This is a genomic window from Pseudomonas sp. A-RE-19 (assembly GCF_019956555.1).
In the GTDB taxonomy this organism is placed as follows: Bacteria; Pseudomonadota; Gammaproteobacteria; order Pseudomonadales; family Pseudomonadaceae; genus Aquipseudomonas.
Genome location: NZ_JAHBDQ010000009.1, coordinates 115,343 through 158,616, shown reverse-complemented (window position 1 = coordinate 158,616; position 43,274 = coordinate 115,343). Strand labels below are relative to the sequence as shown.

The window sequence follows — 43,274 nt, the reverse complement described above, 5'->3', positions numbered from 1 at the left end:
CGAACCTCCATGAACGCTAGAGCAACATTATCAAATGGACGGGGGAAGCATTTGATCGTTCTTGCGGTTTCTGCTTTCCACCCAGAGCGTATAAGAGACCTCCACGTCTCCTCGCTCTAGCTTATGAGGATCTCATCGAAAGGATTGCCGAGGCACTTATTCAAGTTGACGCTTTAGGTCAAGGTGTGTAAGCGTTCCGGCAATACATCTTGCGGCCTATCACCAGATGCGACGGTGTTCGTATCTTTGATATACAGCAGACCCATAGCGTCCCATTTAAAGTACGGGAATGTCACATGGTGCCAGTGCTTACGGCAAGTCATGTGTATTCCCGTAGTTTCGGGCTCTGCTAGAAGCTCCACTCCTCAGCCCGAACTAGCTGGCAGAACGGCCCGTCAAGAGTTGCATTGTGATGAGCAACGATGTCCTTAGCTTTCATCACTGGCGTGTCTGAACAGGTATGACCTTCGGAGACAAGTACCGCATCGAAGCCAAGATCACGAGCAGCACGGCAGGTGCTGTCGACGCAGTATTGAGTTTTCATGCCAGTGATTACCACACCGGTAGCCCCGCGAGACCGCAAATTGTCCGCCAGGTCGGTCATTTCGAAGGCGTTAGGCCGCCGCTTTTCGAATACCACCTCTCCACCCAGAAGTTTCAGTTCCTGCGCAACCATCGTCAACGGGCTGCCTGGTTCGATTGGAGATCCAGCGGGCCCGATGTGGCGCGACAGAAAAATTGGAGCACCAGCGCTGCGTGCCTTGTCCATCAGCGTATTCACTGTTTCCAACAACTCTTCGCAGCGCCATAGTTTTTCCGGGCCGTGAACAAGCCCGACTTGGATATCGAGTATCAACAGGGCGTACATGGGTGCATCTCCTTGCGTTTGAGCCAGCGACACAAGGGCATAAAAAAGGCCCTGTCCATCGCTGGCGGGCCTTTGAAGTTCGTCTGCTATTGGCTCACGACACCTCGCACGCTCCGCTTTCAGCGGTCGTGGTGGTGGTAGTCGAGGTGAGGCAATAGGTAGTCATGGATCGACACTAGCAATATTGCAGCGATCTGACAAGCCAGAATCCTAGAGTGAGTGCTTTTGGCAGACGGCGTAGTGTAAGTCTACGGACATCAGGTCTTGTGTAACTCAGACAGATACCCACTGATGCGGCAGCAGTTGATCAATCTCACTCGCCCGCTGCGTCGGCAACTTCGTACAAGCCGCCAATCGAGTGCAGTGCCTGTTCTGCCAACTGGCTTTTATTCGCCATGTGCAGATCGAAAAACTTGCGTCGGGCATGAGCCATACAACCAATTTCGATCATGCCTTTCTCGAAGCCGGCTTTGTAGCCAGCGAAGTCGTCGTACACCAGCTTGCTCAAGGCCACCATTACACCCTGCCCCGCCAGGCATGCAGCAACGCCTGTCTGATCGCCTTGCCACTGCTGATGTCCGGTTGTCAGTCCTACTCGCCACCGGCCCCGCCGGTGGTGGTGACGGGGTGCCAGCCGCTGCCAGCGCCGGCGGCGTGGTTCATGGAGGCACAAGAGCCGAACTTGACCCCGCGCATGCTCAACGAATTATCGCCATCACAGACCGCGGCGACCGCGGATTGATTGCGCTGCGTGCTTGCCAGGCGTACGTCAGGGAAGTTTCAGTGGCGAAGTAAACGAGGGGCCAGTTCCGTAAATTCATCTCTCTGCTTTGAACCCTGGCAAGCCCTGAGCAACATCCGAAAAATACGGCCCGGTTCTGGGGGGCTCTGCCTAGGGCTTGGCTCGGTCCCACTGACACTCTTTCAACCTGTCTGTGTCCGTTCCGCTCTCTTTTCGCATGTCGATGTTGCCATCTGCGTCTAGGTAGACGTCGGTGTTGGGCCACTTCGGTGTGATGCTGATGCAATGGTTTCGCCCTTCTTTTTTGCTCCACCACGAAAACTCCATGAAGAATTCATCGTCTGGAAAGAGCACGCCATTATCAACTGCGCCACCTCCGGGAAGCATCCCACCTTTGTAAATCCGGTCTTGGACGTTCCAGATGTACCGGAACTCATCTCGCCCAGCTTTAGAATAGTGAACATTCACGGTTGGCAAAGCTATGTCCCAGTGAGTGACCACCAAATACAACACAGGTATCCACAGTATCCGTATGTACCATGTCCGACGCTTACTGGCATTTGTGGACACGGATTCCATCTCCCCAGCTCTCTGGTGGTACTGCTAACACTTCGTCCATGATCATCTTCGCGGTTACTCCCCCTGTGGGATGCTGTTTGGCGAGCGTCATCCCAATTTTAATCGATACCCTATCGGCAACATCGTCCCATGATCGCGGTTCAGTCCATGGACTCGCCGTAGTATGTGGACCGGGGTGCACTCTCTCCGCTTCAGGCTTGTTCATCTCGGCAGCTTTGGTAGCGGCGTCCGACAAAAATTGTGCAGCCCCAGCGCCATCCAGTAGCTCACTCTCTGACAAGCCTCCTATTATTCCAACGTATCCATAGTGGATGTTCGACCAGATATCGTAAAAGTACTCGTATGCACCCTGTTTATGGTGCAGTCCAACAAACAGCTTACGAAGTTTCGGTTTGTGATCCCAATCCATCCTTGGGCCCACTTTACTTGCCCAGATTACCCACGATGTAGCTCTGTCCCTGTACTTGTTCAGGGCGCGGGCCGCCGGTCCGCCCAAGCCTGTGACTAGGGGAGGCTCCCTGTCCGGTGCAGTGGGATCATAGTTGTTAAGCCTCTGCATCCTTAAGATTTCCGGGCTCAGGATGTTTCGGTTCATCTCACCGGCGATGTAGTTGGCCAGCCCTTCCATTTCGTCAGGGTCTTTGCAAGCGGCAGGTTCCGCCTTTGGCTCAGGCTTCGCGTCCTGCTGCTTAGTCGCTGCATTGGGATCTACCAAAGCATTAGCAGCGGTTGCCTTTTCTGTCAGCTTCGGATCAGCCAGCAGTGTGGCCATTTTCTCATCGTCCACGGTGCCGTCTGGCCGAAATGCTCCGAGAGCCATGAAGTTGATGATGGTTGCACCGCCAGCGTCCCCCATGACAAACCCTCCACCAACATCGCCTGACCCGGTGATGATGGTTCCGCCATGGCTGGTGGGACTACCCAAGTGGGCCATAGGGCGTCCGTTCACTTGAATAGAGGGAAACCCGGTGGTGATAACAGCTCCACAGCCACAGGTATCTCCTACCCGAGCAGAGCCCATGAAGTTGATATTGACGTCAGCGGAAGCAGAGGCAATCGGCGTGGTGCCATGACCGGGCATTGGGCAGACGTGTTTGTCACCCAATCGTGCAGAAGAAATCATGAATCGTCCTTGTTCGTCCTTGGGGATTCCCGGCCTGAGGCTGGGGCAGAATGACGTTACCGGGAAGCTCAGGCGTTGACTGTAGGACTTTTCCTAAAGCTGAGCTCAGCTTTCCCTGTGTTCCATGTCACTACTTGGGTGCGAATGGTAACCGCTCTAGCACGAGGGTTTGAATGGTGGCATTTTGAGGTTGCTACAGGTGGTTGCAGGTTTGCAGGACGCAGGGGAGGGTATTGCTTGAGGTGAAGGTGCTGCTGGCCGGGCGACGGCACCGACTGGGGTATGGGCGGGAGTTGTATTCCGCGGCGGCTGCCGGTCGCTGAAAAAGCGGAAGACTTTGTGATCCTCCGCTCAGGTAATCACTTACCTAAGTGAACTTTTACCTTGTCAACCATTACGCCAACCTTCTGAACTGCTTCCTTGATCTTCTCCTTAGACACTTTGAAGTGATCAGACCAGTAATTCAGCTCATAGGGCTCATGCACATTGATCTTTGATGCATCCTGCGGGCGGCGTTTGGTGAGATCGTCCGACATTTTGCTTCTCCTAGTTGGGTTGGTACTGCGCAAGGAGGTTAGCAGTGCTGTTGAGTGGCGCGAGGTGGCGCCGCGCATAACCGATGATTGGCATCACCGACGACGGCACCGAAGATTGATTGCCCCCTGAAGACCTTTAAAACCCCCAACCCAAAAACTCCAGCTAATCCGCACATCCGACATTTTGGGCAGAGACTGGCAGGTGCTGCGCCAGTGGAGAGTCTTGCGCAAAACCGCCGCTGCAGGCCACGGTTTATCGTTTGCATAAGCACAAAAAAGCGGATGATTTGCCACCTTAAATAGGGTTTATATTCTTTGTAAAACAATAGGTTAGCTTTGCTCAGTCCCCAGCATGGGGTGCTAGTGCTGGAAGGAAGTCGGGCAAATGAGCATTGGTCCTAGAAATAACCTGTTGCCGACGCCCAAGGTTAGGCGCCGGCAAATATTGCGATTACTTAGCCTTAGGAGGCGCGTTGCCGCGACCAGGGCCAGATTTGTTCCCTGTGGTGCTGGGTCCATTTATGAGGCCAGGGGCTTTAGCTCCGCCACCCCCACCGCCTCCTTTTCCAGCTCCGCCCGATGCGATTTTGGTTCCGCCAGATTTAGGCATGATCGTCTCCTGGGTGCATGACACAGTAGAAATGTAACCATAGACGCTCAGCCAAAAGGAGCCAGGGTATTCATCGGCAGGAACGCCGGGGAAGGGGTCGAAAACGGCGTGAGTTATGGAACACTTCCATAATAGTTATGGAACACATCGCAGGAAGGGCTTCCGGCACCAAACCCCAGAAACGACAAAGCCCTGAATAATCAGGGCTTTGTCGTATAAAGATGGCGGAGGCGATGGGATTCGAACTCATGGACCTGTTACAGTCGACGGTTTTCAAGACCGTTGCCTTAAACCACTCGGCCACACCTCCGTTTGCGTTGCGGGCGCCATAATACCTGAATGAAACACACTGTCAAACTCTCTACGTAGCTTGTTACAGAGCGTCTGTTATGATCTTTGCGACTGAACGTTTCAAACCAACAGGAGTGTCGCCATGCGCGAACAGGATTACGCAGTTAATAACAGCGTGCAGGCTGAGCAGCTAGAGGTTAGCCGCGTCCTGCGCAACACTTACGGCTTACTCGCTCTCACCCTCGCATTCAGCGGCGTGATGGCGTACGTGGCCCAGCAGATGCGTGTCGGCTACCCGAACGTCTTCGTGGTGCTGATCGGCTTCTATGGTCTTTTCTTCCTCACCAACAAACTCCGTGATTCGGCGTGGGGCCTGGTTTCTGCGTTTGCGCTGACCGGTTTCATGGGTTTCCTGCTCGGCCCGATCCTTAATCGTTACCTGGGCATGCAGGGCGGCGCGGAAGTGGTCAGTTCGGCTTTCGCGATGACCGCGCTGGTGTTCGGCGGCCTGTCGGCTTATGTGCTGATCACCCGCAAGGACATGAGCTTCCTTGGTGGTTTCATCACGGCCGGTTTCTTCGTGCTGCTGGGGGCGACACTGGCGAGCTTCTTCTTCCAGATCAGCGGCCTGCAACTGGCGATCAGCGCAGGTTTCGTGCTGTTCTCCTCGGTCTGCATCTTGTTCCAGACCAGCGCTATCATTCACGGCGGCGAGCGCAACTACATCATGGCGACCATCAGCCTGTATGTATCGATCTACAACCTGTTCATCAGCTTGTTGCAGATCTTCGGCATCATGAGCCGCGATGATTAATCGCAAACCATGAGTAAAAAACCCGCTTCGGCGGGTTTTTTATTGCCTACTGCGGTGCTGTTCCACGGATCTATAGCGGCGTGATTCATGACTTTTGCAGCCTGCATGCGCCTCCGGGCCGGACATTGATGAGTAGAAATACAACAACGGAGCGCCGCCAGTACCATGACCTGAGTTCTCATGCCGCCAATCCTTCGCCAGAAAAAGATCAACCTACGCTGTTCCAACAGCATTCACGCCATGGGTGGCAGTCGGCGCTTGACCGGCGTCTTCTTGACGATGGCCGTGTTGGTTTCGGCGTGGCTGTTGAGGCGGTCGAGGAGGGTGTCCAGTTGCTCCATCGAGCGCACATGCAGGCGGGCGATGAAGCAGTCGTCGCCGGTGACTTTGTCGCATTCGGTGAATTCGGGAATGGCCTGAATCTGGCGCTCCACCTCCTGCAACTGGCCCGGCAGCGGGCGGATGCGGACGATGGCCTGGAGTTGGTAGCCGAAGCACTTGGGGTCGATCTCGACGGTGTAGCCCTTGAGCACCCCACGCTCTTCGAGGCGGCGCAGGCGCTCGGCGACGCTGGGCGAGGACAGACCGCTGATCTGTGCCAGGGCCTTGAGAGAGCGGCGTGAGTCTTCCATCAATGCGCTGATCAGCACTTGGTCGATGTCGTCGGTCATGGCGAACCCCTGTTAGGCAATCAGTTGAATAAGCCTTGATAAAAAAGGCAGAAATCGAGTTTAGCCTGCTTTTGGCGCTGGAGAAGCCTCCCGGCGAATTGGCATACTTTGGGCTCGAATAGAGGAGGCTGATGATGGACAAAACAATACGTCACGGGTCATTTGAAATGACCGCCGCCATGCTGATTTCCGGGACCATTGGCTGGTTCGTGCTGGTGTCCGGGCAACCGGTGCTGGACGTGGTGTTCTGGCGCTGCGTGTTCGGCGCCGCCACCTTGTTGCTGATCTGCGCGGCGTTCGGTTTCCTTCGCCCCGGCATTTTGACGTCCACCACTTTCTTGCTGGCCGTACTGAGCGGTGTGGCGATTGTCGGTAACTGGGTGCTGTTGTTCGCGTCCTATTCCCGCGCGTCAATTGCGATTGGCACGGCGGTTTATAACGTTCAGCCGTTCATGCTGGTGGGGCTGGCCGCACTGTTTCTCGGGGAGAAAATCACCCTGCAAAAACTGTTCTGGCTGGGCATTTCGTTTCTCGGGATGCTGGCGATTGTCAGCGCCCATGGCGAGCAGGGCGAGGGCGGTAATGATTACCTGATGGGGATTGGTCTGGCGCTGGGGGCGGCGTTTCTGTACGCGATTGCCGCGTTGATCATCAAACGCCTGACCGGCACGCCACCGCATCTTATCGCGTTGATCCAGGTCTGCACCGGCGTCCTGTTGCTCGCTCCGTTTGCGCACTTTTCGGCGCTGCCGCAAGCGCCCAGTGCCTGGGCCAGCCTGGTGACATTGGGTATCGTGCATACCGGTTTGATGTATGTGTTGCTCTACGGCGCGATTCAAAAACTGCCGACCGCCCTGACCGGGGCGTTGTCATTCATTTATCCGATTGCAGCGATCTTCGTTGACTGGTTCGCCTTTGGCCATCGCCTGGAGCCGCTGCAATGGATAGGTGTCGCCGCGATTCTGTTGGCCGCCGCCGGGATGCAACAGGGTTGGGGTTTGAAGCTTCGGCGAGTGGCTACACAGTAATCAGCCCCTCAGATGTTCCAGCGCGGTGCGGTCCTCGCCAGGCGCTGGCGCATCTCGCCGATGTTCGCGGTCAATTGTCGGGTCAGTAGTTGATAGCCATCCAGCGGACTGTAGACCGGCGCATCGAGCGTTGAGTCCGGTGACGGTTCGGTTGGCCGGCTGAGCCGTTGAGAAGCCCCCGATTTCAATGCCCGAGCCATACCGATCAGTTGTACCCGAATCTGTCGGTGCTCGGCTTTCAATGCCGATTGCAGATGGTCCATTGCCTCGGCGTCATCGGCATTCGGCCGGCTATTGCCGAGAATTTCCAGGATGCTGACGCACATCCGCAGATTGCGCTGAATCGCATCGAGTTCGGTCATGGAAACCCGAACTTCCTTGGACACCGAGGGCATCAGTGAGCGCAGTTGCACCATCACCGTGTTCAAGCGATTCATCAGTTGCAAGTGTTCGTCAGCGGTGACGGACTCACCCTTGATGATGCGGCCATAGATTGCCGCGCAGTCGCGCAACGCATCGGCCAGGTTGTAGCGCCAGGAGTACACCGCGTACAGCGGCAGGGCGAAGGAGAAGGCCAGCGCCAAGGCGATGCCGATCAGAATATCCACCCCGCGCCACAGGCCATCGGTGACCGGGTTGTCACCGTGCCCCGCGACGATAAACACGGTGATCGCCGACAGCAGCGCCGTGTAACCGCCCTTGCCAATGGCGTGGTACGAGAAGAATCCGCACACCACCGACATCGCGAAATAGGTCAGCCACGGCATCCCGAGCCAGGCCTGTTGCGCCACCAGCAATAAGCCGACACCAGCCCCGATCAAGGTGCCGATGGCCCGCTCGGCGGCTTTTTTGCCGATATTACCGTGGTGTTGCAAGCCACCGATCACCACCAGCATGGTCACCGACGCCCATTCACCGTGGGGCAGGTGGATGCCGGTGGTCAGCAGGATCGTCGCCAGCAATCCCAACGAAACCCGCACCGCATGGATCAGTTTGGCGTGGCGGTAGCGCCGGTACGGGTCCAGCAACGGACGCAGTATGCGGCGCAACAGCGGTGGCAGTCGAAGGCCTCTGATGATGCTCAGGCTCGGTGTCCTCAGAAGATGTAGTCGGTGGTCAGGAAGCTCGAGTTTCGTCCGCTGATGATCTCGCTGAGAAGCTCTTTGCTGCTTTCCTGGAACTTGGTCGCCACCAGAGTCCGAATCGAGAACACGCGCAGTGCATCATGTACCGACAGCGTGCCTTCGGCGGAGTTCTTGCGACCGTTGAACGGATAAGTGTCCGGGCCTCGCTGGCACTGGGCGTTGAGGTTAATCCGGCCGACCTGGTTGGCGAACGTGTCCACCAGCCTGCCGACCGCCACCGGGTTGGTGCCGAAGATGCTCAGTTGCTGGCCGAAGTCGGATTCCAAAACGTAATCGATCACGGTGTCCAGATGACGGTAAGGCACGATCGGCACGACCGGGCCGAACTGTTCTTCCTGGTAGACGCGCATCTGCGGGGTCACCGGGTACAACACGGCCGGGTAGAAGAACGATGCCCGGGACTCACCACCATTGGGGTTGACTACGGCTGCACCTTTGCTGGCCGCGTCCGCCACCAGCGTGTGCAGGTAGTCGACCTTGCCTGACTCCGGTAATGGCGTCAGGGCCACGCCACTGTCCCACGGCATGCCGGGTTTGAGGCTGGCGAGTTTGGCGTTGAATTTTTCGATGAACGCTTCGACCACGTCTTCATGGACGAAGAGGATTTTCAACGCGGTGCAGCGCTGACCGTTGAACGACAGGGAACCGGTAACGGCTTCGCTGACCGCATTGTCCAGATCGACCTCTGGCAAGACGATGCCGGGGTTTTTCGCGTCCAGGCCCAGGGCTGCGCGCAAGCGGTGAGGCCTTGGGTGGAGTTTTTTCAGGTCGCTGGCGGCTTTGTTGGTGCCGATAAATGCAAAGATGTCGATCTTGCCGCTGGCCATCAGTGCGCTGACGGTTTCGCGGCCGCTGCCGTAGATGACGTTGATGACCCCGGCCGGGAAGCTGTCGCGGAACGCCTCCAGCAGCGGGCGAATCAACAGCACGCCAAGCTTGGCCGGTTTGAACACCACGGTGTTGCCCATGATCAGCGCCGGAATCAGCGTGGTGAAGGTTTCGTTCAGCGGGTAGTTGTAAGGCCCCATGCACAACGCGACGCCCATCGGAACGCGGCGGATCTGGCCGAGGGTGTCCTGCTCGAGTTCGAAGCGGCTGGAGCGGCGGTCGAGTTCCTTGAGGGCGTTGATGGTGTCGACGATGTAGTCGCAGGTGCGGTCGAACTCTTTTTCCGAGTCCTTGAGGTTCTTGCCGATCTCCCACATCAGCAACTTGACCACCGCCTCACGCTGTTCGCGCATGCGAGCCAGGAAGGTTTCGACGTGCTGGATGCGCTCGGCCACGCGCATGGTCGGCCACAGGCCCTGACCCCGGTCGTAGGCGCGGACGGCTGCGTCGAGCGCCGTCAGTGCGGTGTCGGCATCGAGCAGCGGCGTGCTGCCGAGGATCACTTGTTCATCGCCATTCGCGCCGCTCAGGTACACCGGGCTGCGGACTTGGGCGAGGGGACCAGACCAGGTTTTCAGTTCGCCATCGACCAGGTATTCGCGCTGTTCGGTCTGGCCGTTGAGGCGATACTTTTCCGGGACGTTGTCGGCAGTGGGAAACAGGTTGCCAAGGATCTGTGCTGTGGTCATGTCGCTACCCCGTCTGGATTGGGTGATGCGGATAAGGTGTTATCGCTACGTTCCGTTATCAGGTCAAGGCCTGATCAGCATAGCTGAATCGTTTTACCAAGATTGCAACACATTGTCATGACCCGCTCCCGGGTTCTGATCTTTTGACCTGAGCGCACACAACTGACGGTGGTCCGGTTAAACTCCGACTCTTTTAAGGAGTTCATATGAGTTATTACCAGCCGGGCATTCTCGCCACCCCTGTTCCGCCTCAAGCTCGTCATATGTTCTTCGCCCTTGAATCTGCCGAGGCACTGCCGGCTGCGCTCGATAACCTGATGCGCCTGGTGGACGGAAAGTCGGCGGTGGTCGGTTTCGGTGAGTCCCTGGTCAAGGCGCTGCACGCGCAGATCGACGGGCTGCGCGCCTTTCCTGCGCTGGTCGGTGTCGGCGTCGACAACCCGTCGACCCAACACGCACTCTGGTGCTGGCTGCATGGCGTTGACCGTGGCGAATTGCTCAATCGCAGCCACGCGATCGAAGCCGCGCTGGCACCGGCCCTGCGTCTGGTGCAGATGAACGAAACTTTCCGCCACATGAGCGGCCATGACCTGACCGGTTACGAAGACGGCACCGAAAACCCTCACGACGAAGCCGCTGTAGCGGCCGCACTGTTGAGCGAAGGCGCGGACGGTCTGGTCGGTGGCAGCTTCGCCGCAATCCAGCAGTGGCAGCATGACCTGAAGGGCTTTCACGCGATGCCGTCCCACGAGAAGGACAACATCATGGGGCGGCGCCTGAGCGACAACGAAGAACTCGACGACGCGCCAATCTCTGCCCACGTCAAACGCACCGCCCAGGAAAGTTTCACGCCCGAAGCTTTCGTGGTCCGTCGCTCGATGCCGTGGATTGAAGGCGATCGTGCCGGCCTGATGTTCCTGGCCTTCGGTTTTTCCCTCGATGCGTTCGAATCCCAGCTGCGACGCATGAGCGGTCTGGAAGACGGCATCACCGACGGCTTGTATCGCATCAGCCGACCGATCACCGGCGGCTACTACTGGTGCCCACCGCTCAAGGACGGTCGCCTCGACCTGCGCGCACTGCGCATCGGTTGAACCTGGGGGGAGTGTCTATGAACGTGGTCCGCTGGGGCATGATCGGGTGCGGCAGTGTGGCCGAGCGCAAGAGCGGGCCGGCGTTCTACAAGGCGCCCGGCTCGGCGCTGGTGGCGGTGATGGGACGGCGTCTGGAGGCGGTGGCCGATTACGCTGCGCGCCACGGCATTGCCCGGGTCTACACCGATGCTGATGCGTTGATCAATGATCCCGAGGTGGACGCGGTGTACATCGCCACGCCCCCCGACAGTCATCACGCTTACAGCTTGCAAGTGGCTGCCGCCGGCAAACATTGCTGCGTCGAAAAGCCGATGTCGCTGAACGCCGGGCAAAGCCGTGAGATGCAAAAGGTTTTTGCCGAGGCCGGGCTGCACCTGTTCGTTTCCTACTACCGACGCTCGTTGCCGCGCTTCCAGCAGGTGCGGCAATGGTTGGAGGAAGGACGGATCGGCGACGTCCGACACCTCACCTGGACGCTGACCAAAGCGCCTTCACCGAGCGATCTTGGCGGCGCAGACAACTGGCGCACCGATCCGGCGATTGCCGGCGGTGGTTACTTCGCCGACCTCGCCAGCCATGGCTTCGACCTGTTCCAGTACCTGCTGGGCGACATCGTCGAGGTCGCCGGTTTCACTGCACACCAGGCAGGCCTCTATGCCGCCGAAGATGCCGTCAGCGCCAGTTGGCGATTTGCGTCGGGGGCGTTGGGCATGGGCTGCTGGAATTTCGTGGCGGACCGCCGCGAGGACCGGGTCGAGCTGATCGGCAGCCAAGGCCGGATCAGCTTTTCGGTGTTCGACGAACACCCGGTGCAGCTGGAAGCCGATCAGCACCTCAGCCTGCATATCGAGCATCACGAACACATCCAGTGGCACCACGTGCTGGGCATGAACGCCCACATCCGTGGCGAGGCTCAGCATCCGGCGCTGGCCGAACAAGCGTTGAAAACCGATTGGGTGATGGACCAGATCCTCAAGCGCGGCTGCTGATCTGCTTTTGTGGCGAGGGCGCTTGCCCACACGATTCCTACAAATACTTGTCAGGAAAACCCGGAAAGAGTACAAATGTACTCCATGACGACTTTAACTCCCCGCCGTACCGCCATCCTGACCTTCATCCGCGATCGCATCGCCGAACACGGTCAGCCCCCGAGCCTCGCTGAAATCAGCGAGGCCTTTGGCTTCGCCTCCCGTAGCGTGGCGCGCAAGCACGTGCTGGCGCTGACCGAGGCCGGTTTCATCGAGGTCAATCCACATCAGGCGCGCGGCATCCGGTTGCTGAATCAACCGCCGCGGCCCGAGCTGCTGGACGTTCCGGTACTCGGTCGAGTGGCGGCTGGTGCGCCGATCGGTGCCGATGCCGAGGTCCACAGCCGTTTGCTGCTCGATCCGTCTATCTTCTCGCGGGTGCCGGATTACATGCTGCGGGTGCAGGGCGATTCGATGATCGAGGATGGCATTCTCGACGGCGATCTGGTGGGCGTGCGGCGCAATCCCGAGGCGGTCAATGGCCAGATTGTCGTGGCGCGGCTCGACGGCGAAGTCACCATCAAGCGTTTTGAGCGAGTCGGCGATTCTGTTCGCCTGTTACCGCGCAATCCGGCTTACAAACCGATCATCGTCCGAGCCGATCAGGATCTGGCCATCGAAGGCGTGTTCTGCGGTCTGGTGAGGCAAGGGTGATGGGCGCCGTCGTTGCGTTGGATACGCTGTTCAATGGCGGCCAGGTCTGGAAGGGCCGGCCTGCGCCACCGGCCGTCAGCCCGCAACCCACCGGGCATGCGGCGCTGGATGCGGCGTTGCCCACGGGCGGTTGGCCGGAAGCGGCGCTGACCGAAATTTTGCTGGCCGGGCAGGGCGTGGGTGAATTGCAACTGGTGTGGCCGGCGCTGGCGCGGCTGTCGGCGGCGGGGGAGCGCATCGTGCTGGTGGCGCCGCCTTACGTGCCATATCCCCAGGCCTGGCAGAACGCCGGAGTCGATCTGCGGCAACTGTCGATCATCCAGGCCAGCGAGCGCGATGCGCTGTGGGCGACGGAACAATGCCTGCGCTCGGGCAGTTGCGGGGCGGTGTTGTGCTGGCCGCACAAGGCCGACGATCGGGCGTTGCGACGTTTGCAGGTGGCGGCGGAAACCGGCCAGACCCTGGCATTCGCCTATCGCTCGCTCAGTGAAGCCATCAACCCGTCGCCAGCGGCCCTGCGCATCGCCATCGACGCCAGGCCTGCTCAGTTGCGGGTGCTCAAGTGCCGGGGTGGGCTGGCCCGTTCGGCGCCGATTGCCTTTGCCGTGGGGCATTGAGGTTGCCATGCGCTGGGTTTGCATTCTCTTCCCGCAATTGGCACTGGATGCCGTGCTGCGGCAGCGCCCCGACCCCGATGAGCCGCTGGCGCTACTGACCGGCCCGGCCCAACGTCGGGTGCTGCAGGCGGTCAACGGTTCGGCGCGGGCGCTGGGCTTGCGGCCCGGCCAGTCGATGACCGCCGCCCAGGCCCTGAGCAAAGGTTTTGTCACGGCCGAATACGATGCCGCCGAGATCGAACACTGGCAGCAGTTTCTGGCCGCCTGGGCCTATCGGTTCAGTTCTCAGGTCAGCGTGCATTACCCGCGAGCCGTGGTGTTTGAAATCGAATCCAGCCTGGGCTTGTTCGGGTCCTGGCCGCAGTTCGAGGCGCGGTTGCGGGCGGAACTCGGCGAGCTGGGGTTTCGTCATCGGATTGTCGCCGCGCCCAACCCGGTGGCGGCGCGGGTGCTGGCCAACGTTTATGACGGTCTGGTGGTGCCTGATGATCAGGCCTTGCAGCATCATCTCGGGCAGTTGCCCGTCGACCGGATTGCCCTGGAGCCAAGCGTAGCCACGGCATTGTCGCGCATGGGGCTGCGCACTTTGAGTCAGGTGCAGGCGCTGCCCCGGCATAGTCTGGCCCGGCGTTTCGAGGCTCAGGTGCTCAAACATCTGGACAGCCTGTTCGGCGAGCGACGGCTGGCGCTGGCGTTTTACCTGCCGCCGGACCGTTTCGATGTGCGCATCGAGCTCAACTTCGATGTGCAATCCCATCAGGCGTTGCTGTTTCCGTTGCGCCGGCTGACCGGCGACCTGGCGGCGTTTCTCTGTGGCCGGGACAGCGGTGTGCAGCGTTTTGACCTGCACCTGGAGCACGCCGGGTTGCCAGACACGCTGATCAAGGTCGGCCTGCTCAGTGCCGAGCGCGATCCGGCGATGCTCTTCGAACTGGCCCGGGGGCGTCTGGAGCAGGTTCAGGTCGAGGCGCCGGTGCGCGGCTTTCGTCTGCGCGCCGAAGACCTGCCGGCCTTTGTCCCCCAGCGTCAGGAACTGTTCGACGATCGTCCGCAGCAGTCCTTGCCCTGGGAGCAACTGCGCGAACGCTTGCGTGCGCGACTGGGGGATGACGCAGTGCAGGGCTTGCGGTTCCAGGCCGATCACCGGCCGGAATGCGCGTGGCGGGCCAGTGTCGACAGTCAGGCCTGTGGGGGGCTGCCCGCCGTGCAACGTCCGGGCTGGCTACTGACTGAACCGCAGGCGGTGCACGAAGGTTCGACGCGCATTCTCATGGGGCCGGAGCGCATCGAGTCGGGTTGGTGGGACGGTGACGACGTGCGCCGCGATTACTACCTGATCGAAACCCGTTCCGGCCAGCAGGGCTGGGCCTATCGAACGGTGGGTGAAGACGGTCCGTTGTGGCTGCAAGGCTGGTTCGCATGAGTGTCGACTATGCCGAACTGCATTGCCTGTCGAACTTCAGTTTCCAGCGCGGTGCTTCCAGTGCGCTTGAGCTTTTTCAGCGGGCGAAAAAACAGGGCTATCAAGCCCTGGCGATCACCGACGAATGCACCTTGGCGGGTATCGTCCGCGCCTGGCAGGCGGCCAAGTCCGTGGAGCTGGCGCTGATCATCGGCAGCGAAATACGCATCGAAGACGGCCCGAAACTGGTGCTGCTGGTGGAAAACCTCGAGGGTTACCAAAACCTGTGCCGATTGATTACCCACGCCAGACGCCGCACGCAGAAAGGTCAGTATCAGGTGCTGCGGGAAGATTTCAGCGAGCCGTTGCCGGGGCTGTTGGCATTGTGGGTGCCGGACGCCGTCGATGACGTTGAGCAGGGGCACTGGCTGAAACAGACCTTCGCCGAGCGCCTGTGGCTGACCGTTCAGTTACATCGCGGACAGGACGATACCCGGCGACTGGCGGCGCTGCTGACCCTGGCGCGGGAACTGCGGATCCCGGCGGTGGCCAGCGGCGATGTGCACATGCATGCACGCGGTCGGCGTGCCTTGCAGGACACCATGACCGCGATCCGCCATCACGTACCGGTGGCCGAGGCCGGGTTGCGTCTGCACCCCAATGGCGAACGACATTTACGCAGCCTCGACGCCTTGCTCGATCTCTATCCGCAGGCCCTGCTCGACGAAACGCTGAACATCGCCCGGCGCTGCACCTTCGACCTTGGTCAGTTGCGTTATCAGTATCCCCGTGAGCTGGTGCCTGAAGGTCACACGGCCACGTCCTGGCTGCGGACCTTGACCGAAAAGGGGATTCGGTGGCGCTGGGAAAAAAGTCCGAAAGCCGAGGTATTGGCGCAGATCGACAAGGAACTTGAGCTGATTGCCGAGCTGGGGTACGAAAGCTACTTCCTGACGGTTCACGACATTGTGAATTTCGCCCGCAAGCAACACATTCTCTGTCAGGGGCGCGGTTCCGCCGCCAACTCGGCGGTGTGCTACGTATTGGGGATCACGGAGATCGATCCGGAGCGGAGCACGCTGCTGTTCGAGCGTTTCCTCTCCAAAGAGCGCAACGAACCGCCGGACATCGACGTGGATTTCGAGCACGAGCGCCGCGAAGAAGTCCTGCAGTACGTGTTTCAGCGTTATGGTCGGGCCCGTGCGGCGCTGACGGCGGTGGTCAGCACTTACCATGGAGCCGGCGCAGTGCGCGATGTGGCCAAGGCACTGGGTTTGCCGCCGGATCAGGTCAACGCCCTGGCCGATTGTTGCGGCCACTGGAGTGATCAGGCGCCGCCCCTCGAGCGCTTGCGTGAAGGGGGTTTCGATCCCGACAGCCCGGTGTTGCGCCGGGTGCTGAGCCTGACGGGGCAGTTGATCGGTTTCCCCCGGCACCTGTCCCAGCACCCTGGCGGTTTCGTGATTTCCGAGCAGCCCCTGGACAGTTTGGTGCCGGTGGAAAACGCCGCCATGGCCGAGCGCACCATCATCCAGTGGGACAAGGACGATCTGGATGCGGTCGGGTTGCTCAAGGTCGATATTCTGGCGCTGGGCATGCTCAGCGCGATTCGCCGTTGTTTCGACCTGCTGCGTCGGCACCGGGGCCGTGACCTGAGCCTGGCGACGGTGCCGGCCGAAGATCCGCAAACCTACGAGATGATCGGTCATGCGGACACCATCGGGGTGTTCCAGATCGAATCCCGGGCACAGATGTCGATGCTGCCGAGGCTCAAACCCAAGAACTTCTACGATCTGGTGATCGAGGTGGCGATCGTTCGTCCGGGGCCGATTCAGGGCGGGATGGTGCATCCCTATCTGCGACGACGTAAGGGCGAAGAAGAGGTGAAATATCCGTCGAAAGAACTTGAAGCGGTGCTGAAACGTACATTGGGCGTGCCGCTGTTCCAGGAACAGGTGATGCAGATTGCGATTGTTGCCGCCGACTACAGCCCCGGTGAGGCCGATCAATTACGCCGCTCCATGGCCGCGTGGAAACGCCATGGCGGACTGGAACCGCACAAGGAACGCCTGGCGGACGGCATGAAGAAAAACGGCTACACGGCGGAGTTCGCCGCGCAGATCTTCGAGCAGATCAAAGGCTTCGGCGATTACGGTTTTCCCGAATCCCACGCCGCCAGTTTCGCCTTGCTGACCTACGCCAGTTGCTGGTTGAAATGCCATGAGCCGGCGGCCTTCGCCTGTGCGTTGATCAATAGCTGGCCCATGGGTTTCTACAGCCCGGACCAGATTCTCCAGGACGCTCGCCGACATCATTTGCAGATTCGCCCGGTGGACGTGCGAGCCAGCGATTGGGATTGCAGCCTGGAACCGATCACCGGCGCGCAGCCGGCCATTCGCATGGGGTTGCGGATGATCAAGGGCTTTCGCGAGGACGATGCCCGGCGTATTGAGGTCGCACGGTCGAAAGGGGCGTTTACCGACATCGCCGACCTTGGCGAACGGGCACGACTCGATGCCCGCGCCCAGGAGCAACTGGCCGATGCCGGTGCACTGCGCGGGCTGGCCGGTGATCGGCATCGGGCGCGCTGGGAAGTGGCGGGGGTACAGAAACAACTCGGTTTGTTTGCCGGTTTGCCGAGTCAGGAAGAGCCGACGGTGTCTCTGCCAAAACCCACCGTGGGCGAGGACCTGCAAGCCGATTACGCCAGTGTCGGCACCACCCTCGGGCCGCATCCGCTGGCGTTGTTGCGGGGTGAACTCAAGGCCCGGCGCTGTCGCAGTTCCAGGGAATTGCTGGAGGTCGAGCATGGGCGTCCTGTCAGCGTCGCCGGGCTGGTCACCGGTCGGCAGCGTCCGGGCACCGCCAGCGGCGTGACCTTCGTGACCCTTGAAGACGAGTTCGGCAACGTCAATGTGGTGGTCTGGCGTGACTTGGCCGAACGGCAACGGCAGGTACTGGTCGGCTCGCAATTGCTCAAGGTCGATGGGCGCTGGGAAAAGGAAGGCGAGGTGCGGCACCTGATTGCCGGGCGCTTGAGCGATCTGAGTTCATTGCTTGATGGCATCCATGTGCGCAGCCGGGATTTCCGCTGAACCTGCGCTATTGACCGAATACGCGCGTAGGCGCTGCCGAAGGCTGCGATCTTTTGATCTTGATCTTGAAAAGCAAAATCAAAAGATCGCAGCCTTCGGCAGCTCCTACAGAGACAGTGTCGGTCACCCGATTGCCGGCATTACCAGTACGCGTCTGCTATCGGCAGGGCATCTGGCGGGCTTGTTGCAAGGGTCACTTAGGGGACGGTCGAGAATCAGCTATACCTCTATGAAACCATTGGCGTTGGCGGTGCTCGAAACAAACGGGCACGCACCGTCTCCTCACGCCGTTGCACTGCCTGAAGACATGTCATTCACAGGACATAGGCCAGTCGATGCAGTTTCTAGACAATAGCCACGGGTGTACGGGCTGGAGCGGGGAAATGGCCGGACGCATTCGCGCGTTCGACTGGAGCCTGACTGAGCTCGGCCCCATTGATACCTGGCCCGGAAGCCTGTGCAGCGCGGTGCAGTTATTGCTCGCCTCACCGCTGCCGATGGTGATGCTGTGGGGCCGACCCGGTTACATGATCTATAACGATGCCTACTCGAGGTTTGCCGGTGGGCGCCATCCTTACCTGCTGGGCTCCCCGGTGGAATTGGGCTGGCCAGAGGTCGCCGAATTCAATCGGCATGTGGTGGATATCTGCCTTGCGGGCGGGACCTTGTCCTATCACAACAAAACCCTGGTGCTGTTGCGTGACGGCGTCCCCGAAGACGTCTGGATGGATCTTTATTACAGTCCCGTCGCCAATGATGACGGGCACCCTGCCGGGGTCATGGCGATGGTGGTCGACACCACTGACCATGTGATTTCCGAACGCCGGCGTCAAGACGCCGAAAACGCTTACCGCGCCGACAACGAAAGGGTTCGCCTGGCCCTCAATGCCGGGGCTTTGCTCGGCTCGTTCGTCTGGGACATCAAGGCCAATGTATTGTCTGGCGACGAACGCTTCGCCCGCACGTTTTCCTACCCGCCCGATCAGGACCTGGCCAACCTGCCACCCCTCATCGCCGAAATGCAGATTCATCCCGACGACCGCAGTTGGGTTCAGGAGCGGCTCAATCAGTCGGTGGAAACCGGCATCCCCTATAACGCCGAATACCGGGTTCTGCGCCCCGATGGCAGTTACCTGTGGGTGCTCGCCAGCGGGTGTTGCGAATTCAACGAGCAAGGTGAAGCATTCCGCTTTCCGGGGGTGTTGATCGACATCCACGAGCGCAAGATCGCCGAAGAATCGTTGCTCAAATTCACCCGCAACCTGGAGCAGCGAGTCGCCGACGAAGTCGAAGCGCGGCTGGCGGCTGAAGAGCAGTTGCGTCAGTCGCAAAAACTTGAAGCCATCGGCGGTCTCACCGGCGGCGTGGCCCATGACTTCAACAACCTGTTACAGGTGATCGCCGGCAACCTGCACTTGCTGGCGCGTCACGAGCCGGACAACGCCAACGTGCAACGCCGGGTCAGTGCCTCGATTGCCGCGGTCGAGCGCGGTGCCAAACTGTCTTCACAGTTGCTCGCCTTTGCCCGTCGTCAGCCCTTGTCGCCAGCCGTGTGCGATCCACGACAGATTTTTGAAGGGCTGGGGGAATTGTTGCAGCGGGCGCTGGGGGAGACCATCCAGATCAATGTGACCCTGTCACAGAATCCCTGGCATCTCTATGTCGACCGCAATCAACTGGAAAACGCCATTCTCAACCTTGCGATCAACGCCCGAGACGCCATGAATGGTGAGGGGATCATTGCCCTGAGCGCCGAGAACATTGCCCTCGACCGCAAGTTTTGCGCAGGCAAGGGCATCGCCGCCGGCGACTATGTTTGCGTTGCGGTGGCTGACACGGGCGTTGGCATGTCGCCTCAAGTGCTCGCACAGGCCTTTGAGCCTTTTTTTACCACCAAGGCCGATGGCCAAGGCACAGGCCTGGGGTTGAGTATGGTGTTCGGTTTCGTCAAACAGAGTGGCGGGCACATCGAGATATCCAGCGTCGTCGGACAAGGCACTCGGGTGCAGCTGTATTTTCCTCGCAGCTTGCGTCCGTTGCTCGATGAAACAACGCACCATGATCCGCAGCACCGGGGCGGCCACGAAACCATTCTGGTGGTCGAGGACAATGAAGCGGTGCGCAGCTCGGCGGTGGATTTGCTGCGTGAAGAGGGCTATCAGGTCTTGACCGCGGCTAACGGAGATCTGGCGATGCAGATGTTGCTCGATGGCGCGACGGTGGACCTGATTTTCACCGATGTGGTCATGCCCGGCTTGATCAAAAGTTCGGATCTGGCCGCCTGGGCCAAGGTGCAGGATCCTCCGGTGGCGGTGCTGTTTACCTCCGGCCACACCCGGGACATTATTTCGCGCAATCACCAACTCAGCCCCGACACTTATTTGCTGAGCAAACCTTATGGCCCTGAAGCGCTATTGAGCAAGATCCGCAGCGTGCTCGGATGATCGTTACTCAATGGAGATTGGCGCTCGGGCAAAGGTTTTATCGCTTTTGCGGCAGGGCGACGAACGGGCACCGCTGGTCTGATAGGCGGTCGACAGAACACGGTAAGCAAGGCCATTCTGATAGCTGGTGAGCGCAGTCGATCGCGCTTGCTACCGATTAACCAACGGAGGTGTTCCATGCCGGTGACTCATGATCTGTATCAGGATCTGAAACTTTCAAAGGAAGAGATCCAGCAAAAACGCACCAAGGATCCGTTACTGGATTCACTGATCAACAAGTATTCGCAGGCAGACGCGGAGGTGTTGAAGGCCGAGTCCGCACAATCAGATGCGCCCAGCGATGAGGCACTGAAGAAACTCAAAGAGAAGCGCTTGCACGTGAAAGACAAGATCGTCCAACAACTTCAGTCATCGTCCTGATGTGCCATGTCGAGCCACCGACGATCGCTGACTGAAAATTGGAACGGGGATCAATACCGGCACCTCGAACGATCAGAGCCCGATGTTACGGCTCCACGCGAGGTGCCCCATGCCCCATTCAGCCTTTCCCCATAAAGAAAAGTACCCCAGCGAAGAACAGGGCGGCTACGACCCGATCCCGACCCATCCCGAACCCCTGAGTCCGGGACGCACTACCGTCAACCCGGAGGAAGAGCCGGGCATCGATGAACTGCCGGATAACGAAGATATAAGGCCTCTGGAGCAGGACGACGTCACTGACATCGACCCGCAGCGAGTGCGCGAAAAGACCGACAATGCGGTACGCGATGGTGAGATGGATCCGCGTTGATTCAAGATCAAAAGATCGCAGCCTGCGGCAGCTCCACATTGGAATCGCGCACGCCGTGAAATATCGGGCGAACACAAATCCTGTAGGAGCTGCCGAAGGCTGCGATCTTTTTGGCTGCAAGCCTATTTCAATGCCGTACTCAACGGCAACCGCGCCATGTGCCGCGCTTTCAGCGACCCCAGATACAACCAGTCCCCATACTCGCGTACCGTGGTAATGGGTGAATAATTGCCGCTGCCGGCGTCCTGCAGATTGGCAATCACTTTGCCGTCGAGGTTCAGGCCCAGGGCGAAGGCGCGTTTCTCCACCGGTATGGGCAGGACTGTCATTGCCCGCACGATCATCTTGCGCAGCAGAGGGTAGGGCGCCAAGGCGTCAAGCAGTGCATTGCGCGGTGCATACAGCGCCACCCAGAAACGGTCGTGGCCATTGAAGGCCAGGTTGTCCGGCAGCCCCGGCAAATTGTCGATGAACAGATCGTGGGTTCCGGCCTTCGGCCCGGTCAGCCAATAGCGGCTGATGCGATAGGCACCGGTTTCGTTGACCAGCACAAACGCATCATCAGGCCCCAGGGTCACACCGTTGGCGAACTCCAGTTTTTCCAGCAGGACCGTCGTCTTGCCGGTCTGGAAGTCATAACGCAGCAAACGGCCGTCGCCGCCGTGCTCGATGATCGCCTCGCTATCCTTGCCGTAACCCCAACGGCTCGAAGCATCGCTGAAATAGGCGTAATGCCCGGGCTTGTCGATGGCCACGTCGTCGGTAAAACCGAAGGGCACACCGTTGGCTGTGGTGGTCAATGGAATCAACCGGCCCTGAGCGTCCAGCGACAGCAATCCCTTGACCCCGTCGGCGATCACCAGCAAACCATTGGGGTGCCGCGCCAGACCCAATGGCCTGCCGCCGGTATCGGCCAGCACTTCGGTTGTTTTGCCGTCGAGGCTGGTGCGAATCAACCGGCCATCATGCAGGCCGGTGATCAGGACGTCTTCCTCCAGCAGCAATGCTTCCGGGCCATCGATGTCAGCGGCGCCGACACGTTCCACGCCTTTGAGGCGCTGATTGTCTGTGTAGACCCCATCGGTGAGGGAGGGCGCCGGTGACGGTGTCCAGGCTATCGGTCGAACCTTGGTCGGTAGCAACAACAGGAAGGCGCCGATGACAATGATCAGCAGCAACAGCAAATGCCGAAACCTGAGGGGTCTTTTCACGCGCTGATTCCTGTCGGGGCCAGAGATTGTTGCGCCATCTCGCGCAGTGCCAGCATCGACTCCGCCGATTCGCGCTCGATGCGCCGCTTGAGCAGCAGTCGATTGGCGAGGCGCATCGCCAGGCCATTGAAGCGATATTCCAGGGTCCGGACAAACCGCGTGTCATCACCCGCCGCCTCGCACTCATACGTCACCACCAACGACAACCCATGATTGCCTCGGGCGCGAGCGCTCCAGCGGCGGCCTGGCAGGTATTCGTCGACCTCCCAGCTCAAGTGCCCGTTGTGCCCACCGGCCCGAATGTCTTCCTCGAACCGCGCGCCAGCATACAGTGGGCCACTTTGGCCCTCGACCTTGAGGGAGGACGGATGCCACTGCGGCCAACGTGTCGCCGTGCTGGCGTAGGCGAGCACGGCGACCGGGTTTCCAGCAATGTCGATTGCGTGCTGCATGCGAGTCATGGACGTTGTCGTCAGGTGCAGGGGCGTTTGCTCCGGTTCCCAGTACAGGGTGCCGAACAGGTAGTCCATCAGTGGAAATACGATGTTGAAATTGCGCTCCTGCATCAGCTCACGACGGTGATGCAGTTCGTGCAGGCGACGCATCTGGCGGATCCACGGCAAACGCGTCACTGGATTGGTGGGCGGCAAGTGCTCGCAGGCGTGGAACACCTCATAGGTCAGGTAACCGAGCACCATGCAGCCGCCGAACAGCCCCGCGACGTTGGCATTGAACTGGGCCAGCAGCCACCAGGCGGGCGCGGTGATGACCAGGGTGTGCAACACGATCAGCCAGGCCGGAAACAGAATCACCCGCCAGTCTCGCGCATGGTCGTAGGTCATGTGGCCGGGGGTGAAAAAACTGTGATGGTCACCGGCGTGACGGGCGTAGAACATTTGCGCCAGGCGCTTTTTGTGGTGCCCCAGATGCCGATGCACGACGTAGACGCCGAAGTTGAAGAACAACAGGGTCAGCGGCACCGCCAGCCATTCCAGTGGATATACCTGATGCACGGTGCTCCAGAATGCGCCGATGGCCAGCAACCCGAACATCAGCACAAAGGCGCCGTGCAGCCAGGGGTTGTAGAGCGGATGAATGTCGGCCCGGTAGCGCGCGCGGAATGCTTCGGTGGTCTGCCTCACTGCGTTCACCTGTGGTTATTGTGCTAACCAGCAGATTAGCCGATCCCGCCGCAGAGGCTGGTCGAACCTTGAGGCCACAAGCGCCATGCTCCGGTGCAAGGTGCTTGGCGTCAGGTCAAAGGGTCCCAGCGCTGGGACCAGTCGTCATCCGTCTTGATCACTTCACGCAGCAAATCGAAAGCGCGCTGCAGGGTCGCCGAATCGCGGTCCCGGGAGTAAACCAGATAAGTCGGGTAACTGAACTCCGGGGCTTTGGGCACTGACTCCAGCACGCCGCTTTCCAGGTAGCTGTGGACCACACGGGTACGGAAATAACCACTGCCGCCGTTTTCCAGAATGTATTGCAAGGCCAGCGGTCCGAGGTTGAAGCTCAGGGCCGCCTTGGCTTTTTCCGGCAGGGCGGCATCGTGCTGTCGACGGAAGTCCGGGCCCCAGTCGATATACACGTAAGGATCGGGGCGTCCGGCCAGGCGTACCAGGATGAGTTTTTCTTCCAGCACCTGCTCGACTTGCAGGCGTGGCCAGTACTCGGGCTGATAGACCAGCGCCGCGTCCAGCACCCCCAGCTCCAGTTGGCGCAGCAGGTTTTCGCCGTCGCGGATTTCCATGCGCAGGGCGTGGCTGGGAATCTTCGCGCGCAGCTCGCCAGCCCAACTGAGCATCAGCGGGTTGCACAGACTGACTTCGCCGCCAATGTGCAGCACGTCGCGGTAGCCCTCGGGCAGCGGCAAGTCGCGGCGCGCCGCTTCCCAGGTCTGCACCAGTTGATTGGCGTAAACCACAAAGGCCTCGCCGTTCGGCGTCAGGCGCGCACCGGCGCGGTTGCGCACGAACAGCGTGCTGCCCAATTGGCTTTCGAGCTTCTGCACCCGGGCGGTGATCGCGGTCTGGGTGACGTGCAGCTTTTCGGCCGCCGCGGCCAGGCTGCCATGGCGGACGATTTCCAGAAAGGTGCGGGCGAGGTCGATGTCCATGGGAGGGCCGATGTGGGAGGTGCGGGCATTGTAAGAGCAGCATTTGTCTTCCGATACCGCGTTATCGTTCTTCGCGAGCAATCCCGCTCCCACATTCGATCTACGATGTTACAAATATCTATGCCTGACACCCATTCAATGTGGGAGCGGGCTTGCTCGCGAAGAGGCCCTGTCAGGCACCGCACATCAATCGGCTAACTCGACTTCCCGAACAATCGCCCACTGCGCCACCAACCGCTGCGGCGTGCCACACGCCTTGCGCTTGAACACAAAATTTCGGCACTTCTCGCCGAACTGTTTACGGTTCTGCACCATGTCCAGTTGCATTTCTTCCAGCTCGGCATTGCGACAGTGCTGTATCAGTTGAGCCTCGCGCTGGCTTTTACGCTCGCGCACCGCCTGGTACGCCGGATCGCTCAACGCACCGTTGGCCCGCTGCAACAACCACAGGCCAAACTCGTCGGGGCAGCGCGGGCCGATTTCCTGGACCATGCCCAGTTGCAAGGCCTTGACGGCGCTGATCGGCAGGCAATCTTCAGTCAGTTTTTCCGCCATCGCCTGGCCGACGGCGCGAGGCAGGCTGTAGGTCCAGTACTCGGAGCCGTAAAGGCCCATGGTTTTGTAATGGGGGTTGAGCACAATGTCGGACCGGGCGAAGACAATATCCGCAGCCAGCGCCAGCATCACGCCGCCGGCTCCGGCATTGCCGGTCAAGCCGCTGACCACCAGTTGCCGGGCGCTGAGCAGTTCCTGGCAGACGTCATCGATGGCCTGAATATTGGCCCAGGCTTCCAGCCCCGGAACCGCTGCGGCCTGGATCACGTTGAGGTGCACACCGTTGGAAAAGCTGCCGCGCCCACCCTTGATCAGCAGCACTTGGGTGTCCCGGGATTTGGCCCAGCGCAGGGCCGTCACCAGGCGCTGGCATTGTTCGGTGCTCATGGCGCCGTTGTAAAACTCGAAGGTCAGCTCGCCGACATGGCCTGATTCGCGATAGCGGATCGGTTGATAGCTTTCATTGTTGAAGGGCCGGGAGGCGATTGACCAATCAAGGGTCGGCACTTGTGCCAGCTGTTCGGCGAGCACATGCCGGGCCGGGCGCTTGAAGGTTTCTTCATCGGGCCGGGGTTTGCGTCGCAGCGAACCGATCCACAGGCTGTGATCACCGGTCGCCACCAGCACCGCATCGTCATGCACCGCGAGAATTTCCCCCGGCGTGCCGCTGCGCGAATCCAGGTGAGTGTCGTACAGGTAGTACTGAGCGCCGGCCAGACTCGCCAATACGCCAGGCTGGCCGTCGGCGGCGTCGATGCAGCGCTTGATGAAGCGTGAGCAGTCGTGCCAGCTGAAGGCCCGATCGGCTTGCTTCATGTTCGGCTGCAAGCGGCCAGTCACATGGCGTTGGTTGTAATCCAAGGGCACAGGAACGAAACCGGCGATGAATTTTTCCACGACTTCGCGGATGCAGGTGATCGCCGCATCGCTGACGCTCCCGTTGTACAACTCGGATTTGCGCACATCGGCAGGCACGTTGAATTCACAGGTGGCCCAGACCGGCCCGGCATCCATTTCCTCCACCGCTTGCAACGCGGTCACGCCCCAGCGGCTGAGTTCACGAGTGATGGCCCAGTCCAGCGCGCTGGCGCCACGGTCGCCGACGATGCCCGGATGAATGATCACCACGGGACGCTGGCGGTTGCTCCACACCTGTTGCGGCACCCGGTCCTTGAGGAACGGGCAGATCACCAGATCGGCGCCGGAGTGTTCGATTTGCTCGCACACCGTATCTTCATCGGTGAACAGCACCACGCTGGGCGAATGGCCGGCCTGACGCAAGTCCAGCCACGCCCGTTGGGTCAGGCCGTTGAAGGCTGACGCCAGCAGAATGATTTTCAATGACCGCATTTTTGACTCTTCCTTGAGATTGATGGGCCGCAGGCTCCCAATGAGCCGTCCGTGGCCTTCGATGGAAGCGTGATAGTAGAGAGTGTGCGGGGGCGAACAAGTGATCGAGATCAAGCTTGTGTCAGCGGGTGTTTCAGTTAAGGGCAAAGTCAGACATGTAGGAGCCAGGCATTGGGCATGAGGCCAGCCTTTCAACAACCCCGTGAATCCGGTAAATTCCGCGCCCAAGCTCATACAAGGATGTAGATGATGGCGAAACCTGCCGCTCGACTCAGTGATCTCAATGCCTGCCCGGTGACCGGTCACGGCACCAACCCCAGCACCAGCGGTTCACCCAACGTGAACATCAACGGCATGCCGGTCTTGCGTGTCGGTGACACCACGGCCTGTGGCGATACCGTGACCGAAGGCATCAGCAACATCCTGATCAATGGCAAACCCATCGCCTTTCTAGGCAGTGCCACGGCCCATGGCGGCATGATCATCACCGGTTCGGGCGACGTGTTTGTCGGCACACAAGTCGGTGCCGCACCGTTCACTCCGATCATCACCGTGCCCAAACACAGCGAACGCTTCCAACTGGTCGACGAAACCACCGGCGATGCCATTCCCGACATGCTCTATTGCATCGAAACCGGCGATGGCCAGCGCCTGGTCGGCCACACCGACAACCACGGCAACGCCGCGCGGGTATTCACCGCCGATCCCACCTCTGTTGTCGTGCAATGGGGCAAGGAAGCCGCTGCTCACCTGGATGCCCTGGGCATCGATTACTAAGGAGGGGCAAGCGTGGCAACGCCGAAGAAGAAGCAGGGCAAGACGAGCGATCAGCATGGGACGACACAGGTCAAGGGGACGCTGGCGCAGGATTATGTGACGGTGGTGGGGGCGTCTTACATCAGCTTTGTGGCGAATATTCGTGGTCAACGCGGCAATATGATGAATTTCATCAATCAAGGAATTCGTCAGCTTAAAAGCTATCCGCCCTCCACACCTAGCTATTCCATTCAAAGGGCTTTTTCATATTCAAGGATGAGTACGATCCAAAACTGCTGGCCGAAGTCAAAAAAATAGTAACCGAGCGTTACGGTGCCGAGTATCGCGAGTACGACTCCATTTCACAGTTGGTTGACTTTGTTGCCACGCGAAAGCGCCGGGGCAGGGAGATCAAGCAGATGGACTTTTTCTCTCATGGTGTCGTGGGCAGTATCGAGCTGGGATACGAACTCGATAAACGCGACAGCTATCGGTTGCGTGATGCTCAGGCTCGTATGTTCACGCCGGATGCCTTCGCCTATGGCGCAAAGATGTACTCCTATGCATGCCGGACGGGGTTGGGAATCAATGCAAGCCTGAAAGTAGGAGAGAATGAAAATCCTCACTACGAACTCAGCCTGGCGCAAGTCATGGCGGACGCGACCGGAGCCACAGTTTGGGCATTCCCCCGGCGTAGTCTGTATGACCAGACTTACGGAACCGACGAGGAGCGTGCGACGTTGGAAAAAGCACCGGCCAAACTGGAAGCCGATAAGGCTGCAAGCCGCGCATACCGCAAAAAGCTTAGCGATTATCAGCGACGTTTGAGCGCCCATCGAGCGGCGCAGAAGGATGCCAATGCGCAACTGTCGAATGAGACTGCGCCCGCAGCTCCTGTCAAAACATTGAGTGAAAGGGATGCCGCGTTGTTGAAGCAGGCTCAGGGTAGGGAGCACTACAAGGACACACTCGGGTATCCACTGGATGCTGAAGGCGCTGTTCACGGGGTTCGGTCTGGCAATACACCTGACGGCGTCCCTAAAAAGCTGTGCGAATACAAGCCCGCCAAATGACCGCCTACATGAAGAAATTGAATGCTTTTTCCGTAATCGGCCTATGTGCGGTCGCGGTGCTTATTGGTCTTAATATCGTTGGCAAGGAAGATGACATGTCCTCAAAAGTGATGATGTATTACGGCATCTGGAGTCCTGACGACAATCGTTTCGATGCGACCCGCTGGTTCGATAGTGGAATGTACCGCCGTCGCATCATGGGTACGCCTCCTGAAGCGAGTGTGGAAACCATGTTGCGCAATAAGCCCCTGCCGATTACCGAACGCATGAATGAAGACCTGGTCGCTATAGCGGGTGTAGCACTTGAGTATGATTTCCCTGAGGTGAATACAGAGTCATTGATTAACCAGCCTCCAGCCCTCAGCCATCGAGTCCGCTACTGGATCAGCAAATTCGAAAAGCCTGACAGACCGGTCGATCTCTACCAACTGTTTCTCAATCTGGATCAAAAACGCTTTGTGATCACTTTCAGCCGAGATGCGCAGACGGGGGATTTGATCGATGACAACAGTGCAACACTGGTTTATGCGAATCAGGAGTCCGATGCTGAGTACGTTCGGACATTCAAGGAACTGGATGAAGCTGAACAACGCCAGCGTTGATTGAGGGCGCGCTGAAGCTGATTGACCCAGCGCTTTGAAAAACTCTCGCACTGATTGAACAGGGCGCCTTCCTCGGCGCCCAAAAGCCCCATCAAAACGCAAAACACGAACACCCAAACGCCCCCCAGAACCCTTGAAAGTCACTGACCGGCGCCGAGGACAATCGCGCCCGCTCATGGCTGTGGGCATGCACCGCGCAAGCGCCCACGCACTGGTGCACTTGCGCGGTCAGCGGCGCCAGTGGTTTCCAGTGTCCCGGAACATTCACCACGGGCGACCATTCAGGCACTACCGGGATGGGCGCAGGCCCCAGTTTTTCGAATTCGACGCTGCCGTAGACGATCTTGCCGTCGACAATGGTCAGCACCGACTCGATCCACTTGATGGCTTCGTCTTCGATGTGGAAGTAGTCTGCCGACAGTGCAATCAGGTCCGCCAGTTGCCCGACCTTGATTTGGCCCTTCTTGCCTTGCTCGGAGGAAAACCAGGCGCTGCCGTGGGTGAAGAGTTCCAGCGCCGTATCGCGGCTCAAGCCTTGTGGGTACAGCGCCAGCCCGCCGACGGTGCGGCCGCTGACCAGCCAGTACAGCGAGGTCCAGGGGTTGTAGCTGGACACGCGCGTGGCATCGGTGCCGGCGCCCACCGGCACACCCTCGGCCAGCATGCGCGCGATCGGTGGTGTCACTTCGGCCGCTTTCGCGCCGTAACGATCGATAAAGTATTCGCCCTGAAACGCCATGCGGTCCTGGATCGCGATGCCACCGCCCAGGGCTTTGACCCGTTCAATGTTGCGTGGGGTGATGGTTTCGGCGTGATCGAAGAACCACGGCAAGCCGTTGAACGGAATATCCCGATTGACCTTCTCGAACACGTCGAGCATGCGGCTGATGGATTCGTTGTAGGTAGCGTGCAGGCGGAAGGGCCAGCGCTGTTCGACGAGGTGACGGACCACCGGTTCCAGCTCCTGCTCCATGGTTTGCGGCAGGTCGGGGCGTGGCTCAAGGAAGTCTTCGAAATCCGCCGCCGAGAACACCAGCATTTCCCCGGCACCGTTGTGCCGCAGGAAGTCATCGCCTTGACCGTAATGGGAGGTGCTGGTCCAGTTTTTGAAGTCGGTCAGCTCTTCCTTGGGTTTTTGGGTGAACAGGTTGTAGGCAATGCGCACCGTGAGCTGCTGGTCTTTGGCCAGTTGCTGGATGACTTGATAGTCGTCCGGGTAATTCTGATAACCGCCGCCGGCATCGATGGCGCTGGTGACGCCCAGCCGGTTGAGTTCACGCATGAACTGGCGGGTCGAGTTGACTTGGTACTCCAGCGGCAACTTCGGCCCTTTGGCCAGGGTCGAGTAGAGGATCATCGCGTTGGGGCGGGCGATCAGCATGCCGGTGGGGTCGCCATTGGCATCGCGCTGGATCTCGCCACCCGGCGGGTTCGGCGTGTCGCGGGTATAACCGACCACTTTCAGCGCGGCACGGTTGAGCAGGGCGCGGTCATAGAGATGCAGGACGAACACCGGGGTGTCCGGGGCGGCCTTGTTCAGTTCTTCAATCGTCGGCAGGCGCTTCTCGGCAAACTGGAACTCGTTCCAGCCACCGACTACCCGCACCCATTGCGGCGTCGGTGTGCGATCGGCCTGCTCCTTGAGCATACGCAGGGCATCGGCCAGTGACGGCACGCCTTCCCAGCGCAGTTCGAGGTTGTAGTTCAGGCCGCCACGGATCAAGTGCAGGTGGGAGTCGTTGAGACCGGGAATTACCGTTCGGCCATGCAGGTCAATGATCTGGGTGCCAGGACCTTGCAGGGCCATGGCCTGGGCGTCGCCGCCAACCACCACGAAGCGCCCGTCCTTGATCGCGACGGCACTGGCCTGGGGTTTCTTGCGGTCGACGGTGTGCAGGCGTCCGTTGTACAGAATCAGATCGGCTGGAGTTTCAGGCATGGTTTTACTCCCTGCGAATAGTGGGCTGACCCAGGTACCGACGGCGCCTGCCGAGAGACCTTGCAGTACACGGCGACGACTGAAGTCGTTGTGCTCGTCAGGTGGACTCATGGCAGTGCTCTCCACAAAAATCTTCACAAAAGAAGTGAGGGCAAACAGCCGATGTCTGACGCATGCGGCCAGAAGGAATATAGACCGCAAATCCGCAGATAGCCGTTTTCCGAGGGCGAAAACGACGAATCCCGCCACGAGGGGCGGGATTCGTTTGCAGCCAGACGTGCTCCCGAAAGACGGGAGCGGCGTGCTTAGCCCGAGAACAGCTCGGACAGTTTCATCGCCAGCATCATGTCGCCTTCAGCGCGCAGTTTGCCGCCCATGAACGCTTGCATGCCGTCGGTCGAACCGTCGACGATGCCTTCCAGGGTTTCACCGTCCATCACCAGAGTGACCTGGGCGTCCGGGTTCTCGCCTTCTTGCAGTTCGCAGGTGCCGTTCTTGACGATCAGCGAGAAGTTCTTGGTGTCGTCAATGCGGAAACCGAAGACCAGGTCCAGACCGGCAGCAGCGGCTGGGTTGAACTTGGCTTTCATTGCTTGTACGGCATCAGCTACGGAGGTCATGGTTCGATCCTTTCTTGGGTAATAAGAGCTGGGTGATTACAGCCAGGGTCACAATAATCCGGACTCAGCGAAACGTGATGAGTTCCGGGGCCTTCAGCAGCTGCAGGTGTGCATGACCGTTGAAGGAAGCCAGGGCTACCTCGCGACCGCGAAACTTCAGCAGGTTGAGCGAGGTGTTGACGATTTGCCAGTTCAGTTCAAAGGCCTGCTTTGCCGGCATTTGTGTAATAAGGTGGAGCAGGGCAGTGATGGTGCCGCCGGAGGTGAACACGGCGATTTTCTGGGTGTTGTCGGCTTGTTCGAGCAATCGATGCAGGCCGGCCTGCACGCGTTCGACGAAACCCGGCCAGCTCTCCAGGCCCGGTGTGTCATAGGTGCCGGCAAGCCAGCGTTCGATGATCAAGGCAAAGATGCGTTGGAATTCAGCACGGTTCTGTGCCGCGTTGCGCAGGATATCCAGCGCTTGGGGCTCGTCCTCCAACATGGCCGGCAGCAGGGCACGGATCACCGCGTCGGCGTCGAATTCGTTGAAGGCGGAATCGATTTCCAGCACCGGCACCGGCACACCGACGGCGGCGAACTGTTCCAGCGCGCTGTTGGCGGTGTGTTGCTGGCGGCGCAGGTCGCCCGACAGGCAGCGATCGAAGCTGAGACCGAGTTCGGCCAGGTGCTGGCCGAGGACTTCTGCCTGGCGAATACCGGTCGGCGACAGGACGTCATAGTCGTCTGCACCAAAGGAGGCCTGGCCATGTCGAATCAAGTAGATGCTGCCCACGTCCGCGTCATCCCGGTACGTTGAAGGTTTGGCGAGGTTATGAGGATGACGGTGAGCTGTCAATGAAAAAACATACGCTTGTTTGAAATGCCCGTTACAAGCGTGTTGCCCGAAGTTTCACGACTGGTCGCCGGGCCGGCGCATGGGTATGCTGAAGGTATCCCGCGCGCGTTTATGCGGCGCATTGATTGAAGGAGTCCCTGTGGAGTTTCTGTCCGAATATGCCATTTTTCTGGCTAAAACCGTGACCCTGGTGATCGCCATCCTGGTGGTCCTGGCCAGCTTTGCGGCATTGCGCAGCAAAGGTCGGCGCAAGTCGACCGGGCAGCTGCAAGTCAACAAACTCAATGATTTCTACAAAGGACTGCGCGAACGCCTGGAGCAAACCTTGCTCGACAAGGATCAGCTCAAGGCCCTGCGCAAGTCCCAGGCTAAAACCGAGAAAAAGCAAAAGAAGAAGCCCGAGGCCAAACCACGGGTGTTTGTGCTGGATTTCGACGGTGACATCAAGGCATCGGCCACTGAAAGCCTGCGCCACGAAATCACCGCGCTGCTGACCCTCGCCACGCCAAAGGATGAGGTGGTACTGCGTCTGGAAAGCGGCGGCGGAATGGTCCACAGCTATGGCCTGGCGTCCTCGCAACTGGCGCGGATTCGTGAAGCCGGCGTGCCATTGACCGTGTGTATCGACAAGGTAGCGGCCAGCGGCGGCTACATGATGGCGTGCATTGGCCAGAAGATTATCAGCGCGCCGTTCGCAATCCTCGGCTCGATCGGCGTGGTGGCGCAGTTGCCCAACGTCAATCGCCTGCTGAAAAAACACGACATCGATTTCGAAGTCCTGACGGCGGGCGAGTACAAGCGCACCCTGACGGTGTTTGGCGAAAACACCGAGAAGGGCCGGGAGAAATTCCAGGAAGAACTGGACATCACCCATCAGCTGTTCAAGAACTTCGTTTCCCGCTATCGCCCGCAACTGGCCATCGACGAAGTGGCCACCGGTGAAATCTGGTTGGGGGTCACGGCGCTGGATAAACAGCTGGTGGATGAACTCAAGACCAGCGATGAATACCTCGCCGAACGCGCCAAACAGTCCGAGCTCTATCACTTGCATTATGCCGAACGCAAAAGCCTTCAGGAGCGCATCGGCATGGCGGCCAGCGGTTCGGTCGATCGCGTGTTGCTGAGCTGGTGGACCCGGTTGACCCAGCAACGTTTCTGGTAACGCTTCACTGAACAAATCAAACCGTGGCGTGCGCTGCGGTTTTTTTTGCCTGCAAATCTTCCTGTCTCTGGTTGCCTTCAACCATCAGCGAATTCTCCTAAATGTGTTGCCGATCCTTCCTGCTGCCGATCCTGAGGCCAGTGGGCTATGTTGCCGTTCCCAATATTTGCAATGGAATGCATATGAATGACCACCCTGGCGACAAGGTTGCTGCGCCGAGTCCATCTGTTCTGCCAATGCGTGACGAACTGAAATGGGCGGTGAGCACAGCGCTGCCGCAATCTCCGGAACAATTTGGCGCACAGTTGATCAAGGAAAAATGGGGGCAGGGTATCGACCCGCAGGCAGCCCTGTTGGTGACGCTTGATTACAACTACCGGGGGCACCCGCAACAGAACGGTATCCAGCAAGGCCGGGTGCTGAGCTCGCAAACGCTGGTGCAGGCATTACTGTCCAATTATCAAACTGTCGCTGACGGACGCTTCGGCGAAACCGCATTCGGCCTATACACGCCTCCCGATGTCGGGCCCTCCGTGCGTATCGTGGAGAATGTCGATGAGTTCGCCAACCACGGCTCAGGCAACCACGAAGATTATGAAGGCATCTATCGGCAAACGGTGCCACAGGCTTACGGACCCGCCACGCAAATCGCTCTCAGGCCTGCCGACTTCAAGAAATGGGTCTGGGAACTGGAACTGCAGACCCGCTATCAGGCTTATCTTGATCACGCCTGGCCCGCTGATGAGCGGATCGTGCAGGCCGAACCATACGCACTAAGAACGTCGGTCAAGGCTGCTTTTGTCATGAGTGCCTGTCTGCAATATCAAGAAGGCAGTCTGAGCCAGGAAGGTCTGGCACTGGCAATGCGGGCAGGCGGATTGCCTGTGAATCAGGCCTGGGACACGCTGAAAATCGCACAACTGCAGGCAGCGACTCGCGTCAGTTCGCAGATAGAGGTCGGTCGCCTGTCGATTTATCGTTATACCGCGAACGATATCTGGTGTTATCGCCACCGCTCCAGCGGCGGAGTGCTGCTGAACGTGCCGGGAAACTCCTCACCGCTGCATGAATTCGCTGATATGCGCCACATGCGTCAATGGGTCGTGAGCCAGGGCCGCACGGCAGACACCCGCCAGGCGCTGGCCGCGCATTTTGCCGACGATGATCGTGAAGACGGCACCTTTCATGCGGGGGTGCTGACTGCACTGGAAGGGATGGCGATCTACCCGAAGAAGCACCGGCTGAAAAACAATGCCGGGTTTTTCAACGATGATGGCTATTGGGACCCGCATGACTATATCGACGTTGCGTGGGCGTCTGCTGCCACCGACCCATTTGCGCAGTTGGTGCTGACCATGAAACAGGCGGCCATGGCCAGCGTCAAAACCATCCGCGACGATGCCCAGGTCAATCGCGACAATTTGAGTGCGGTGGTCGAGCCGCTTGTGCGGTGGGTCAACCAGTTCGGTCCATTGGCCTTGTTTGTCCCGGGAGGCGAAGGGTTGTTGGTACTGGCCGGAATCATTGATGCCGGTTATGGCCTCAGCCAGGCAATCAACGGTGAAACCCCGGAAAAACGCTCCGAAGGCGTGACGCGTACCGTGTTCGGCTTGCTCAATGCGCTACCGCTGGCCGGAGCGGTAGCGGCACTTAAAAGTGAAAGTGCCTCCGCCGAAACGCTGGCCAGGACGTTGGAGGACTCCACGGTAGCGGAACATGAGCCTGGCAGTGAGCCTCACCCCGACATGTCCATATCCCTCACTCCGCCGCCAGCGCCAACGGTGGCGACACGCCTGGAATTGATGCGTGGCGTCTGTGCGCCGTTCGCCTCGTTCAGCGACGAGGTGCTGGGCCAAATCGCCCGGATCAGTACCGTCGATGACGACATGTTGCGGTGGATGCAAGTCGGGCGTCCGCCGACGCCGTTGCTGGCCGATACCATCAGCCGTTTCAAGCTCGACCAGGAGCTTGAAGCGGTTGTCGATCCGGCAGAGCGGGCAGGGCTGTTCAACAGCCGTTATCAGGCGCTCCAGTACTCCGAGCAGCAATGGGTGCGGTTATTCCAGCGGGAGTATCCCGGCTTGCCGAAAAATGTCGTGGAACAGTTTCTCGACCGCTCGGGCATCGAGATGGAGCAGCCGGTCGACGCTGGCGAAGTACTGCAAGCCTTCAGGCGCCTGGACGGCAAGGCGCGTCAATATCAACAGCATGTGCGACTTAATCGAGCGTACGAAAGCCTGTACTTACGCTCGATCGTCAACCCCGAATCTGACGTTCTGGCATTGCATTCACTCGTGCGTCTGCCCGGTTGGCCAAAAGGCTTGCGAATCGAAGTGCTTGAGGGGGCGATCACTGGCCGGATAGTGGATCGCTGCGGCCCGTTCGATGCGCCGGACTGTCGCCGGCTGATCAAGGTCGGGAATTTTTATCAGGGTGCTACGGTGGATCCGACCACCGAAGGCACGGATCTGTTTACGGCGCTGCTCGGTATGTTGTCTGCCGAGGAGCGCACGGCGCTGTCGTTGCCTTTGCTGGATCAGGCCCAAGCGTTAAGGCTCAGCCTCGGTGAGCGAGCATTGCCGCACTCGGAGCTTATGCTCGGCCTCGGCAGGATGGATTCGGGGTTACCGTTCGAAGCACAAGGATTGCGCGGTGGCGGTTATCCGATGACACCGCAAAGCAGCGCGCTGACAAACCAGATGATGCGGCTGCAGGTGAAATACATATATCCCGACTTCACCGATGCCCAGGCCGATGCGCTGCTGCAGTCAGTGGGCAATGGCGCCCAGGCACATCTGGATGGATTGACGCTCCGGCTTGAACAACTTCGTACGGATCTGAATGACTTCGTCGACCGCACGGTGCTGGACATTGATGACATGGACGTCGATTTCCTGGAGAGGGGAGACGAGGCCGCTGCGGGGATGAATGCAGCGCAAATTGCCGCGCACAACATCGAGCAGGCGCAACACGTGATGGAGTACGAGCGGCAAGCCCGGTCCGAGCTGGCTGAAGAACTGATTGCGATCTGGCAGAAACGCCCACCTCACGCCAATCATCTTTATTCAGACGGGATATTTACCGGGTACAGATTGAATCTGGACTACGAGGACTTCCATCGATTGCCTGCCATGAGCGAGCGATTCGATGAAGTGACTGAGTTGACAATGCGAGGTGTGCACGTGCTGGAGCGGGAAAGTCTGGACGTTTTCCTGGAAAGTTTTCCCAATCTTCGCACCCTGAGCCTGGAACGGGTCGACTTGCGTGTGTTCCTCGACGACGGATTACAGCAGGGGGGGTTGCCATCATCGATCCCGCACATGACCCAGCTCACGACACTCGACTTGAAATCCACTTTTTTGCGGTTCGAGGAGAACACCGCTTCACAGCTGAGCAATCTGGTCAGATTGCAAATGCTGGACCTGAGTGAAAACCCTTTGGCCATACCACCTGTTGTGCTGGGGTTGAACGAATTGCGCGTGCTTAATCTGAAAAATACCGGGATCAGCCGTTGCCCGCTCGGCATCGCCGATCAACCGTATCTGACATCACTGGACTTGCGTGACAACCAAATCAGCCGGGTTCCCTATGCGGTCTTGAACCAGGCTGTTGCCCGGGATCGAATAAAGCTCTGGGGCAATCCGTTGGCGGATGAGGACACGCTGATTCGTCTGGTGGAGCATCGCGAGCGTACCGGCATCAATCTTTGGCTGAGCCAGCCGGGTGTTGATTATGGAAGCGCGAGCCCCTGGCTGGAGGAGGATGATGAGTTAATACGCACGGCTCGACAGCAGATCTGGCAGCGGCTGGCAGCCAAACCATCGGGTGGTGCCTTTTTGCGGGTCATGGACGGGTTGAGCCTGACGGCGGATTTCCAGGTCGGTTACTGGTTGCTGCAAGCGCGAGTATGGCGACTGTTGCGTGAAGTGGATGCTTCGGAGGAGTTGTGGGGCTGGTTGCGCCAATGTGTCGAAACGACAATTGCCGACGCGGAAAACCCCTTCAAGCTGTTCACGGTTCTGGAGGATCGGGTTCAGCTTTACCGCGACTGGGTGAATATGGGGCGGCCGATTCCGCTGGCGCAACAGCAAGCTTTGTAGCAGGGGAAAGGCCTTGAACCCCTCAGAAAGGGTTCAAGGCCCTGGACATCAACGGCGACGGAACAGCGGCAGCGGTTCGTCGGTGGCGGCCTGATAGGTCACCGAGAAGTCCTGGAGACTTTTCAGGGCTTCATACGGGTCTTTATCGGCCCGCAATGCAAAGGCGTCGAAACCGCAGCGATGCAGGTAGAACAGCTGGTCGCGCAGCACATCGCCGATCGCCCGCAGTTCGCCTTTGAAGCCATAACGGTCACGCAGCAGCCGGGCGTTGGAATAGTTACGCCCATCGGTGAAGGCCGGGAAGTTCAAGGCGATGACCTGGAACTGTGCAACGTCTTCACCGATTTCTTCGGCTTCTTCGTCGGCATCCAGCCACACGCCCAGGCCGCCATCGCGGGCCTTGAGCATACGACTGTGCTCGCGCCACAGTTGCAGCGGGACGATAAGGTCGTCGCAGTTGCTGATCTCGTCGATGTTGAAGTCCTTGGGCAGCAGGTGCCAGGTTTCGTCGACGACTTCGTTGTTCTTAATTATTCGCTGCATAGACGCGCTCCTTGAAGAGGTCGATGCCGATACGCTGATAGGTGTCGATGAAGCGCTCGTCTTCGGTACGTTGTTCGATGTACACGTCGATCAGCTTCTCGATCACGTCAGGCATGGCTTCCTGGGCGAAAGACGGGCCGAGGATCTTGCCCAGGCTCGCATCGCGACTGGCGCTGCCACCCAGGGACACCTGGTAGAATTCTTCGCCTTTCTTGTCCACCCCGAGAATGCCGATGTGGCCAACGTGGTGGTGACCACAGGCGTTCATGCAACCGGAGATGTTCAGGTCCAGCTCGCCGATGTCGAACAGGTAGTCCAGGTCGTCGAAACGGCGCTGGATCGATTCGGCGATCGGGATCGATTTGGCGTTGGCCAGGGAGCAGAAGTCACCGCCCGGGCAGCAGATGATGTCGGTCAGCAAGCCGATGTTCGGCGTGGCGAAACCTTGCTCACGCAACTCGCCCCACATCGCGAACAGTTGGGTCTGCTCAACGTCGGCCAGAATGATGTTCTGCTCGTGAGAGGTGCGCAGTTGACCGAAGCTGTAACGATCGGCCAGATCGGCCACGGCATCGAGCTGCTTGTCGGTGATGTCGCCCGGCGCAACGCCAGTCGGCTTCAGGGACAGGGTTACAGCCACATAACCCGGCTTCTTGTGGGCCAGGGTGTTGCGGGTGCGCCAGCGGGCGAAGCCTGGGTGCTGCTTGTCGAGCTCGGCCAGTTCGGCCGTCTGGTTGTCCAGAGCCTTATAGTCCGGGTCGACGAAGTGTTTGGCCACGCGATGCACTTCGGCCTCGGTCAATGTGGTCTGGCCACCGCGAAGGTGTTCCATTTCCGCATCGACTTTTTGCGCGAACACTTCAGGCGTCAGGGCCTTGACGAGGATCTTGATCCGCGCCTTGTATTTATTGTCGCGACGGCCGTAGCGGTTGTAGACCCGCAGGATGGCATCGAGGTAGCTCAACAGGTCCTGCCACGGCAGGAACTCGTTGATGAACGCGCCCACCACCGGAGTACGGCCCAGGCCGCCGCCAACCAGCACACGGAAACCCAGTTCGCCAGCAGCGTTGTGCACCGGCTCAAGGCCGATGTCATGGACTTCAATGGCCGCACGGTCAGACGTCGAACCGTTGATGGCAATTTTGAATTTACGAGGCAGGTAGGCGAATTCCGGGTGGAACGTGGTCCACTGACGGACAATTTCGCACCATGGGCGCGGGTCGATCAGCTCATCGGCTGCGACACCGGCGAACTGGTCGGTGGTGACGTTGCGCAGGCAGTTGCCGCTGGTCTGGATCGCGTGCATCTGCACGGTCGCCAGTTCGGCCAGGATGTCCGGAATGTCTTCCAGGGCCGGCCAGTTGAACTGCACGTTCTGCCGGGTACTGATGTGGGCATAGCCCTTGTCATAGTCGCGGGCAATCTTGGCGATCATTCGCGTCTGGCGCGAAGTGAGTTGGCCATAAGGCACCGCTACCCGCAGCATCGGGGCAAAGCGCTGGATGTAAAGGCCATTTTGCAGGCGCAGGGGGCGGAATTCTTCTTCGCTCAGCTCGCCTGCCAGATAGCGTCGGGTCTGATCACGGAACTGCTTGACGCGGTCCTCGATGATCCGCTGATCGTACTCGTCGTATACGTACATATAAGTCCTGTTCTCAGGCTTGGGCCGGTCGGATCCAGTTGCGTTTTTCGCTTGCTGAAGTCTCCGATACTGCCTCGGCAATTCTGCGCGCACGGCCGCGCACTCCCAACGGAGCGGACGCAAGATACCAGTTTGCAGTTATGCGCAAAAGTGATGTTTGAGTATATGTAAAGAACCAAAACGACTAATGAAGTTCATGGAGGTAAAACCCACATTTGTGGTGCGGGCAATCATCGTCTTAACTGTGCTCGAGTCTTTATGCAATCACCGATAAAACCGACAAGAGGCGATGCAATGAGCAACCCAACCAAAGCAAGGAAAAGCGATAGCACGGTCGACGCCTGGGCGATTTTGTTCCTGATCATCCTGGTCGTGAGCACCGCGGTGTTCTGGGTCAGCCATCAATAAACGACCCCGTCCGGGCCCGGCGCCGACGATCGTCGGACAACAGCCGAATAAGCGCCGTTTCAAGGGACTTCGCTGGCTATAATGCGCAGCGGATTTTCGGGGGCTCGGACGATTTATGTTGAAGTTCTTCTGTGGCGTAGTGCTGGCGCTTGGTACGGTCCTGGGACCGTGTGCCCAGGCGGCTTCGGTATTGTTCCTGAACCCAGGGACTACCCAAGAGGTGTTCTGGGTCAGTTACTCGCAGTTCATGCAGGCCGCAGCCAAGGACCTGAGCATGGATTTACGCATCCAGTATTCCGAGCGAAACGCTGAAACCACACTCAAGCAGGCCCGCGAAGCCCTGCAAGGGCCGAATCGGCCGGACTATCTGGTGTTCGTCAACGAACTGTACGTCGCGCCCGAAATCCTGCGCCTGGCTCAAGGCAGCGGCGTGAAGCTGTTTTTGGTCAACAACGGGCTGACCGCCGACCAGATGCGTCTGCTCGGCGCCCAGCCAGACAAGTATCCCGACTGGTTGGGCAGCCTGGTGCCCAACAATGAGGAGGGCGGCTACTTGATGCTCAAGGAGCTGATTCGCCTGCATCGCCCGGTCGCGCCCGGTCAGGTCATTGATCTCGTGGCCTTTTCCGGCCTGAAGATCACGCCAGCCGCGCAACAGCGTGAGAAGGGCATGATGCGGGCATTGGCCGAACACCCTGAAGTGCGGTTGCGCCAGTTGGTCTATGGCGGCTGGACCCGCGAGCGCGCCTATGAACAGGCCAGGTTATTGTTCAAGCGCTATCCGCAAACGTCGCTGGTCTGGTCGGCCAACGATGAAATGGCCTTTGGCGCCATGCAGGCCTACGCCGAAACGGGCGGCCAACCCGGCAAGGACGTACTGTTCAGCGCTATCAACAATTCACCGACCGCGTTACAGGCGCTGTTGGATGGGCGTTTGAGTGTGCTGTTGGGCGGGCACTTCACGCTGGGTGGTTGGGCCCTGGTGCAACTGCATGACTACGATCAGGGTGTGGACATCAGCCAGTACGGCGGGCGCGACCGGCAGATTCCGTTGTTGCAACTGATCGATCGGGCGCAAGCCAAGCGGTTGCTGGCGTTGAGTGCTACGCAGGATTATGGCGTGGATTTCCAGAAACTCTCGGCCAAGGGGCGGCCGACGTCGTATCGCTACCCGTTCAGCTTGCAGGCCTTGATGCACTGATTGGCCCAAAGACGCAGGCTCAGACCCCCGCCAGGTGCAGCACCAGTTTCACGATGCCAAACAGCGTCAACGCGAACACTGCCGTGAACAGAATCCCCAGAATCACGAAATGACTGGGCTTGCCATGCGTGAAGTCCCGGGCCCGGTTCTTCCCGCTCTGCACCCCGAACGCCGCCGCCATGACGCTGTGCAGCATCTGCCAGAAGGTAGGCGGCTTGTTGTTGTCGACTGGATCGTCCATAAATCCCCCATCACTTATGTGTAAGAGCTAAGCATAGACAATCCACGGCATGCACAAATCAAATGTGGGAGCGAGCCTGCTCGCGATAGCGTACTGACAGTCGACATCAATGTTAACTGGACGGTACTCATCGCGAGCAGGCTCGCTCCCACAGAGGATCTCTGTTGGCCACAGACTGTGGCCAAGAGACCGCTTAGTTGTCGTAACCCAGGTTAGGCGCCAGCCAGCGCTCGGTCACGCTCAACTCCTGACCTTTGCGCGAGGTGTAGCTCTGCACCTGATCCTTGTCGATCTTGCCCACGGCAAAATACTGCGCCTGCGGGTGCGCGAAATACCAGCCGCTGACCGCTGCCGCCGGGAACATGGCGTAGTGCTCGGTGAGGAACACACCGCTGCGGCCGGCCTTGAGTTCTTCCGCTTCCGGGTCCAGCAGCTTGAACAGCGTGGCTTTCTCGGTGTGATCCGGGCAGGCCGGGTAGCCTGGAGCAGGGCGGATGCCGGTGTATTGCTCTTTGATCAGCGCCTCGTTGTCGAGCGTCTCGTCCTTGGCGTAGCCCCAGTAGTCTTTACGCACCTGTTGATGCAGCCACTCGGCACACGCCTCGGCCAGACGGTCGGCGAGGGCCTTGACCATGATCGAGTTGTAGTCGTCGCCCGCATCCTGATAGGCCTTGGCCACTTCTTCGGCACCGATCCCTGCGGTGGTGATGAAGCCGCCCACGTAGTCGGTCACGCCGCTGTCCTTGGGCGCGACAAAGTCGGCCAGGGAGAAGTTCGGTTTGCCGTCGGTCTTGATGATCTGCTGGCGCAGGTGATGCAGCTTGGCCAATGGCTTGCCGTCATCGCCGTAGACTTCGATGTCATCGTCGCGCACCTGATTGGCCGGCCAGAAGCCGAACACCGCACGGGCGCTGATGAGTTTTTCGTCGATCAGTTTGGCGAGCATTTCCTGGGCGTCGGCGTACAGCGCGGTGGCGGCTTCACCGACCACTTCGTCCTGGAGGATGCGCGGGAATTTCCCGGCCAGGTCCCAGGAGATGAAGAACGGCGTCCAGTCGATGTATTCGGCCAGCACCTTCAGATCAATGTTGTCCAGCACCTTGGCGCCAGTGAACGTCGGTTTGACCGGCTCGTAGCTGCCCCAGTCGAACTGCGGCTTCTTGGCGATGGCCACCGGGTAGCTCAGGCGTTCGGTACGGGCGCTGCGGTTGGCGGTGCGCTCGCGAACGTCGATGTATTCCAGGCGGGTCTTCTCGACGAAACCGGCCTTCAGCTCCTTGGACAGCAACTGCGTCGCCACGCCCACGGCGCGGGAGGCATCGGTGACGTAAATCACCGCGTCGTTGCTGTACTTGGGTTCGATTTTCACTGCCGTGTGTGCCTTGGACGTGGTCGCGCCACCGATCATCAACGGCAGATGGAAGTCCTGACGCTGCATCTCGCGGGCCACGTGAACCATTTCATCCAGCGAAGGCGTGATCAAACCGGACAGGCCGATGATGTCGCATTTCTGTTCTTTGGCGACCTGCAGGATTTTCTCCGCCGGCACCATCACGCCGAGGTCGACGATGTCGTAGCCGTTACAACCCAGCACCACGCCGACGATGTTCTTGCCGATGTCATGCACGTCGCCCTTGACCGTGGCCATGAGGATCTTGCCCTTGGCTTCCGGCTTGTCGCCTTTTTCCAGTTCGATGAACGGGATCAAGTGGGCCACGGCCTGCTTCATCACGCGGGCGGATTTCACCACTTGCGGCAGGAACATTTTGCCGGCGCCGAACAGGTCGCCAACGATGTTCATACCGGCCA

The 43,274-nt window shown here is 59.4% G+C and carries 35 protein-coding genes, 1 tRNA gene and 2 pseudogenes (1 of these 38 cut by a window edge); 19 read left to right on the top strand and 19 right to left on the bottom strand.

Going from position 1 to position 43,274, the window contains the following annotated elements:
* Window positions 1–349 precede the first annotated feature (349 nt).
* Both KGB14_RS07375 and KGB14_RS07370 read right to left on the bottom strand, forming a co-directional pair.
* Entirely contained in the window at window positions 350–868 is a 519-nt protein-coding gene (locus KGB14_RS07375) for a cysteine hydrolase family protein (RefSeq protein ID WP_223485264.1), read from the bottom strand.
* Window positions 869–1,202: 334 nt separating this feature from the next.
* Window positions 1,203–1,370, bottom strand: a pseudogene (locus KGB14_RS07370) (IS66 family transposase); the annotation flags it as partial.
* A 38-nt stretch (window positions 1,371–1,408) separates the two neighbouring features.
* On the opposite strand from KGB14_RS07370, the pseudogene KGB14_RS07365 reads away from it, so the two are divergent.
* A pseudogene (locus tag KGB14_RS07365) lies at window positions 1,409–1,663 on the top strand (lysis protein); the annotation flags it as partial.
* A 497-nt stretch (window positions 1,664–2,160) separates the two neighbouring features.
* On the opposite strand, the gene KGB14_RS07360 reads toward KGB14_RS07365, so the two are convergent.
* From KGB14_RS07360 to KGB14_RS07350, 3 genes are all read right to left on the bottom strand, one after another.
* Window positions 2,161–3,312, bottom strand: coding sequence for a polymorphic toxin type 44 domain-containing protein (locus tag KGB14_RS07360; protein ID WP_223485262.1), 1,152 nt, complete (start codon window positions 3,310–3,312; stop codon window positions 2,161–2,163).
* Between the two features lie 359 nt (window positions 3,313–3,671).
* On the bottom strand, window positions 3,672–3,848 hold the full coding sequence (locus tag KGB14_RS07355) for a DUF3606 domain-containing protein (protein WP_223485260.1): 177 nt from the start codon (window positions 3,846–3,848) through the stop codon (window positions 3,672–3,674).
* 832 nt (window positions 3,849–4,680) lie between these two features.
* Window positions 4,681–4,768 (bottom strand) — tRNA-Ser (locus KGB14_RS07350).
* Window positions 4,769–4,891: 123 nt separating this feature from the next.
* Between KGB14_RS07350 and KGB14_RS07345 the strand changes: the two genes are divergently transcribed.
* Entirely contained in the window at window positions 4,892–5,563 is a 672-nt protein-coding gene (locus tag KGB14_RS07345; RefSeq protein ID WP_223485258.1) for a Bax inhibitor-1/YccA family protein, read from the top strand.
* Window positions 5,564–5,796: 233 nt separating this feature from the next.
* Here KGB14_RS07345 and KGB14_RS07340 read toward each other — a convergent pair whose 3' ends face one another.
* The gene (locus KGB14_RS07340) at window positions 5,797–6,234 is read right to left on the bottom strand and encodes an Lrp/AsnC family transcriptional regulator (RefSeq protein ID WP_008006559.1); all 438 of its coding nucleotides are present in this window, start codon (window positions 6,232–6,234) and stop codon (window positions 5,797–5,799) included.
* A 134-nt stretch (window positions 6,235–6,368) separates the two neighbouring features.
* Between KGB14_RS07340 and KGB14_RS07335 the strand changes: the two genes are divergently transcribed.
* A complete protein-coding gene (locus KGB14_RS07335; protein ID WP_223485255.1) occupies window positions 6,369–7,262 on the top strand; it encodes a DMT family transporter in 894 nt (297 codons plus the stop codon).
* Between the two features lie 8 nt (window positions 7,263–7,270).
* On the opposite strand, the gene KGB14_RS07330 is transcribed toward KGB14_RS07335, so the two are convergent.
* Window positions 7,271–8,314, bottom strand: a complete 1,044-nt coding sequence (locus KGB14_RS07330; RefSeq protein WP_223485277.1) for an FUSC family protein — start codon at window positions 8,312–8,314, stop codon at window positions 7,271–7,273.
* Between the two features lie 44 nt (window positions 8,315–8,358).
* On the bottom strand, window positions 8,359–9,984 hold the full coding sequence (locus KGB14_RS07325; protein ID WP_223485253.1) for an NADP-dependent glyceraldehyde-3-phosphate dehydrogenase: 1,626 nt from the start codon (window positions 9,982–9,984) through the stop codon (window positions 8,359–8,361).
* A 206-nt stretch (window positions 9,985–10,190) separates the two neighbouring features.
* Here KGB14_RS07325 and KGB14_RS07320 point away from each other — a divergent pair, with 206 nt between their 5' ends.
* The 9 genes from KGB14_RS07320 to KGB14_RS07280 all read left to right on the top strand — a co-directional run bounded on the left by KGB14_RS07320 (window position 10,191) and on the right by KGB14_RS07280 (window position 21,108).
* Window positions 10,191–11,078 (top strand): Dyp-type peroxidase, encoded by an 888-nt coding sequence (locus KGB14_RS07320; RefSeq protein ID WP_038982892.1) that lies wholly within the window; start codon window positions 10,191–10,193, stop codon window positions 11,076–11,078.
* A 17-nt stretch (window positions 11,079–11,095) separates the two neighbouring features.
* Window positions 11,096–12,067, top strand: a complete 972-nt coding sequence (locus KGB14_RS07315; protein ID WP_223485251.1) for a Gfo/Idh/MocA family protein — start codon at window positions 11,096–11,098, stop codon at window positions 12,065–12,067.
* A gap of 75 nt (window positions 12,068–12,142) precedes the next feature.
* Entirely contained in the window at window positions 12,143–12,760 is a 618-nt protein-coding gene (gene lexA, locus KGB14_RS07310; RefSeq protein ID WP_123356666.1) for a transcriptional repressor LexA, read from the top strand.
* Entirely contained in the window at window positions 12,760–13,377 is a 618-nt protein-coding gene (gene imuA, locus KGB14_RS07305) for a translesion DNA synthesis-associated protein ImuA (protein ID WP_223485249.1), read from the top strand. The genes lexA and imuA overlap by 1 nt, the downstream gene beginning before the upstream one ends.
* 7 nt (window positions 13,378–13,384) lie before the next feature.
* A complete protein-coding gene (locus KGB14_RS07300) occupies window positions 13,385–14,800 on the top strand; it encodes a Y-family DNA polymerase (protein WP_223485247.1) in 1,416 nt (471 codons plus the stop codon).
* A complete protein-coding gene (locus KGB14_RS07295; protein ID WP_223485245.1) occupies window positions 14,776–17,874 on the top strand; it encodes an error-prone DNA polymerase in 3,099 nt (1,032 codons plus the stop codon). The genes KGB14_RS07300 and KGB14_RS07295 overlap by 25 nt, the downstream gene beginning before the upstream one ends.
* Window positions 17,875–18,209: 335 nt before the next feature.
* Window positions 18,210–20,318 (top strand): PAS domain-containing sensor histidine kinase, encoded by a 2,109-nt coding sequence (locus KGB14_RS07290; RefSeq protein ID WP_223485243.1) that lies wholly within the window; start codon window positions 18,210–18,212, stop codon window positions 20,316–20,318.
* 177 nt (window positions 20,319–20,495) lie between these two features.
* Window positions 20,496–20,738 (top strand): DUF465 domain-containing protein, encoded by a 243-nt coding sequence (locus tag KGB14_RS07285; protein WP_223485241.1) that lies wholly within the window; start codon window positions 20,496–20,498, stop codon window positions 20,736–20,738.
* Between the two features lie 109 nt (window positions 20,739–20,847).
* Entirely contained in the window at window positions 20,848–21,108 is a 261-nt protein-coding gene (locus KGB14_RS07280; RefSeq protein ID WP_223485239.1) for a hypothetical protein, read from the top strand.
* Window positions 21,109–21,230: 122 nt separating this feature from the next.
* On the opposite strand, the gene KGB14_RS07275 is transcribed toward KGB14_RS07280, so the two are convergent.
* The 4 genes from KGB14_RS07275 to KGB14_RS07260 all read right to left on the bottom strand — a co-directional run bounded on the left by KGB14_RS07275 (window position 21,231) and on the right by KGB14_RS07260 (window position 26,340).
* Complete coding sequence (locus tag KGB14_RS07275; protein ID WP_223485237.1) at window positions 21,231–22,319, bottom strand: SMP-30/gluconolactonase/LRE family protein; 1,089 nt, start codon at window positions 22,317–22,319, stop codon at window positions 21,231–21,233.
* Window positions 22,316–23,461 (bottom strand): sterol desaturase/SRPBCC family protein, encoded by a 1,146-nt coding sequence (locus KGB14_RS07270; protein WP_223485235.1) that lies wholly within the window; start codon window positions 23,459–23,461, stop codon window positions 22,316–22,318. Before KGB14_RS07270 ends, KGB14_RS07275 begins: the two co-directional genes overlap by 4 nt.
* A gap of 110 nt (window positions 23,462–23,571) precedes the next feature.
* Window positions 23,572–24,435 (bottom strand): LysR family transcriptional regulator, encoded by an 864-nt coding sequence (locus KGB14_RS07265; RefSeq protein WP_223485233.1) that lies wholly within the window; start codon window positions 24,433–24,435, stop codon window positions 23,572–23,574.
* A gap of 186 nt (window positions 24,436–24,621) precedes the next feature.
* The gene (locus tag KGB14_RS07260) at window positions 24,622–26,340 is read right to left on the bottom strand and encodes a hydrogenase maturation protein (RefSeq protein ID WP_223485231.1); all 1,719 of its coding nucleotides are present in this window, start codon (window positions 26,338–26,340) and stop codon (window positions 24,622–24,624) included.
* 249 nt (window positions 26,341–26,589) lie between these two features.
* Here KGB14_RS07260 and KGB14_RS07255 point away from each other — a divergent pair, with 249 nt between their 5' ends.
* The 4 genes from KGB14_RS07255 (at window position 26,590) to KGB14_RS07240 (ending at window position 28,771) form a co-directional block, all read left to right on the top strand.
* Window positions 26,590–27,117 (top strand): PAAR domain-containing protein, encoded by a 528-nt coding sequence (locus tag KGB14_RS07255; RefSeq protein ID WP_223485229.1) that lies wholly within the window; start codon window positions 26,590–26,592, stop codon window positions 27,115–27,117.
* A gap of 12 nt (window positions 27,118–27,129) precedes the next feature.
* Window positions 27,130–27,414, top strand: a complete 285-nt coding sequence (locus KGB14_RS07250) for a hypothetical protein (RefSeq protein ID WP_223485227.1) — start codon at window positions 27,130–27,132, stop codon at window positions 27,412–27,414.
* 101 nt (window positions 27,415–27,515) lie between these two features.
* Window positions 27,516–28,169 carry a hypothetical protein gene (locus tag KGB14_RS07245; RefSeq protein ID WP_223485225.1) on the top strand — a complete coding sequence of 218 codons (654 nt, stop codon included), beginning with the start codon at window positions 27,516–27,518 and terminating at the stop codon, window positions 28,167–28,169.
* A gap of 8 nt (window positions 28,170–28,177) precedes the next feature.
* On the top strand, window positions 28,178–28,771 hold the full coding sequence (locus KGB14_RS07240) for a hypothetical protein (RefSeq protein ID WP_223485223.1): 594 nt from the start codon (window positions 28,178–28,180) through the stop codon (window positions 28,769–28,771).
* Window positions 28,772–28,862: 91 nt separating this feature from the next.
* Here the strand turns inward: KGB14_RS07240 and KGB14_RS07235 are convergent, their stop codons facing one another.
* From KGB14_RS07235 to KGB14_RS07225, 3 genes are all read right to left on the bottom strand, one after another.
* On the bottom strand, window positions 28,863–30,710 hold the full coding sequence (locus KGB14_RS07235; protein ID WP_223485275.1) for an amidohydrolase: 1,848 nt from the start codon (window positions 30,708–30,710) through the stop codon (window positions 28,863–28,865).
* Between the two features lie 305 nt (window positions 30,711–31,015).
* The gene (locus tag KGB14_RS07230; RefSeq protein WP_223485221.1) at window positions 31,016–31,330 is read right to left on the bottom strand and encodes an SCP2 sterol-binding domain-containing protein; all 315 of its coding nucleotides are present in this window, start codon (window positions 31,328–31,330) and stop codon (window positions 31,016–31,018) included.
* 64 nt (window positions 31,331–31,394) lie between these two features.
* Window positions 31,395–32,105, bottom strand: a complete 711-nt coding sequence (locus KGB14_RS07225) for a histidine phosphatase family protein (protein WP_223485219.1) — start codon at window positions 32,103–32,105, stop codon at window positions 31,395–31,397.
* 202 nt (window positions 32,106–32,307) lie between these two features.
* Here KGB14_RS07225 and sohB point away from each other — a divergent pair, with 202 nt between their 5' ends.
* Entirely contained in the window at window positions 32,308–33,330 is a 1,023-nt protein-coding gene (gene sohB / locus KGB14_RS07220; RefSeq protein ID WP_223485217.1) for a protease SohB, read from the top strand.
* Window positions 33,331–33,512: 182 nt separating this feature from the next.
* Window positions 33,513–37,430 (top strand): dermonecrotic toxin domain-containing protein, encoded by a 3,918-nt coding sequence (locus KGB14_RS07215; protein ID WP_223485216.1) that lies wholly within the window; start codon window positions 33,513–33,515, stop codon window positions 37,428–37,430.
* Window positions 37,431–37,478: 48 nt separating this feature from the next.
* Here KGB14_RS07215 and KGB14_RS07210 read toward each other — a convergent pair whose 3' ends face one another.
* Together KGB14_RS07210 and KGB14_RS07205 are read right to left on the bottom strand one after the other, a co-directional pair.
* The gene (locus tag KGB14_RS07210; RefSeq protein WP_223485214.1) at window positions 37,479–37,973 is read right to left on the bottom strand and encodes a DUF934 domain-containing protein; all 495 of its coding nucleotides are present in this window, start codon (window positions 37,971–37,973) and stop codon (window positions 37,479–37,481) included.
* Window positions 37,957–39,615: a nitrite/sulfite reductase gene (locus KGB14_RS07205; RefSeq protein WP_223485212.1), complete on the bottom strand. Its 1,659-nt coding sequence runs from the start codon at window positions 39,613–39,615 to the stop codon at window positions 37,957–37,959. Before KGB14_RS07205 ends, KGB14_RS07210 begins: the two co-directional genes overlap by 17 nt.
* A 523-nt stretch (window positions 39,616–40,138) precedes the next feature.
* Here KGB14_RS07205 and KGB14_RS07200 point away from each other — a divergent pair.
* Window positions 40,139–41,224 (top strand): ABC transporter substrate-binding protein, encoded by a 1,086-nt coding sequence (locus KGB14_RS07200; protein WP_223485210.1) that lies wholly within the window; start codon window positions 40,139–40,141, stop codon window positions 41,222–41,224.
* A gap of 19 nt (window positions 41,225–41,243) precedes the next feature.
* On the opposite strand, the gene KGB14_RS07195 is transcribed toward KGB14_RS07200, so the two are convergent.
* Window positions 41,244–41,465 carry a DUF2970 domain-containing protein gene (locus tag KGB14_RS07195; protein ID WP_223485208.1) on the bottom strand — a complete coding sequence of 74 codons (222 nt, stop codon included), beginning with the start codon at window positions 41,463–41,465 and terminating at the stop codon, window positions 41,244–41,246.
* A 193-nt stretch (window positions 41,466–41,658) separates the two neighbouring features.
* Window positions 41,659–43,274, bottom strand: the 3' end of a protein-coding gene (gene metH, locus KGB14_RS07190) for a methionine synthase (RefSeq protein ID WP_223485206.1). The gene runs 2,095 nt beyond the window's last position; the window shows 1,616 of its 3,711 coding nt (coding positions 2,096–3,711); its start codon lies beyond the right edge, outside the window; the stop codon is at window positions 41,659–41,661.

Coding starts and splice junctions, on each gene's coding strand:
- KGB14_RS07375 (WP_223485264.1), bottom strand. CDS start 868: ATGTACGCCCTGTTGATACTCGATATCCAAGTCGGGCTTGTTCACGGC.
- KGB14_RS07360 (WP_223485262.1), bottom strand. CDS start 3,312: ATGATTTCTTCTGCACGATTGGGTGACAAACACGTCTGCCCAATGCCC.
- KGB14_RS07355 (WP_223485260.1), bottom strand. CDS start 3,848: ATGTCGGACGATCTCACCAAACGCCGCCCGCAGGATGCATCAAAGATC.
- KGB14_RS07345 (WP_223485258.1), top strand. CDS start 4,892: ATGCGCGAACAGGATTACGCAGTTAATAACAGCGTGCAGGCTGAGCAG.
- KGB14_RS07340 (WP_008006559.1), bottom strand. CDS start 6,234: ATGACCGACGACATCGACCAAGTGCTGATCAGCGCATTGATGGAAGAC.
- KGB14_RS07335 (WP_223485255.1), top strand. CDS start 6,369: ATGGACAAAACAATACGTCACGGGTCATTTGAAATGACCGCCGCCATG.
- KGB14_RS07325 (WP_223485253.1), bottom strand. CDS start 9,984: ATGACCACAGCACAGATCCTTGGCAACCTGTTTCCCACTGCCGACAAC.
- KGB14_RS07320 (WP_038982892.1), top strand. CDS start 10,191: ATGAGTTATTACCAGCCGGGCATTCTCGCCACCCCTGTTCCGCCTCAA.
- KGB14_RS07315 (WP_223485251.1), top strand. CDS start 11,096: ATGAACGTGGTCCGCTGGGGCATGATCGGGTGCGGCAGTGTGGCCGAG.
- lexA (WP_123356666.1), top strand. CDS start 12,143: ATGTACTCCATGACGACTTTAACTCCCCGCCGTACCGCCATCCTGACC.
- imuA (WP_223485249.1), top strand. CDS start 12,760: ATGGGCGCCGTCGTTGCGTTGGATACGCTGTTCAATGGCGGCCAGGTC.
- KGB14_RS07300 (WP_223485247.1), top strand. CDS start 13,385: ATGCGCTGGGTTTGCATTCTCTTCCCGCAATTGGCACTGGATGCCGTG.
- KGB14_RS07290 (WP_223485243.1), top strand. CDS start 18,210: ATGCAGTTTCTAGACAATAGCCACGGGTGTACGGGCTGGAGCGGGGAA.
- KGB14_RS07285 (WP_223485241.1), top strand. CDS start 20,496: ATGCCGGTGACTCATGATCTGTATCAGGATCTGAAACTTTCAAAGGAA.
- KGB14_RS07280 (WP_223485239.1), top strand. CDS start 20,848: ATGCCCCATTCAGCCTTTCCCCATAAAGAAAAGTACCCCAGCGAAGAA.
- KGB14_RS07265 (WP_223485233.1), bottom strand. CDS start 24,435: ATGGACATCGACCTCGCCCGCACCTTTCTGGAAATCGTCCGCCATGGC.
- KGB14_RS07260 (WP_223485231.1), bottom strand. CDS start 26,340: ATGCGGTCATTGAAAATCATTCTGCTGGCGTCAGCCTTCAACGGCCTG.
- KGB14_RS07255 (WP_223485229.1), top strand. CDS start 26,590: ATGGCGAAACCTGCCGCTCGACTCAGTGATCTCAATGCCTGCCCGGTG.
- KGB14_RS07245 (WP_223485225.1), top strand. CDS start 27,516: ATGGACTTTTTCTCTCATGGTGTCGTGGGCAGTATCGAGCTGGGATAC.
- KGB14_RS07240 (WP_223485223.1), top strand. CDS start 28,178: ATGAAGAAATTGAATGCTTTTTCCGTAATCGGCCTATGTGCGGTCGCG.
- KGB14_RS07235 (WP_223485275.1), bottom strand. CDS start 30,710: ATGCCTGAAACTCCAGCCGATCTGATTCTGTACAACGGACGCCTGCAC.
- KGB14_RS07230 (WP_223485221.1), bottom strand. CDS start 31,330: ATGACCTCCGTAGCTGATGCCGTACAAGCAATGAAAGCCAAGTTCAAC.
- KGB14_RS07215 (WP_223485216.1), top strand. CDS start 33,513: ATGAATGACCACCCTGGCGACAAGGTTGCTGCGCCGAGTCCATCTGTT.
- KGB14_RS07210 (WP_223485214.1), bottom strand. CDS start 37,973: ATGCAGCGAATAATTAAGAACAACGAAGTCGTCGACGAAACCTGGCAC.
- KGB14_RS07205 (WP_223485212.1), bottom strand. CDS start 39,615: ATGTACGTATACGACGAGTACGATCAGCGGATCATCGAGGACCGCGTC.
- KGB14_RS07200 (WP_223485210.1), top strand. CDS start 40,139: ATGTTGAAGTTCTTCTGTGGCGTAGTGCTGGCGCTTGGTACGGTCCTG.
- KGB14_RS07195 (WP_223485208.1), bottom strand. CDS start 41,465: ATGGACGATCCAGTCGACAACAACAAGCCGCCTACCTTCTGGCAGATG.